Origin of the sequence: Chitinophaga hostae, assembly GCF_018224885.1 — a bacterium.
Classification (GTDB): domain Bacteria; phylum Bacteroidota; class Bacteroidia; order Chitinophagales; family Chitinophagaceae; genus Chitinophaga; species Chitinophaga hostae.
In genome coordinates this window covers 115344-173014 of record NZ_JAGTXB010000009.1, presented here as the reverse complement: position 1 = coordinate 173014, position 57671 = coordinate 115344, and the positions used below count along the sequence as shown (strand labels likewise).

General features: G+C 45.6%; 47 protein-coding genes (2 of these 47 cut by a window edge). 25 read left to right on the top strand and 22 right to left on the bottom strand.

Annotation, left to right across the window (positions count from 1 at the left end):
• From KE626_RS19185 to KE626_RS19170, 4 genes are all read right to left on the bottom strand, one after another.
• Positions 1–1391, bottom strand: partial view of a sensor histidine kinase gene (locus KE626_RS19185; RefSeq protein WP_211974544.1) — the 5' portion only. The gene continues 529 nt to the left of window position 1, outside the view; 1391 of the gene's 1920 nt are visible here — the first part of the coding sequence; it begins with the start codon at positions 1389–1391; the stop codon falls past the left edge of the window.
• Between the two features lie 2 nt (positions 1392–1393).
• The gene (locus KE626_RS35085) at positions 1394–3196 is read right to left on the bottom strand and encodes an ATP-binding protein (RefSeq protein WP_211974543.1); all 1803 of its coding nucleotides are present in this window, start codon (positions 3194–3196) and stop codon (positions 1394–1396) included.
• 202 nt (positions 3197–3398) lie between these two features.
• Positions 3399–4094: an NUDIX hydrolase gene (locus KE626_RS19175; protein WP_211974542.1), complete on the bottom strand. Its 696-nt coding sequence runs from the start codon at positions 4092–4094 to the stop codon at positions 3399–3401.
• A 47-nt stretch (positions 4095–4141) separates the two neighbouring features.
• A complete protein-coding gene (locus tag KE626_RS19170; protein ID WP_211974541.1) occupies positions 4142–4633 on the bottom strand; it encodes a DinB family protein in 492 nt (163 codons plus the stop codon).
• Positions 4634–4974: 341 nt separating this feature from the next.
• Between KE626_RS19170 and KE626_RS19165 the strand changes: the two genes are divergently transcribed.
• Together KE626_RS19165 and KE626_RS19160 are read left to right on the top strand one after the other, a co-directional pair.
• Complete coding sequence (locus KE626_RS19165; RefSeq protein WP_211974540.1) at positions 4975–5442, top strand: GNAT family N-acetyltransferase; 468 nt, start codon at positions 4975–4977, stop codon at positions 5440–5442.
• Positions 5443–5514: 72 nt separating this feature from the next.
• Positions 5515–6381: a GNAT family N-acetyltransferase gene (locus KE626_RS19160; RefSeq protein WP_211974539.1), complete on the top strand. Its 867-nt coding sequence runs from the start codon at positions 5515–5517 to the stop codon at positions 6379–6381.
• A 113-nt stretch (positions 6382–6494) separates the two neighbouring features.
• On the opposite strand, the gene fabD is transcribed toward KE626_RS19160, so the two are convergent.
• The 3 genes from fabD to KE626_RS19145 form a co-directional block, all read right to left on the bottom strand.
• The gene (gene fabD, locus KE626_RS19155) at positions 6495–7385 is read right to left on the bottom strand and encodes an ACP S-malonyltransferase (protein WP_211974538.1); all 891 of its coding nucleotides are present in this window, start codon (positions 7383–7385) and stop codon (positions 6495–6497) included.
• 233 nt (positions 7386–7618) lie between these two features.
• Positions 7619–8206, bottom strand: a complete 588-nt coding sequence (gene folE / locus KE626_RS19150; RefSeq protein ID WP_211974537.1) for a GTP cyclohydrolase I FolE — start codon at positions 8204–8206, stop codon at positions 7619–7621.
• Positions 8207–8260: 54 nt separating this feature from the next.
• The gene (locus tag KE626_RS19145) at positions 8261–8695 is read right to left on the bottom strand and encodes a 6-pyruvoyl trahydropterin synthase family protein (RefSeq protein WP_249207565.1); all 435 of its coding nucleotides are present in this window, start codon (positions 8693–8695) and stop codon (positions 8261–8263) included.
• Positions 8696–8788: 93 nt separating this feature from the next.
• Between KE626_RS19145 and mqnB the strand changes: the two genes are divergently transcribed.
• The 7 genes from mqnB to KE626_RS19110 all read left to right on the top strand — a co-directional run bounded on the left by mqnB (position 8789) and on the right by KE626_RS19110 (position 18219).
• Positions 8789–9457, top strand: coding sequence for a futalosine hydrolase (gene mqnB, locus KE626_RS19140; RefSeq protein ID WP_211974536.1), 669 nt, complete (start codon positions 8789–8791; stop codon positions 9455–9457).
• Positions 9458–9483: 26 nt separating this feature from the next.
• A complete protein-coding gene (locus tag KE626_RS19135) occupies positions 9484–10281 on the top strand; it encodes a 1,4-dihydroxy-6-naphtoate synthase (protein ID WP_211974535.1) in 798 nt (265 codons plus the stop codon).
• A gap of 31 nt (positions 10282–10312) precedes the next feature.
• Entirely contained in the window at positions 10313–10921 is a 609-nt protein-coding gene (locus tag KE626_RS19130; protein WP_211974534.1) for an RNA polymerase sigma factor, read from the top strand.
• A gap of 93 nt (positions 10922–11014) precedes the next feature.
• On the top strand, positions 11015–12046 hold the full coding sequence (locus tag KE626_RS19125; RefSeq protein ID WP_211974533.1) for a FecR family protein: 1032 nt from the start codon (positions 11015–11017) through the stop codon (positions 12044–12046).
• A gap of 100 nt (positions 12047–12146) precedes the next feature.
• Positions 12147–15596, top strand: coding sequence for a SusC/RagA family TonB-linked outer membrane protein (locus tag KE626_RS19120; RefSeq protein ID WP_211974532.1), 3450 nt, complete (start codon positions 12147–12149; stop codon positions 15594–15596).
• Between the two features lie 11 nt (positions 15597–15607).
• Positions 15608–17062, top strand: a complete 1455-nt coding sequence (locus tag KE626_RS19115; protein WP_211974531.1) for a RagB/SusD family nutrient uptake outer membrane protein — start codon at positions 15608–15610, stop codon at positions 17060–17062.
• 5 nt (positions 17063–17067) lie between these two features.
• Entirely contained in the window at positions 17068–18219 is a 1152-nt protein-coding gene (locus tag KE626_RS19110; protein WP_211974530.1) for a TlpA disulfide reductase family protein, read from the top strand.
• A 100-nt stretch (positions 18220–18319) separates the two neighbouring features.
• Here the strand turns inward: KE626_RS19110 and KE626_RS19105 are convergent, their stop codons facing one another.
• The 10 genes from KE626_RS19105 to KE626_RS19060 all read right to left on the bottom strand — a co-directional run bounded on the left by KE626_RS19105 (position 18320) and on the right by KE626_RS19060 (position 27710).
• A complete protein-coding gene (locus tag KE626_RS19105; protein ID WP_211974529.1) occupies positions 18320–19627 on the bottom strand; it encodes a cryptochrome/photolyase family protein in 1308 nt (435 codons plus the stop codon).
• A gap of 154 nt (positions 19628–19781) precedes the next feature.
• Positions 19782–20621: an aminotransferase class IV gene (locus KE626_RS19100; protein ID WP_211974528.1), complete on the bottom strand. Its 840-nt coding sequence runs from the start codon at positions 20619–20621 to the stop codon at positions 19782–19784.
• 143 nt (positions 20622–20764) lie between these two features.
• Positions 20765–22162 carry a DUF5723 family protein gene (locus KE626_RS19095; protein WP_211974527.1) on the bottom strand — a complete coding sequence of 466 codons (1398 nt, stop codon included), beginning with the start codon at positions 22160–22162 and terminating at the stop codon, positions 20765–20767.
• Between the two features lie 168 nt (positions 22163–22330).
• Positions 22331–22987 carry a 3-oxoacid CoA-transferase subunit B gene (locus tag KE626_RS19090; RefSeq protein ID WP_249207564.1) on the bottom strand — a complete coding sequence of 219 codons (657 nt, stop codon included), beginning with the start codon at positions 22985–22987 and terminating at the stop codon, positions 22331–22333.
• 36 nt (positions 22988–23023) lie between these two features.
• A complete protein-coding gene (locus tag KE626_RS19085; protein ID WP_211974526.1) occupies positions 23024–23716 on the bottom strand; it encodes a CoA transferase subunit A in 693 nt (230 codons plus the stop codon).
• Between the two features lie 18 nt (positions 23717–23734).
• Entirely contained in the window at positions 23735–24214 is a 480-nt protein-coding gene (locus tag KE626_RS19080) for a DUF4296 domain-containing protein (protein WP_211974525.1), read from the bottom strand.
• Between the two features lie 110 nt (positions 24215–24324).
• Entirely contained in the window at positions 24325–25254 is a 930-nt protein-coding gene (gene porD, locus KE626_RS19075) for a type IX secretion system protein PorD (protein WP_211974524.1), read from the bottom strand.
• Entirely contained in the window at positions 25247–26467 is a 1221-nt protein-coding gene (gene coaBC / locus KE626_RS19070; RefSeq protein ID WP_249207563.1) for a bifunctional phosphopantothenoylcysteine decarboxylase/phosphopantothenate--cysteine ligase CoaBC, read from the bottom strand. The genes porD and coaBC overlap by 8 nt, the downstream gene beginning before the upstream one ends.
• Positions 26468–26569: 102 nt before the next feature.
• Positions 26570–26911 (bottom strand): DNA-directed RNA polymerase subunit omega, encoded by a 342-nt coding sequence (locus KE626_RS19065; RefSeq protein WP_142683742.1) that lies wholly within the window; start codon positions 26909–26911, stop codon positions 26570–26572.
• Positions 26880–27710, bottom strand: coding sequence for an outer membrane protein assembly factor BamD (locus KE626_RS19060; RefSeq protein ID WP_211974523.1), 831 nt, complete (start codon positions 27708–27710; stop codon positions 26880–26882). The genes KE626_RS19065 and KE626_RS19060 overlap by 32 nt, the downstream gene beginning before the upstream one ends.
• A gap of 498 nt (positions 27711–28208) precedes the next feature.
• Between KE626_RS19060 and mraZ the strand changes: the two genes are divergently transcribed.
• The 13 genes from mraZ (at position 28209) to ftsZ (ending at position 45036) form a co-directional block, all read left to right on the top strand.
• Complete coding sequence (gene mraZ / locus KE626_RS19055) at positions 28209–28676, top strand: division/cell wall cluster transcriptional repressor MraZ (RefSeq protein WP_106527296.1); 468 nt, start codon at positions 28209–28211, stop codon at positions 28674–28676.
• 12 nt (positions 28677–28688) lie between these two features.
• Positions 28689–29600 (top strand): 16S rRNA (cytosine(1402)-N(4))-methyltransferase RsmH, encoded by a 912-nt coding sequence (rsmH, locus tag KE626_RS19050; protein ID WP_211974522.1) that lies wholly within the window; start codon positions 28689–28691, stop codon positions 29598–29600.
• A gap of 97 nt (positions 29601–29697) precedes the next feature.
• Positions 29698–30069: an FtsL-like putative cell division protein gene (locus KE626_RS19045; RefSeq protein ID WP_346344429.1), complete on the top strand. Its 372-nt coding sequence runs from the start codon at positions 29698–29700 to the stop codon at positions 30067–30069.
• Positions 30070–30401: 332 nt separating this feature from the next.
• On the top strand, positions 30402–32507 hold the full coding sequence (locus KE626_RS19040; RefSeq protein ID WP_211974521.1) for a penicillin-binding protein: 2106 nt from the start codon (positions 30402–30404) through the stop codon (positions 32505–32507).
• Positions 32508–33974: a UDP-N-acetylmuramoyl-L-alanyl-D-glutamate--2,6-diaminopimelate ligase gene (locus KE626_RS19035; RefSeq protein WP_211974520.1), complete on the top strand. Its 1467-nt coding sequence runs from the start codon at positions 32508–32510 to the stop codon at positions 33972–33974.
• Positions 33975–34058: 84 nt separating this feature from the next.
• Positions 34059–35318, top strand: coding sequence for a phospho-N-acetylmuramoyl-pentapeptide-transferase (gene mraY / locus KE626_RS19030; protein WP_211974519.1), 1260 nt, complete (start codon positions 34059–34061; stop codon positions 35316–35318).
• Positions 35319–35344: 26 nt separating this feature from the next.
• The gene (gene murD / locus KE626_RS19025) at positions 35345–36685 is read left to right on the top strand and encodes a UDP-N-acetylmuramoyl-L-alanine--D-glutamate ligase (protein ID WP_211974518.1); all 1341 of its coding nucleotides are present in this window, start codon (positions 35345–35347) and stop codon (positions 36683–36685) included.
• 89 nt (positions 36686–36774) lie between these two features.
• Entirely contained in the window at positions 36775–37971 is a 1197-nt protein-coding gene (locus KE626_RS19020; protein WP_211974517.1) for an FtsW/RodA/SpoVE family cell cycle protein, read from the top strand.
• A 42-nt stretch (positions 37972–38013) separates the two neighbouring features.
• On the top strand, positions 38014–39105 hold the full coding sequence (murG, locus tag KE626_RS19015) for an undecaprenyldiphospho-muramoylpentapeptide beta-N-acetylglucosaminyltransferase (RefSeq protein ID WP_211974516.1): 1092 nt from the start codon (positions 38014–38016) through the stop codon (positions 39103–39105).
• An 18-nt stretch (positions 39106–39123) separates the two neighbouring features.
• Positions 39124–40485 carry a UDP-N-acetylmuramate--L-alanine ligase gene (gene murC, locus KE626_RS19010; RefSeq protein WP_211974515.1) on the top strand — a complete coding sequence of 454 codons (1362 nt, stop codon included), beginning with the start codon at positions 39124–39126 and terminating at the stop codon, positions 40483–40485.
• 19 nt (positions 40486–40504) lie between these two features.
• On the top strand, positions 40505–41599 hold the full coding sequence (locus KE626_RS19005; RefSeq protein WP_211974514.1) for a cell division protein FtsQ/DivIB: 1095 nt from the start codon (positions 40505–40507) through the stop codon (positions 41597–41599).
• Positions 41596–42999, top strand: coding sequence for a cell division protein FtsA (ftsA, locus tag KE626_RS19000; RefSeq protein ID WP_211974513.1), 1404 nt, complete (start codon positions 41596–41598; stop codon positions 42997–42999). The genes KE626_RS19005 and ftsA overlap by 4 nt, the downstream gene beginning before the upstream one ends.
• A gap of 177 nt (positions 43000–43176) precedes the next feature.
• Positions 43177–45036 (top strand): cell division protein FtsZ, encoded by a 1860-nt coding sequence (ftsZ, locus tag KE626_RS18995; RefSeq protein ID WP_211974512.1) that lies wholly within the window; start codon positions 43177–43179, stop codon positions 45034–45036.
• 137 nt (positions 45037–45173) lie between these two features.
• Here ftsZ and KE626_RS18990 read toward each other — a convergent pair whose 3' ends face one another.
• From KE626_RS18990 to KE626_RS18980, 3 genes are all read right to left on the bottom strand, one after another.
• Positions 45174–46931: a DUF4091 domain-containing protein gene (locus KE626_RS18990; protein ID WP_211974511.1), complete on the bottom strand. Its 1758-nt coding sequence runs from the start codon at positions 46929–46931 to the stop codon at positions 45174–45176.
• Between the two features lie 213 nt (positions 46932–47144).
• The gene (locus tag KE626_RS18985) at positions 47145–49097 is read right to left on the bottom strand and encodes a KUP/HAK/KT family potassium transporter (RefSeq protein WP_211974510.1); all 1953 of its coding nucleotides are present in this window, start codon (positions 49095–49097) and stop codon (positions 47145–47147) included.
• Between the two features lie 163 nt (positions 49098–49260).
• A complete protein-coding gene (locus KE626_RS18980; RefSeq protein WP_211974509.1) occupies positions 49261–50814 on the bottom strand; it encodes an OmpA family protein in 1554 nt (517 codons plus the stop codon).
• A 314-nt stretch (positions 50815–51128) separates the two neighbouring features.
• Between KE626_RS18980 and KE626_RS18975 the strand changes: the two genes are divergently transcribed.
• On the top strand, positions 51129–52094 hold the full coding sequence (locus KE626_RS18975) for a polyprenyl synthetase family protein (protein WP_211974508.1): 966 nt from the start codon (positions 51129–51131) through the stop codon (positions 52092–52094).
• A 61-nt stretch (positions 52095–52155) separates the two neighbouring features.
• Positions 52156–53865, top strand: a complete 1710-nt coding sequence (gene recJ / locus KE626_RS18970) for a single-stranded-DNA-specific exonuclease RecJ (protein ID WP_211974507.1) — start codon at positions 52156–52158, stop codon at positions 53863–53865.
• Positions 53866–53909: 44 nt separating this feature from the next.
• Here the strand turns inward: recJ and KE626_RS18965 are convergent, their stop codons facing one another.
• Positions 53910–54704: a carboxylesterase family protein gene (locus KE626_RS18965; protein WP_211974506.1), complete on the bottom strand. Its 795-nt coding sequence runs from the start codon at positions 54702–54704 to the stop codon at positions 53910–53912.
• Between the two features lie 156 nt (positions 54705–54860).
• The gene (htpG, locus tag KE626_RS18960) at positions 54861–56690 is read right to left on the bottom strand and encodes a molecular chaperone HtpG (protein ID WP_211974505.1); all 1830 of its coding nucleotides are present in this window, start codon (positions 56688–56690) and stop codon (positions 54861–54863) included.
• A gap of 312 nt (positions 56691–57002) precedes the next feature.
• Between htpG and KE626_RS18955 the strand changes: the two genes are divergently transcribed.
• Positions 57003–57671, top strand: partial view of a T9SS-dependent choice-of-anchor J family protein gene (locus KE626_RS18955; protein WP_211974504.1) — the start only. Its footprint extends 2613 nt past the window's final position; 669 of the gene's 3282 nt are visible here — the first part of the coding sequence; it begins with the start codon at positions 57003–57005; the stop codon falls past the right edge of the window.

Here is a 57671-nt window from a genome sequence, read left to right as displayed (position 1 = left end):
ATCGTTTGCGAATCATTGCCGCTCCCTCTCATTTGCGCGGCTACTTTCGAAATATAATACAGGGGCTCTCTGAAATCATTCGCTATAATAGTGATCAGCTTATTTTTAAATTCATCATTAGCCCGAAGGGCAACGTTCTTAAGTGAAATATCAGCATAGCTGTCGGACAGCAAATGCTCCTGTTGCTGCGATAAACTGTATTGCCGGTAACGGCTAAAGAGCAAAATAAAAAGCAGCATCACTACTACCACCAGGCCTGCTATTACAAACTGGCTGTTCCGTTTACGGGCACCCACCGTTTCGAGTTCCTGCTGCTGCAGGAGATTGCTGCGTGCCAGCCGCTGCAAAGCCTGCTCCTTCAAAAAGTAATCAAGGTAGTTCACCTGGTCCCTCCCCGGTTGATAACGGTACTGGGCGGCCAGCCGCATAATTTCATCGCTGTAATAGTTTACTTTCGGTACATCGTTTTTATGCTCATAATAATCGTACAGCCCCGCTATAACAGATAAATTCAATTCTATACATCCTGCTTTTTTTGCCAGTTCATAAGACAGTTCGCGGTAGTGTGTTGTATCTACGGTATATCCCATTCCGCCATATTCTTCCAGGCGATTGTACATATCCATGGCTACATAAGGCAGGCCCATCTTCAACGCCGTTTCCGCGAGCGTATTCATAAGCAGTTCGGCTTCCTTTCCACGCCCCTGTTTCACCAGCGTATCTGCTCCGTAGGCGGCAATATACAATGGCAGCCTGCTACGGGGGTATTTCCTGCTGATACTCTCCGCAGTGTGTAATGCCCATTGTACGGAATCCTTACGGGTTGTATCCCGGTAAAAACGCATCGCGTAGTTCACCAGCAATATACTATACACAGAATCGGCTGAAGCCGGCAGCCTGCCGGCCATTTTAAAGGCCTCGTAAAAATAGTTATTGGCATCAGCCTGTCTGCCCAGGTTCCTGTAACAGAGATACAGGTTACTCAGGGTTTTGCATATCCTGGCGCTGTCGGATAAGGATTTATGCAGCTGTAAGGCCCTATAGGCGTATATTCCGGCAATATTAAAATCTGTACGCAGTGCAAAACAAAAGCTTAGTACATCATACGCATCAGCCAATCCTTTTTTGTCCTGTAATCTGACGGCTATTTCCTGTTCTTTAATTGCGCAGGCAAAACTGCTGTCCAGGTTAATCATCATGTATAATGCTCCCATCTTGCCCAGTGTGTTCAGATAAGCGCTGCTATCGCGCTGCTGCTTCAGCTCTTCCTGTAGTTCAGGCAGCTGCGGACTTTGCGCGCGGGTGGTTATCACCGCGCATAACAATACTGCCGCTATGCAGATAGCTGCAAATCCATTCCTGTAACATGCATACAAAAAGACGCTTCTCATGGTTATGAATGCCTCCCGATCAATGATTCGGGAAGCCTGTAATAAAAAGTGCTCCCTTCTTCTTCATTATTTATCGCATTAATTTCCCCGTTCATTTTATGGATAAAATCCCGGCAGATGATCAGCGCAAGACCGGCTCCCTTACCAGTGCGCTCTTGTTCATGCGCCTGCCGGCTCCAGGTAAAAAGATGCGGCAGCACAACTGCGTCGATACCTGATCCTTCATCTGTAAACGATACGGTCAGCCACCCATTTTCCCGTATAGCCCTGATCGTTATTACACCATCTGTAGGAGAAAATTTAATGGCATTATGTAAAAAATTCCGGTGTATAAACTGCAGCATTTCGTAATCCGCCCATACGGTAGTACCAGGTGGAATAGCGTTGACCAGTTGTATTTTTTTCCCGGTTGATAAATGCAGGAGGGTTTGCTCTGTAGCGCTGATCATTTCAGCCAGCGAAAAGGATTGAGGGTGATATGTAAATCCTGATAACTGGGTACGGATCCAGCTCAGGATTTCTTCAAACACACCGAGCGTGGTTGTGGCTGTTTGTTCCACTTCCAGGATCATTTCTCCCGCCTCCGTCACTGTTAATGCATGCTGGTCTATAAACCCGGTGATGCTCACGATGTTATGCAGGGGTGTTCTGAAATCATGTGCGATCATGGAGATCAGTTTATTCTTAAAGTCATCATTGTCCTGCAGGGCTTTGTTTCCCTTGCTGATCTCCTCTTGCAAAGCGGCCATGCTGGCCGTATTCCGGCGCGACAACCGGTAGGCCCTGATAAAGTAGGTAAGCAGTATTGCTAATAATATGGCGATAGCTGCAACAATGATCGCCTGCAGATACCAGAAACGATTAGAGGCCTTGTGTTGTTTCAGCTGTTCCTTTTGTGACTGGTGTTGCCATTGCAGGGAGTCCATCAGTTCATCTCCAAAGGTGTAGGCCAGGTAATCTGCTTCCCCTGCCTGCATGTCGTCCTGTTGCTGTTGCATGATCCGCAGGGCCAGGCGGCTGTACGTTGCAGCCTGGTGTTCATCTCCCTGCCGCCGGTGCCAGTTAAACAGCGAGGTAACTACGGGGAGCATTAACCCGATATAACCACCTGCGCTGGCATACCGGACAGATTGCTGCTGGTATAAGAGCGAGTCTGCTTTTTGTTGCCAGATGCGATAGCCGGTGAGTTGAGTGCCGGCATACATCGCAATATAGTTTAACCCGGCGCTGTCTGCTGCTCTTATGACGGCCTTCAGCCTGTTTTCGGCCTCCTTTATGCCACCGGCACGCAATGCTTCATGAGCTGTGAACAGCTGTGTATAAAGCATTCCGAGGCGGTCCTTATAGTGAGTAGTGAGTGTTACTGCCTGTTGCAGGGCTTTTTGCGCATACGAAAGAGCGGCAGTGTCTGCCGCATTCACCAGGTAGTAATTAACCAGCACCCAGGCTCTCAGGGAGTCCAGCCTGGCTGTCCAGGTTACATTCAGGGCTTTGTTTATATAGCGTTGCGCTTCGGCATGTTGTCCCTGATACTGGTAATAGGTGCCGATATTCATCAATGAAATAGCCACTCCCATGGAGTCGCCGGCTGCGCGGCTGGCGGTGAGCGCATTATCATAAAACAGGAAGGAAAGGTAGCGGTGCGGACGCAGGGAGTAGTAACGGCCCATGCCGCGCAAAGCTTCCCGGTGACCTTTATCATAGTGAATCCTGTCGGCCATATCGTTGGCGGTCCTGGCATATAGCCCGCTGCTGTCGAGCTGACAGGGAAGATACAGCGACGCCAGCCTGTTTAAAACATCCACATACGCTGTACTGTCCGTTATATGAGATAACGTATGCTTAATTGCTGCAATATCATTGTACTGGGCGCACAATGTTCTGGACAGAAACAGCAGACAACAAATGCCTGTATGGCGCAAACATGACATAAACGGTGGAAATCAGCGGCCCTAAAATAGTTTTATTTGCCGTGCTGACTGCCATCCATTTTGTTCATTTTACAACCTAGATTTCGAACACCAGTCCTTTGCGTTTGAGTGCTTCATATCTTTCCGGGTCAAAGCGGTAGAGATGTGCACCTTTTTTGGAAGAAGTTTTGTCTTTTTCCTCCAGTTTTTCCATTACATCCAGGGATAATATCTTCTTACGGAAGTTGCGTTTATCCAGTGTTTTCTGGTAAATTTCTTCGTAGAGGCTTCTTAACTGTGAGAGGGTGAATTTCTCCGGCAGCAGTTCAAAACCGATGGGATGGAACTGGGCATTGTTGCGGAGCGCTGCCAGGGCGTCTTCAATCATCTTTCCATGATCAAAGATCAGTTCAGGTATTTCGTGCAGTTCCAGCCAGTGGGCGCCGTGTTCGCGGGCCAGCGGTTTGTCGTGGTTTTTGATACGTATGAGGGCATAATAAGCTACTGATATAACGCGGGCGCCGGTATCGCGGTTCACGTCGCCGTAGCAATGCAGCTGGTTCATATAAATATCATCCAGACCGGTAGTATGCTCCAGTACACGGGCGGCCGCTTCGTTGGTACTTTCATCTTCCTGTACAAACCCTCCTACCAGCGACCATTCCCCGGCCATAGGGGCCACCTTACGTTGCATGATCAGTAACTTCAGCTTGCCTTCGTCAAAACCGAAGATGATACAATCTACTGCCACCAGGTGTTTAGGGGCTTTAGCATAAAAAGAAGCAGCGTTCATAATGGAATTTTAGAGGCGGATTATCCGGTAAAAATACTAAAAACAGCCTATTTTTTTGGCTTAAAGCGACTGTAATCCATTGCCTGGATCTTATTTACACCTAATAGTCCTAATATATATACCAGTTGACCACGGTAAAAGGTACTATTATTACACACCTGGATGATAACATCCTGGACAGGCATTTTGTAATGCTCGCTCTTTTTCAGCGTATAAGCAATGGTATGATTGAGCTTTGCCTGGTTGGCCTGCTGCACCCACTCCTCCAGCAACCGGGATTGTTTCAGCAAAGCATCACAGGCTGCAGGGAACGCATCGCTGAAACCACTGACGGGATCCGTGGTTTTCTCCGTAAGCTGTAATCGCTGATACCATAAACTTTCTGCAGACCATAGCTGGTACAAAGTTTCCCGCAGTGTTAATAAACCGGCGCCCAGCTGCCGGTCCAGCTGTTCTTCCTTTAGTTTCAGCAACCCTTTTACCAACTGCTGGTTAGCCCAGCAGTTGTAGGAAGCATAATGCACGAGCATATTTTTCATGTAAAAAAGAGATTAATGCTATCCCACAGCAAAACATCCTACAAATTACAATATTGTTTTCCATTTTTGCACACGATATTTGCAGTCCCGGACTTGCTGAAAACAACCGCATTATCTGTTGCAGGGTTTCCGCCGGCCATCTGTCCCGCAGATGCTCCGGCAGTAAAAAAGACCACCGGCAGGATCTGCACAATTGATTATTTTACGGCAGGAGGAAAAAGGCAGTTCAGCGACCATTTCCCACGCGGAAAATGGTCATCACCGTATTTTTGAAAATACCGGCGCCGGCGGATAACCGGTCCGGCAACAAATTACCCATTCATCCGATAATATTTACTGATATGGAAGATATAACGTTAAGGGTTGCACGAAAAGAAGATTGTCCCCGTTTGATGGAACTGATCCGTGAGCTGGCCGAATATGAAAAGGCGCCCGAAGAGGTGACCGTAAGCCTGGCTCATTTTGAAGAGGCCGGTTTTGGTCTGCAACCGGTGTGGAAGGCATTTGTGGCCTCCACCCGGGAAAACGGGCAGGAAGTGATACAAGGTTTCGCGCTCTACTATACCCGCTACTCCACCTGGAAAGGTTGCCGTATGTACCTGGAAGATATTATCGTAACAGAAGCATGGCGCGGTAAAGGCATCGGTAATTTGTTGTTCGACCAGCTGATAATAGAAGCCAAAGAAAAGCGCTTCAACGGCATTGTATTCCAGGTACTGGAATGGAATACTCCCGCCATCAATTTCTATAAAAAATACACCAACAAATTTGATCCGGAATGGATTAATGTCAGTATAGAACTGCAATAATTTTTCCGCTCATAAAATTCCGGAATGGTATCTCATCAATGATGATTAATATTGGTGACATACCATTCCACTATGATTTTTATTCAGGATTTCAGCACCCTTCACAACGTATCCACCCAACATCTGTGTGATACTTTCAACGCGGCTTTCAGCGATTATGTAGTGCCGCTGCATCTCACACCGTCTATACTGGAACAAAAAATGCGGGGAGAAAATCTGCAGCGTGATTATTCCATTGGCGCATTTGCAGGTAATGATTTGGGGGGATTTATCCTGCATGCAACAGATGATAAAATACATCCTGCTATCCTGTATAATGGTGGTACCGGCGTAGTTCCTACCTACCGCGGCCAGCACCTGGTTCAAAAAATGTATGACAAGTTTATTCCTGTGTACCGGCAACAGGGTATCCGCAAGATCATACTGGAAGTTATCAGCACCAATTTGCCCGCCATCAAAGCCTATACGAATAGCGGCTTTCATAAAACCCGTATCATACACTCCTTCAAAGGAATGGTGGATATTCGCAAAGCGTCGGCCAACATCTCCATAAAAGAAAATACAGCCCCGGACTGGCCGTTATTATCCACATTCATGGATATGATACCCACCTGGTCGAACACCGTTGGCAGTATCCAGCGGGAAGGCGCTTTTACCGCCACCTGGGAAGCCATGATAGATGGAGAAACTGCCGGCTATATCAGCGTACATAAAGATACCCGCAGGATCAGGAACATCGCGGTAGCCCCGCGCTACCGCCGGCAGGGAATCGGCACGGCTTTATTACAACATGCTGCAGAGGAACTGCAAGGCGGCCCTATGAGCATTATCAATATCGACGAACATTTTCCGGAAATAGGCCAATTCCTGAAAAGCGCAGGAATGGACCATTACCTGTCACAATTCGAGATGGAAAATGATTTAGCTTTTAGCCATTAGCTGTTAGCTGTTAGCAAAATGCAGCGGAGATTAAGTAGACTACTTAATCTCCGCTGCATTTTTATTATCGCTGCATTTTGCTAACAGCTAACAGCTAATGGCTAAAAGCTATTCTACCCTATCCCGTTTACCACTGTTTCTTTGTTGATCTTCTGCACAAGTCCCTGTAATACTTTACCTGGTCCTACTTCGGTAAATTCGTGTCCGCCGTCGGCGATCATTGCCTGAACCGATTGTGTCCATTTTACCGCGCCGGTTAACTGATCAATCAGGTTTTGTTTGATAGTGGCAGGATCTGTTACTGCGGTTGCGGCAACATTCTGATATACCGGGCAGGTTGGTGTATTGAAGGTGGCGGTGTTGATAGCGGCCTGTAATTCTTCTTTAGCCGGAGCCATCAACGGAGAATGGAAAGCACCTCCAACCGGTAATACAAGCGCGCGTTTGGCGCCGGCTGCCTTCATTCTTTCACAGGCAATTTCCACCCCTTTTATGGTGCCGGAAATAACCAGCTGACCAGGACAGTTATAGTTGGCGGGTACTACTATTTCACCGGTTTCCGCAGTTACTGCAGCACAGATCTCCTCTACTTTTGCATCGTCCAGGGCCAATACTGCAGCCATGGTAGAAGGTTGTACTTCACATGCTTTCTGCATGGCATTGGCACGGACAGCCACCAGGCGCAAAGCCGATTCAAACGACAATACACCGTTGGCCACCAATGCGGAAAATTCTCCGAGAGAATGACCCGCCACCATTTCCGGCTGCGAATGTTCACTGCAAAGAAATGCGATCACAGCATGCAGGAATACGGCCGGCTGTGTAACCCTGGTTTGTTTCAGATCCTCCTCTGTACCATTGAACATGATATCAGAAATACGGAATCCTAAGATTTCATTGGCTTGCTCAAAAAGTTCTTTTGCTCTTGCGTTGGTGTCGTACAGGTTTTTGCCCATGCCCGGAAATTGGGAACCTTGTCCGGGAAATACGTAAGCATGCTTCATAACTATGATTAATGTGATTAAAATGGACTATGATTAAACTGATTAAACTGATGATGACTGTGATTAACCTGATTTAAATGATTGACCTGATTTTATTTGTCAATGATCAAAAAGATAAGCGAAGATATATAAATATACAACATATATAATACCTCCCGTAAATCTCATTTAATCATTGACAAATAAAATCAGGTCAATCATTTAAATCAGGTTAATCACAGTCATCACAATCCCTATTTGGAAATCAGTTTCATGAACTCCGCGCGGGTGTCGCCGTGTTCAAACTGTCCGCTGAATGCGGAAGTGGTGGTCAGCGAGTTTTGTTTTTGTACGCCCCGCATCATCATGCAAAGGTGTTGTGCTTCTATCACAACGCCTACGCCCTGCGGCTGAAGCGTTTCCTGGATAGCGTCCAGGATCTGGTGCGTTAAACGTTCCTGTACCTGCAAACGACGGGCGAATACATCCACTACCCTGGCCAGTTTGCTCAGACCGGTGATGTATCCGTTTGGAATATAGGCTACATGCGCCTTTCCGAAGAAGGGCAGCATATGATGCTCACACATTGAATATATTTCTATATCCTTTACTATTACCATTTCACTATAAGCCTCTGTAAATTTTGCGCCCTCCAATATCTTACGTGCATCCTGCTGATACCCCTGGGTGAGGAACTGCATCGCCTTGGCCATCCGCTCGGGCGTTTTCTGTAATCCTTCCCTTTCAGGGTCTTCGCCTAACAGATGCAGGCAGTGTTTATAGTTCTCTACAAGACCGGACGTGATCTTTTCATCGTAACTTTCAATCTTATTATACGCCATTCTTATATGATTTAAGTAATTTCAAAGGCTGACTATATACGTACCTTCTCTCCACTACTTTCCACCGTAATATTCTACGTATATGCGAGGGGTTTCATACAACTTGATACAATGCAACTGAACATCCGCCGGCAAATGTTTAGCCAGCTGGTCCCAGATTGCTATAGACAGATTTTCAGCGGAAGTAAACTTGCCAGCCATGAAATCTACGTCCAGGTTCAGATTCCGGTGATCAATTTTTTCGATGACAGCATCACGGATAATTACGCCTAAAGTCTTGGCATTGAACACAAAACCCGTTTCAGGGTCTGGATTACCTTTTATTGTGACATGCAGTTCATAATTATGCCCATGCCAGTTCTCATTGGCGCATTTGCCAAAAACTTCTTCGTTCTTTTCTTTGCTCCAGCCCGGGTTAGATAACTTATGCGCCGCATTGAAGTTCTCTACTCGCGTTAAATAAATCATTTTTGCAAAAAATTTTTGCAAAAATACCACTATTAAGTGAGTAGAGCCAATTTATCCTAATTCCTGTCAATTGTTTTACACGGGCAACAAGCATTTTTGCCGTATTTTTACGCCATGAAATTACTGGTAACCGCGGCTACCACACTGGAAATACAGCCTTTTTTACAGTTCCTGGACCAACACCGCCCAACCTTATCCGCCGCCAATTGCGACATCGATATCCTTATTGCGGGGATTGGTATGATGCACACCGCCTTCAGTCTTGGCCGCTACCTGGCCGTTCATAAGCCCGACATGGCTATACAAGCCGGTATAGCCGGCGCTTTCGGACATCCCTGGGAACTCGGACAGGTTGTTGTTATCCAACGCGAATATCTCGCCGATCTCGGGGCGGAAGACAATCATCAGTTTAAAGATTTATTTGATATACAGCTCTGGCAACCATCACAGCCACCTTTTACCGGCAACAGCCTGGTAAATACCTTTGCCGGCTTACCCTTTATCCCTGCCCTGCAACGGGCCACCGGGGTGAGTGTAAACCTGGTAAGCGGCAGCGAACCTACCATTCAGCGCCTGGAACAGCAATATGCCCCGGATATTGAAAGCATGGAAGGCGCCGCTTTTCATTATGCCTGCCTGCAGGAACAGGTACCCTTCCTCCAGCTGCGCAGCATTTCCAATTATGTGGAAATAAGAGATAAAAGTAAATGGAAGATCCCCCTGGCAGTAAAAGCATTAAACGATGAACTGGAAAAAACGGTGAAAACCCTGGCCGGTATTTAACAACAGACAATAAAATTTTGAAGCATATGCATTTATCCTTAGGTTTTTCACCTTGCCCGAATGATACATTCATTTTTGATGCAATGGTCAATAACAAAATAGACACAAAAGACTTCTCCTTCGATACCCACCTTGAAGATGTGGAAACGCTCAACAACTGGGCTTTACAGGGTAAACTGGCGGTTACAAAACTAAGCTTTGCCGTGTATCTCAAGGTAAAAGATCAATATGAGCTGCTTAACAGCGGCAGTGCACTCGGACGCGGATGTGGCCCGCTGCTGATTGCTAAAAAGAATATTCCCCTGGAAGACATCAAAAACATGACCATCGCCATTCCCGGAGAAAACACCACCGCTAACCTGCTATTCTCTATCGCGTTCCCGGAAGCAAAAAACAAAAAGGTGATGCTGTTTTCCGAAATAGAAAATGCAGTGCTGAATGGCGATGTAGACGCAGGCGTAATCATTCACGAAAACCGCTTTACCTACCAGCTGAAAGGGCTTGTAAAACTGATGGACATGGGCGAATACTGGGAACAAACCACCGGTAATCCCATCCCGCTCGGCGGCATCTTCATCCGTAAAGATGTACCTGAAGCCACCCGCGCCGAATTAGATACCCTTATCCATCAAAGTCTGCAAAATAGCTACACCACCTATCCCCAGCTCTCTGAATATGTAAAATCACATGCACAGGAGATGGACGAGTCAGTTATGCGTCAGCATATCGACCTGTATGTAAATGATTTCAGCCTGGATCTGGGTGCGGAAGGAAAAGCAGCAGTAACAGCACTCATGGAAGCAGCAGAAAAAATCCGTCGCTAAAACAAGCCTTTTTTCGTTCTTTTGTTACAATATGGTCGAAAACAAGGATACAAACCTGTGGAACAGGTTCCGGCAAGGTGAAGAGCAGGCCTTATATACATTGTATGATCAATATTATCACCTGCTCCTCTTCCTGGGCCTGAAAATATGCGCCAGGAGCGAACCAGTGAAGGATTGTATCCAACAGGTATTTCTTTATTTATGGGAAAAGAAAGAAGGCCTTGGCGATGTAACAAACGTACGGAGCTATATTATCACCTCCTTCAAACGCAAACTCCTGTTGCATTTGCAGCAGGAGAAAAAAGACAATGGTTTATTGTCGTTATGGCTGGAACAGGAACCCGGTAGCGACACGCCCTCTCCCGAACAGCTGCTGCTGCGCCAACAGCTCCATACCGACGCCATCAAACGCATACAGGACGCCATCGCCCGGCTTAGTCCAAGACAAAAAGAACTCATCAACCTGCGCTTCTATGAGGGCAGGAATTACGACGAAATAACCGATATTACAGGACTCACACACCGCTCCGTATATAATCAGCTGTACGAGGCACTCAAATCCCTCAAACAATCATTGGAACAGGATCTGAAATCAGGTAACCTGAATTTGAGAATGCTGTTGTTACTACTTCCCTTATAAATTCCCTTAGATTTTTTTCAAGAAAGAAAGCTTAAAATAGAAAATATCAAAATCTGAATATTTACCGGACAATACCCGGTAAAAAGGAAACGATTGTCGCTCTACTTTAAAAATGGATGGGGAATGCTGCCAATGGACCTGACAGAATTAGATCTGTTACTCGACGATACCTTTCTGCAATATATACGGCGTAACAACGACGGAGCTGTTGCGAAATGGGAAAACTATATCGCCGCGCATCCTGAAATAAAAGACAGGGTGGCCGCTGCAGTAGAATTGTATTACAACATCAACACCGGCGAAGCTCAGCAGGATAAAGCCATACAGTTGAACAGGCTGCAGCAGGCAGTAAAAGCCGGCGCACCGGTAAAACGAATCAGCTGGAAATACTATACCTGGCGTGTAGCCGCGGCCGTTTTATTACTGGGAGGGGCGACCCTGCTCTGGAAAAAAATGCAGCCGGACACTATTCCTGTTACCTTCCAGGAATATTCCAGCGACTGGGGTCAACGTAAAATGCTGACCTTACCGGATGGATCGGCGGTCATCCTTAATGCCAATACCACCGTAAGAATACCTTCTGACTACAGCCATAAACACCGGCAGGTAGAACTCGTAAAAGGCGCCGCCCTGTTCGATGTAACAGGAAATACCGACGATCCTTTCGTGGTAACCAGTAAGCAAATCCAGACGACGGTACTGGGCACCTCTTTCCTGGTAAAAGCATACCCATACGAAACACAGTCAACGGTTTCCTTATTAAGCGGTAAAGTAAAAGTAAGCGAAACAGCCGGCCGTACCAACCCGGTTACACTTACACCGGGAGAACAGGCCAAATGGGATGAAAAGGCCCGGCAACTTACCCGGCACACTTTCGATACTGTTGCCGTACATACCTGGAAAGCAGGGAAGCTTGTTTTCAATAATGCCAGCGCCAGGGAAGTCGTTACACAACTCGAAAACTGGTATGGCATACCATTCGAATTAAAAGGAAATCTGTTAAATGCTAAACGGTTCTCGGGAGCCTTCGACAACGATAAACTTGAAAAAGTACTGAACATTTTTTGTTTCACAGCCGGATGTAGTTTTCAAATACAACCGGATAAAGTAACAATTCAATTTTAATAAAAAGCGTTTCCACCAAAATCGCTGAAATCGGGATCACCAGCAGGCTGCCGGCGCCTGCAGTGACCATATCAACCATTACATTTTAAAAATCAGATGCATGACTTTTAATTATGCGCGCCTCCGTGTGCCTTTAAGCACTGCAATAAAATGGCAGTTCCCAGTTTTGGTGTTGTTAATATCATTACTTGCGAGTACACATTCATACGCTCAACAGAAAAAAGTAATTGTATTGCAGGACGTTTCCATCAGCGAAACTTTTCGTAAAATCGAAGCCACCTACCAGGTAAAATTTTTCTACTCCGCAGGTACTTTACCCGCAAAGCGTATTACCCTTCCTTCCAGGGCAAGAAACATCAGGGAATTGCTGGAAGAACTGCAACTGCCTTCCGGTTTGCTGTTCCGCGTAAGCGGTAATATGATCGGCGTTTCCCCCTCCATTTATTCCACCACCGCAGCTAAACCGGCGCTGATGGTAAAAGGCGTGGTAACAGACCGGAAAAACCAACCGCTGCCCGGTACTACTGTGCGCAATATTATCACCGGCAAAGGCGCTGTTACAGATGCTAACGGCGTATTCATAGTACCGGCAGAAATTGGACAGCCGATACTCATCAGCAGCGTTGGCTACCGCCCCAAAACACAAACGATCTCCGGCAACGACAACCGCATCGCACTGGAAGATGATGCAACCAGTCTTGGCGGCGTAGTAGTAATGGGATATACCAACAAACAAGCGGCAGAACTAACCGGCGCTGTACAACGCGTTTCCGGTGAACAACTGCGCAGTTCCGTATCTTCAGCGAATGTGCTTTCCATGCTGAAGGCCAAAACCACTGGTATGTATATCGTGGAACCCTCAGCCGATGCCGGCGCTAAAGGCCAGGTGTTGCTGCGCGGGGAATCATCACTCCCATCCGGCACGAGCGCTTACTTCGGACCATTGATCGTTATCGATGGCGTTATTTCCAACTCACAAAATCTGCAGGATGTGGTAAGTCCTGCGGATATAGAAAGCATTACCATCCTGAAAGACGCCGCCTCTACAGCGATCTACGGCTCCCGTGCAGCCCAGGGCGTAATTGTAGTCACCACGAAAAAAGCGGCCTATAACAGCGGCGTACACGTAACGCTCGACACCCGGTATGGCGCCATTAAACAAAATCGTGCCATCCGCATGATGAATACTTCGGAAACTATTGCATTGATGGATAAAGTCATGCAACGCAAATGGGAAGAAACGCCCATCTTACAACAACAATTTCCTACCGCAGCGGCATTCATCCAGCAAAGAAGAATTTATAACGATGATGATAAATCAAAAAATTTCGATTGGGAAAAGGCTGTGTTCGATGATGGCAGCTTCTCTGATATAAGCCTGGGGCTTAACAGCGGCAACGACAAAACTACCGTATACGCGGGTGTGGACTGGTATAAGGAAAAAGGAATTAACTATGGCAATACCTTCGACCGCCGCAATCTCCGGTTAAACCTGGTACAGATTCTCTCGAAAAAAGTTTCCGCAGGACTCAATACCAGTGCCATCATTGATAGAACTATCACCCGCAACGGCGTACCGGCGCTCTATTCAACACAACCATTTGTAACGCCTTATAATGCTGATGGTTCCATGGCCGATAGTATCCAGGTAAAACAATCCAGCAATTTCGGTGTGCCTTACAACACCTGGTCACAGAATTTTCTGGCTGAAAAGAAATACGATAATACGGCTGTTACAGACAATCAACATTTCACCGGCACCATCTGGCTCAGCTACCACGTATTGCCCTGGTTAAGCCTTAAAACGGTGAATACCATCGATTATATCAACACACACCGAAACTCTTACCTCGATCCCCGGAGCTTCTCCGGAAAATATGGCGGCTACCCTTATCTTTTTCAACCTGGCGCGGCACTTCCCAATGGTACCCTTACCATTGCAGATACCCGTTTCTTTAATTATACCTCTACCAATACCCTCAGCGCCTCCAAACAGTTCGGCTCCCATAGCCTGAACTTCCTGGCAGGAACGGAATGGGCTAAACGTACCAACGAAGCCAACAGCACAGACATGTACAACCTGCTGCCTGGCGAAAGAAATATGGGCGCCGCTAAAAATTTGGGGGGTGCTATCAACGTAGCTTATAACTTACCATACCGTCCAAGCGGCTCCTTTACAGAAAGAGCCAGTTTCTCCGCCTTCAGCGAACTAAACTATAATTATCTCGCCAAGTATTATGCTGCAGCCTCTCTTCGTACGGACGCGTTTACCAACTTCGGGCGCAATAAACGATATGGTACCTTCTATGCAGTAAGCGCCGGATGGATGATCAACAAAGAAGCTTTTCTGGCAGATGTTAAAGGCATAGATGTGCTGAAGCTCAGAATAGTACACGGTACCTCCGGAAGAGATGTAGGCGACGGTTACCTGAACCAGACACTCTATGCTGCCGCCAGCAACTACACCTATGATAATGTCAACAATATCGGCTCTGCTATTACTCAACTGGAAAACCCTGATATCAGCTGGGAAACCACCGTTAATAATACAGCAGGAATAGACATCAGTTTATGGAAACGCATTGAGCTGTCGGCGGATCTCTATGCCAAACGCAGCAAAAATTTGCTGCAGCAGGTGTTTGTAGGCTCTGCCCAGGGATCCTTCCAGCAATATCAAAACGTGGGAGAAGTGATGAATAAAGGATTAGAACTGATGCTGAACACCCGCAACATAGACACACGGGATTTCAGCTGGACCACCAACCTGAACATCAGCTTCAATAAAAACACCATACAGCAGTTATACGGCGATTCTCTCCTCGACAACTACAACCGTGCTTATTACCGCTATAAAGGAGAAGATCTCAACGTTATAAAAGCCATCCGGTATGTAGGCGTAAATCCGGATAACGGTGCGCCACTCTTCGAAAACTTTGATGCAGCAGGAAAGAAACAAGTGGTAGAAGGTGTCGGCGATTTTGCCAATGTCAGAAATTACCAGGCCGTGGGTTCCGCAACACCGAAATTTTTCGGTGGGTTTACCAATACATTTACCTACAAGCAATTTTCCCTGAGTGCAGAAATGTGGTTCCAGGTAGGTAACTACACCGCTATGAACCTCATCAACAATTTCCAGTCACCCACCGCACCTTTCCTGGGCAGAAATAATGTGAACTGGCAATCGAGTCAGAAGGTATGGCAGCAACCAGGCGATAAAAACGCCAACTACCCGGATGTATACAGCAGCAAAATGGATGCCTGGCGGGCATTTGACAGCCGCTCTTCTCTCATCTTCGGAAATGCGAGTCATATCAGGATGCGTAATATCAGGCTGGGATATGACCTTGCCAAAAGAACGCTGACAAAGATCCATGCACAGCGTGCAGGCGTATTCGTGAGTATGGACAATGTATTCGTGATCAAACACAAAGACTACGTAGGAGCTGACCCCGAAGGTGCATCCATCGGAACCTCTACTGCTTATGGCGGCGTAGGAATAGGAAACGCCAATCCAAGACGTATCACCGCCGGTCTTAATGTTACCTTCTAAACTACTGAAAAATGAAACGCATCATCATCATAGCCGGCCTGATCGCATTAAGCGCCTGCAATAAACAACTGGACGCACTGCGACCGCATAACGTCACCAACGAAGACGCACAGTTCAGTACGCCGGAAGGATTTGGGCAGGCCGCGCTGGGCCTCTATCCCATGATCACCACCGGCGTTGCCATGGAAAACAGCGCTTTCGGTTATGGCGATATTACCATGTTTCTCGCTGAAGCACATGGAAACAACATCCGGTCCAATGATCTCGGGCCTAACCGATACAGCAATGCCTTCGATTACCTGAACGCCCCTGATAAAGATCACAGCTGGACCTATTACCTGTGGAGAGGCAGTTACTTTACCATTCTGCATGCCAACAAATTGCTCGATAATGTCCAGAAAGACGAACAACGTCCCGCGGTATTACAGGCGAAAGCAGAAGCATTGTTTATAAGGGCATTTGTATATTTTAACCTGATCCGTTTTTATGCAAAACCCTACTACCAGGAAGCGGCCAATACACCCGGTGTAATGCTGATCACCACGGCAGCCAACAGCACAGATTATAAACCGGCAAGGGCCACTACCAAAGAGGTATATGCACGGATTGTTGCTGACCTGGAAACGGCGATACCCTTATTCAACCAGGAAAAATCGAATAGCTTCGCCGGGAAACTGAGCGCCGCCGCATTATTGTCGCGCGTGTATCTCTATATGGGTGGCACCTTTCAGCAACCTGACGCAACGGCTAATCAACAGGTAGTAAAATATGCTGACCAGGTGATTAACAGTAATAAATTTGCCCTGCTGAAAGACAATGAATACCGGGCTTATTACAACAGCAGCAATGCTGCCAACAAAGAGGATATTTTTGCGGCCAATATGGACTTCGGCAATGCATCTATCAGTATGCAGTATGCTTTCCCTCCGCAAATCAATTATACGGGCGGTTACTACCGTCCTTCGGCCGATCTCCTTACCCGGATTTCAAAAACGGACCTGCGTACTGCACATTACGTTGCTAACGTAACACCCGGCTATGAAAACGACAGCATCGCTACGGTGAAATATATGTACAAGTATACCGCCATCTACAGCAAATCTCCCTTCCGGTATATCCGGCTGGCAGAGGTATACCTGAACCGGGCGGAAGCCAATGTCAAACTGGGTAAAAATGATGCTGCGCTCGCTGATCTCAACATCATCCGTAACCGGGCAGGTCTTGCTTCCGTAAACCTTTCCGGTCAGGCCCTGTTTGATGAAATAATGCTGCAACGCAGGCTGGAATTATCTTTCGAGGGCCACAACGGGTTCGACTACTTCAGGAATGGACTTCCCATGGTAAGAAACTATACATCCGCCAGCAGCGGTCCTATGACTATCCCTGCCAACAGCCCGAAAATATTGCTGCGTATCCCGCAGGAAGAAATAACACTCAATCCTAATCTTACACAAAACGAACAATAGTTTCTATGAAAAAAATAATCAGCGTACTATCGTTACCGTTAGCCATAGCGCAATTGGCTACCGCACAGCAAAAATTCAGTATATCCGGCACCGTTACCGGCCAGGCTCCGGCCAGGTACTATTTACAGTACAACAACGGTGAAAAATATGTGACAGATAGCGCAGCAGTAATTAATGGCCGGTTCAAATTTGAGGGCACATTGCCACAAACTACGCCCGGCGTATTTTCCGCAGCATTAAGTAAGGGTCTTAGCGGCGACAGAAAAGAACAGGCCTATCTCTTCCTGGAACCCAAGGCCATGACCATCACCGTACAAAACGGCGACCTGAGCACCACCGTTCTGAAAGGTTCTGTGAGCAATGAAGACAATATGCGACTGGAAAAAGAAAAAGAAGCAGCTACCGCGCAATACAAACCTTTGCTGGAAGCATTGCGCAACGAAAAAGACCATGAAAAATCAGCTGCCATCCGCGAGCAACTGGCACCTTATTTCGAAACCAACAGCCGGTTGTCGAGGAAATTTATACGTGAACACCACGACGCGTTTCTCAGCCTTTACCTCATGCGCTTCGAAGTAGGTAGTATGTCGCTGGATTCTGCCAAATACTATTTCAACGGTTTAAATACGGCGTTAAAACAAAGCAAAGACGGACAACAGATTGCCAAAGAAATCAAACAGCTGGAAGACGGCTCACCTGGCAGCACTGCATTTAATTTCAGCAAAAAGGATATCAACGGACAACCACTGGCGCTGGCCGATTTCCGGGGTAAATATGTATTGCTCGATTTCTGGGCCAGCTGGTGCGTTCCCTGCCGCGCAGGTAATCCACACCTGCTGGAACTATACAAACAATATAAAGACAAAGGTTTTGAAATTATCAGCATCTCCGATGACGACCGTAATCATGATGCGTGGAAAAAGGCAGTAGAAAAAGATGGAATAGGTGTATGGAAACATGTACTGCGCGGACTGGATATGGAAAAGCGTATGAAAAACCTGCCTAACCCTGACGATACCAGCGATCATTTTGGCATTCATTCCTTACCCACCCAAATCCTCATTGATCCGAAAGGCATCATCATTGCCCGCTATGGCGGTGGCGGAGAAGAACATGAGGCAATGGATAAAAAACTGAAAGAAGTGTTAGGAAACTAATTCCTGTAAGCATAAGGCATAAAGCCGAAAGCAAAAAGCTATTGAAACAGATGATTAACTTGTTATCCGCTTCATAGCTTTTTGCTTTCGGCTTTATGCCTTATGCTTTCCGCAATGCTTTTCCATATACTTCCAACGCACGTTTGCGCGCTACCTCATGCAGCACTACCGGCTTCACATATTCCACCCCTTCGAATTCCGGCACCCATTTGCGTATGTACTTTAAGTCCTTATCAAATTTCTGCGTTTGCAGCGTAGGATTAAACACGCGGAAATAAGGCGCGGCATCACAACCGGAGCCCGCCGCCCACTGCCAGCCACCATTGTTAGCAGCCAGGTCGTAATCCAGCAGCTTCGCCGCAAAATAAGCTTCTCCCCAACGCCAGTCGATCAGCAAATGTTTGGTCAAAAAACTGGCGGTGATCATACGTACGCGGTTATGCATATAGCCGGTAACATTCAATTCCCGCATGCCTGCATCTACAATAGGGTAGCCTGTTTGGCCCTTACACCAACGCTCAAACTCTTCCTCATTATTGCGCCAGATGATCTTATCATATTCCCGCTTAAAAGCATTTCCTACTACATGCGGAAAGTGCCAGAGAATCATCTGGTAAAATTCCCGCCATATCAGCTCTTTTGCAAACGTGGCATTCAGCTGCATAGCCTGCTGCATCAGCGCCCGGATACTTACAGTGCCAAACCGCAGATGAATCCCCAACCTGGAAGTACCATCCAGTGCAGGAAAATCACGGGTTTCATCATAATGTTTTATCAATGCTGCCTGTAGTGCCTTAGATGGAAAATGTTTTTCGCCGGTAGTAAACCCCATTTCTTTGAGCGATGGAATTTTCACAGGCGGCTGCTGATACAAGTGATCCGTATATTTATTACACGGGTAAGGTTTGAGATGAAAGAAGGTAAGCGTATCATACCAGCGTTTGCTGTACGGTGTAAATATCGTATATGGTTGACCGTTATCTTTCAGCACTTCGTTCTTCTCCAGTATTACCTGGTCTTTATAGGTATGAAAAGATGTGCCTTTAGCTGTCAGCTGCCTTCCTATGGCCTCATCCCGTTGACGGGCATATGGTTCGTAATCGTGATTTGCATATACTGCAGCTACATTGTACTTCGAGGTCCAATGTATAAAAGCCGCTTCCGGTGTGCCATAGTATATATCCAGCGAGCTGCCCTTTTTGATCAGTTGTTGCTGCATTTCTTCCAACACCTCATGAATAAAGGTAACCCGGCGATCCTGTTTATCTTCCAGATCATCCAGTATATGCGTATCAAAAACAAATACCGGCACTACCGGTATTCCTGCACGTAAAGCATAATATAATGCTGCCTGGTCATCCAGCCGCAAATCACGGCGAAGCCAGCAAAAACTTACTTTTTGTTTCATCCCGAAAAAAAATTTCTTACAGCTCCCGACAAAATGCCGTTCTTCGCCGCATCCGATAAACCACTATTCAAAATGCTATTCTTCGCTGCTTTGGCAAAATACTGTTCTTCGCTGCATTTCCCTAAAAGCTAACAGCTAAAAGCTAACAGCTGGTTCACAGCATCCCTTCATGCAGCACTTCGTGTAAAATAGCGGCGGTTGCATTACCGTAGCTGTTGTCGCGGAAAAGACCTACCCAACGGATACCGTATATCGCATTGGTTAAAAATATTTCATCCGCATTTTCGAGGTCGTCAATATCGAGTGGTTTCTCTTGCACTTTAAAAGGCAGTTCCGCGCGCAGCAAATACTTGCGCATCACGCCACATACACCACCTTCCGAGAGTGGTGGCGTATAAAGTATTTTATCACGTACAATAAACAAATTAGCGATGGTACTGTCTGCCACACGGCCATACTGATTCAGCAAAATAGCTTCATTTAACCGGTGCTGTTTAGCGTACATCGCTGCCATCACATAGGGCAAACAGTTATTGGATTTGATGGAAGATAATTTATCACAGCTTTTTTTCACATCCGGAAATATATCCAGTACCAGTCCGTTTTGATTTAGCTCCAGTACCGTTTTACTTAACTCCCAGGATTGAATAATATAATTGGGCAGGTTATTAACAGGGTCATATAAACCACCATCAGAGCGGAATATTGCCAACCGTACCCTCGCCATATGCGATACATTATTTTTACTGCAAAGTTCAGTGATCTGTTTAACAAAAAATGCTTTGGTAAAATAGGTGGGAATGTCAAAATGCAGCAGGTGTAAGCTGGCCAGTAACCGCTCAAAATGCAGGTCTGCCAGTAATACATTTCCCTGGTATACCTTCAGGGTTTCAAAAAATCCATCCCCGTATCTGAAAGAACGATTATCCGCAGTAAATATCGGGTCAGTCGCAGGAATGTATTTACCGTTGTAACAAAGAAATCCAACTTGCACCTCGAACTAATTTAGCAAGTTGAAAGGTACCAATTATTTAGCGATTTCGGAATTCTGGGATTTCCGGATTTTGTGTCAACAATGTATGTATACCGAAACCACATATCTGTTGTAATCACGATCCGGAAATCCCGGTATCCCGGTTATTTATGTTTTTGTAAGCCGCCGAAGCGCACCCCTACAAAGCCATCCAGCTGATGAGATGATCCCAGCAAAGCGGTTAATACGCTGCCTGAACCCAGGAACAGCGGACCTACACGGAAGCTGGCGCCGGCATTTAATTTAGATAATCCATTATAGCTCACAGGCAGGAAAACGCCGAATATTCTGCCATCATAACGGGGCGTAACACTGAAACCGCTGTAATACTGTGCATTATAGGGTTTCTTTTCTCCACCGGCTAACGCTACCTGCACATTCATATTTACATAGAAGGCGTGATGAATGTGATAATCACCATCCACCTGTAAAGTAGTGGGCAAACTCACCGAATAGGAAGCACTGTTGTTATCTGCAGCGGGCTTAAAATACTGCGGATATTTGCCCAGCTCCGTTTTGTAATTGTCCAGCTTTATACCATCCAGGTTCTTAAGTGAAAACTGCTGACCAGCCGGGATACCAATGGTAAATGTACCGCTGCGGGTTACATCCCGCTCATATTTTATCTTACCGATATCCATAAGTGCAACACCCAAACGGAATTTATATTTGTTAAACCCATTACCGGTGAGATTTTCACTTTCCGGGCGGTATTCATATACTGCGCCTAATTCAGCACCTACGCCATGTCCTGAGAATTCGAGCGCATCTGCAGCATCAAAATCGGAGATATTTACACCGGCAAAGTTCATCCCTATTTTCCCGGAAGCATTGGTGAGGTAAGCATCCTGCTGTCCTTTGTCAACATCCATAGTGGCATGGAGCCGGTCGATATTGATAGTGCCGTTTCCTGCACCCGACAGGTATTTCAGGGTAACGCCGGCTTTCAGGTAATGTGGCCCCACTGCCAATACTTCACGGGCTACAGATACACCGTACTCGGCCCAGGCGTTAACAGCTATCCGCATATTTTCGTTGGATGCCATGTTATAAGGCAGGTTAGTGTTAGACGACAGGTCATTGATGATCTTGTCGGTCAGTTTACCGTCCAGGTCTGTAACATTGGCAACTACACGCACCCGGGAGGTAAAGGCAAAAGAAAACTTACGCACATTAAACATGGCAGATGGCAGCATCACGCCTACATTTACCAATGCTTTCGTAAGACCTTTGTTCTGGCCAAACAGCTGGCTCTTGATAGTGTCTTCTCCAAATGCAGTACCCACATCGCCCAGCCTGTACTTTAACTGGTTATTGGAAACGCCCGCATTTACCGCAAACAAATTCACATCCCAGCGATAACGGCTGTCGGCTATATTGGCCGGATTGGCGTGCACGCTGGTTACGCCTGCATAATTACTGGTGCGAAAACCCGGCAATTCCTGCGCCTGCGTATATATGGCGCAGCATGACAACAGCAGGAATGTAGAAATCCTTTTCATAGTGACTATTATAGGTTAGGAATAAACTAACGAGATTAACATTTAAAGCATGCAAAATAAATAAATATTTAAATTATTTATATAGTATAAAAGCGACTACTATAAAAAATGCCCTGTCTTTCCGGTAAGGAAAGCAGGGCACGGGTACGTATATACGTAATTATCCAATCAGATATTCATCTCCGGAATATCACCTTCTATGATTAGTTTACCGGCTGTTTTGGAACGTATTTCCTCCACACTTACACCGGGTGCGCGCTCCAACAGCTTAAAGCCTTCGGGGGTTACATCCAGCACCGCCAGTTCAGTAACAATTTTCTTTACGCAATTCACACCGGTAAGCGGCAGCGTACAAGCAGGCAGCAGTTTGCTTTCTCCCTTGGGATTGGTATGCATCATGGCCACGATAATATTGCGGGCAGAAGCCACCAGGTCCATCGCCCCTCCCATTCCCTTTACCATTTTACCAGGGATTTTCCAGTTGGCAATATCTCCTTTATCAGATACCTCCATAGCACCCAATACAGTAAGATCTACTTTACCGGCGCGGATCATACCGAAGCTTTCGGCAGAATCAAAAAAGCTGCCACCAGGCAGTAATGTAACGGTTTCCTTACCTGCATTGATCAGGTCAGCATCAATATCTTCTGCAGCGGGATAAGGGCCCATGCCCAATATTCCATTTTCAGACTGCATCATAATGGAAACACCGGCGGGAATATAGTTGGCAACCAGGGTAGGGATACCGATACCCAGGTTAACATACATACCATCCTGCAGCTCCTGCGCTATTCTTTTGGCAATGCCATATTTATCGAGCGACATAACATGTAAAATTTGAAGCGTGGAAAATGTAATGAACTAGATCTTTACCGTGCGGCGTTCGATCCGTTTTTCATAATTACTACCCTGGAAAATGCGGTGCACATAAATACCAGGCACATGGATCTGGTCGGGGTCCAGCTCTCCCGGCTGTACCAGGTGCTCTACCTCCGCAATGGTAATATTTCCCGCCCTTGCCATGGAAGTGCTGAAATTCCTGGTGGTTTTACGGAATACAAGATTCCCCAGCGTATCGCCTTTCCAGGCTTTTACAATCGCATAGTCTGCGTGCAGCGCCAGTTCCATCAAATGTGGTTTCCCGTTGAATTCGCGGACTTCTTTTCCTTCAGCGATTTCAGTTCCATAACCGGCGGGCGTAAAAAAAGCAGGAATACCCATCCCTGCCATCTGAATACGCGTGGCCAGTGTTCCCTGTGGAATCAGGTCTACCTCCAGCTCACCGGCCAGTAACTGTCTTTCAAATTCTGCATTCTCCCCCACGTAAGATGACATCATTTTCCGGATCTGCCGTGTTTTTAATAACAGGCCCAGTCCGAAATCGTCTACTCCCGCATTGTTGGAAATACAGGTAAGATCTTTTACGCCTTTCTTTACCAGTGCTGTAATACAATTTTCGGGAATCCCGCACAAACCAAACCCACCCAGCATGAGCACCGATCCATCCCGGATATCCTGCAAGGCTTCGTCGGCATTAACTACTACTTTGTTCATGTTTTGGTGTTTTATAGATTAAGGTTGCCGCTTAACAAAAGGCTTTGTGGTATCGGCCTTTGGCAACAAAAGCACGCTGTCTGCATAAGGAAAAATACTTTTCATGCGAAAACGCAATGGGGCGTTTTCATCTACCGGGTTACCCAGCCGCTGTTTCTTTGCCGCTAAATCGGCCTGCACCAGCTGCAATACTTCTTTCAGTCTGCTGGGATGACTTTCATAATACTTATAGCTCTCCATAAATGCTTTCACACTTACTTTATGCAGGTCCAGTATCTGTTTGTAATAGATCTTCACCTTTTCCTGGCGGATAGAATCAAAATTGGGAGAAAAGGCAACCTGCATCTGTTGCTCGTTACCATAGGCATCAGCAATAGACATATCCTCCAGGATACTGCTCATTGTTTCTTTCGACAGGTACTTTGAGGGTACCTTATCGCCTTCCCCGCAGGCAAATAAAAATAATACTAACAAGGCCAGGGCGAAAGAATTCTTCATCGGTCTAGTCATTATAACTTTTAGCAGTTAGCTTTTAGTTTAAGAGTTATTTTTTGTTGAGAAGCAAACTTCTTACAGGAAGCCATTGCTTTCCGCTTTCAGCTTTCCGCTCACTTCATCTGTTGATACTTCTGCGCATTCGGTACATCCATCTGCGACAATAGTTCTGCAGCGCGGGCTCTTTCCTGCGGCATTGCCTTGGTAAACAATTTCAGGAGTTCCTCTCCCTTGGCGCTGAAAAATGTTTGCATCAGCATGGAGTTGGGAATATCCTGGTGAATGGAATACAGCATATTCAGGCAATTCAGGATAGCGGCGCGGCCTTTGTTCACGTCGTCGTACATCACATCCATCCCTTGCCGGTGATATTGATACATGACGTCGTGGAACTGCAGAAATTTGGCATTCAGGAGGTTGTCCTGCAACCAGTAACGGTTACGGTTACCTTCAAATGCTTTCCAGCCGGAAACATCTTTTCCATCCGGTGCGTTATTAACGATATTCAGTGCTTTCTTAAAATATACATCGCCACCGCGGGGAGAAAAAGAATCGTAATCCAGGCCCAGGATGATATTCACATAGTAGGCAAGAATGGCCGTGAGATTGGATGCCAAAGGATCGTTGCCAACAATGCGGGTATCGCTGTATTCCAGTTGCTGAAACTCCACATAGCGGAACACCACGTTGGGATCCTGTATGTTGAGTAAACTGGTCACATAGCTGCTGTTGTATACCGGTCTGGTAGCCTGGATGGTTAAACTTGCCTTATAGCTGTCCGGCCCGCTGACGCCGGTTACATTCAGTAAAAAGTTGCACTCGATCCGTTCTGCCGGCGTGAAGGCATCGTTGGCCCAGTGACGGTTATTCAGGAATTCCCGGATGGAGTTTTGCAGGGTAGTAAAAATTTTCTTGTCTACACCCTGTACCTGGCCGGCTACTACCGATACATTGGCCCTTATTTCCTGGGCCCGGGCGGGTGGACAGCAAAATAGTACAAGTGCGCCTGCCAGCAGCAGGAGGAACGGGAAACGGTTATGCATGTTGCAATTCGATTATAGCGGAAACAATATCCTGTGCCACGGCCTGTTTTGATTTTAGTGGGAAACTGCGTTCATTCCCGTGTTTATCAAACAGCGTTACCTTGTTGGTATCATAATTAAAACCTGCACCTGCGTCTGCCAGTGAATTCATGACAATCATGTCCAGGTGTTTTTCCCGCAGCTTTTTGAGGGCATATTCCTTTTCATTGTTGGTTTCCAGGGAGAATCCGATCAGCAGTTGCTGTGGTCCTTTGCTGTCGCCCAATGTGCGGAGTATATCAGGTGTTTTTTCGAGATCTATGTGCAGTTGCGCTTCCCCTTTCTTGATTTTTTTATCGGCCACGTTTGCGGGGCGGTAGTCGGCCACTGCGGCGGCGGCAACTACGATACCGGCGTTAGGGTAGCGGGTGGTAACAGCATCAAACATTTCCTGGGCGGTTTGAACCCGGATGGTGGTGATACCGGTATGTGCCGTTTGCTGCGGGGTGGGGCCAAGCACCAGTTGTACATTGGCGCCGGCATCTGCCAGGGCTTCCGCGATGGCAATACCCATTTTCCCACTGGAATGATTACTGATATAACGTACAGGATCAATATGTTCGATGGTGGGGCCCGCGGTAACGATGGCTGTTTTGCCGCTGAGCGGTTTGTTTTGATTTGTTTTCCGGAGATGTTGGGCTAACCACTCCACAATTTGCTCCGGTTCAGCCATGCGGCCTTCTCCAAACAAGCCGCTGGCGAGTTCGCCGGAGGCGACAGGTATTTGCTGGTGACCATACGAGATGAGTTTTTCCACATTGCTGCGGGTGGCCGGGTGATGCCACATATCTTCATCCATGGCGGGAGCAAACATCACGGGGCAGGCAGCTGACAGGTATACTGCCTGCAGCAGGTTATCACAAAGGCCCAGGGCCATTTTGGCGATGGTATTGGCGGAGGCGGGCGCGATGACCATTACATCGGCCCAGCGGCCCAACATCACGTGATTATTCCAGCTGTTATGATCGCTGATGTTTACCGGAACCTCATTTTTGGAAAGGGTGGCCAGGGTAAGGGGGGTAATGAAATCGGCGGCGGCGGGGGTCATGATCACCTTTACTTCCGCGCCTTCCTTTACCAGCAGGCGGATCAGGGTGGCCGCCTTATAGGCAGCAATACTGCCGGAAACACCCAGCAGGATCTTCTTTCCTTGTAGCATTTTGATAGCGTCCATGGACATATATAAAAACAAAAGCGGCAGAAATCATTCTGCCGCCATGAAATTAATATTTTTATTTTTCGCAATCGCGAACCTCACAAAATAATGTGTGGCGGATTAGCTGAACAAATCGTCGTCGTTCTTGCGGAAATAAATTTTGTTATCCAGGAATTCCTGCGTAGCCTGAATAGCCGGATTTGCCAGTCTTTCATAAAAACGGGAAATCTCAATCTGCTCCTTGTTCTCGTGCACTTCTTCGAGGTTGTCAGTATGGCTGGCAAACTCTTCCAGTTTGGAATGGAGCTCCTCTTTCACGGAAATATTGATCTGATTGGCGCGTTTGGCTATCACGGCAATAGACTCATATAAATTACCAGTTCTGTTCTTAATATCGGTAGTATTTTTGGTTTCTACCCAGGGATTAAGGCTACTGGTTAGACTTCGCTTTAATTTGCTCATTATCCAGTGTTTTAATGTTGTTTTGCGCTAAGGTATAAAATTTTTCGGCATCGACCTTCAATTTGCTGTTCGGGTAGTGATCCGCGAAATCCAGGTATTCGTCCAAAACAGTGGCGTAGCGCTCTTTTTGTTTCTCCGGAATACTGTTTTTAGCATAATTATAATAAGATCTGATAGCCATTACTTTGTATCCATCGCCTTTATCGGAGTCGGGGTAGCTGCGCATCAGGTTTTTGAACGCAATACCGGCCGCTTTATAAAAGCCCAGGTTATAATATAATTCGGCGCTGGAGAATTCTTTCTTTTCCAGCTTTCTTCTGCACAACTCTATAACCAGGTTGGCTTCCGATACTTTATCTGCGGTCGGATAGTTATTGATAAAGGTTTGCATCGCTGCAATGGCCTTCATGGTATTGGTTTGATCCAGCGATACTTTAGGCGACTGCTTATAGTAGCAATAAGCCTGCATATAGTCAATTTCCACCGCCCTGGGGCTGTTCGGGAACAGGTCCAGGTAATTCTTAAACTGGAATGCCGCCTGAACGTAGTCCTTTACGTAGTAGGAACAATATGCGAAATTGTAATACATAGGTTCAAACTTCTCAGTACCCTTATACACCTGTACAAGGTCAGTGTAGAGAGTGATCGCCGTATTGTATTTTTTCTTCTGGAACAACTGGTTGGCGTAGTCCAACTTCTTTTCAAAGTTGTTGCTTTTCTCTATTCTCCGTAACTGGTTATTACAGGAGGTAGACACGAGAACCACGAGAACACTGATGTACAATAAAAATTTCCGCATAAAAGAGTGGCAAAATTAAGAATTAAATGTAAATGTAAGGCAGAGAGATTTTGATTGCTGTTAAAATTTTGCAAAAGACGGAATTAAATCGCCGAAACAGCGGTTTTCCACCACCGTTGGGGTCGCTGATATTTTTCCCACCCGGATCCGGAAAATAGACTTTTTGACGCAAAAAATGAATAAAAAAGGTGTCAGATTACAAAAAAAGTATACACATAATTATAAAATCAACCCGTTTTCCCACCAGCGTTCATTTTCAGGAACGGCAGACATAATGGACTGTTCACATGTTATAAACATCATTTAATCTATTATCAACACATTATCCACATGTATATTATAAGAATGCACACAATCAGTGCATAAATGATAGCGGATGGCCTCCCATAGGGGCGCTTCCATCTGTGGAAAAAATTTATAAAGTATTTTTTCGTTAAAAAGTGGGAAAAAGTGTTATTTTGTGTTGAAAATGGATTTTCAAGGACTTTGCCCCATGGTATGACAGGATTTCTCGGTGAATACGAATCGACGCTGGACGCAAAAGGACGCTTTCTTTTACCTGCCGGATTTAAAAAGCAGTTATCAGACGGGGCCGGAGGACAGTTTGTGATTAACCGAGGGTTTGAAAAATGCTTGTCCCTGTATCCCATGAACGAATGGCAGCCCATTTTTGAACGTATCAGCAAGTTGAATGACTTTGACCCAAAAGTAAGGGAATTCAGGCGGTACTTTTTAAACGGAGCCACCATTCTGGAGTTAGACAGCGCAGGAAGACTGCTGGTACCAAAAAACCTGCTTTCCTACGCCAATCTGGAAAAAGATATTGTGCTGGCAGCAGCATCCAATAAAATCGAGATCTGGGATAAAGGTAAATACCAGGAGTTCTTTGAAAATTTCTCACCAGGAGCGTTCAGTGATCTGGCCCAACAGGTAATGGGAGGAGGAGATAACAATATTTCAATTTAAAGAGGGGAGCATATGGGCGAACAACAATATCACTTACCCGTTCTGCTGCAGGAAACGGCAACGCTCTTACAGATTAACCCGGAAGGGATATATGTGGACGCCACGTTTGGAGGCGGAGGACATTCAAGGGCCATACTGGAGCAACTAGGTGAAAAAGGACGATTGATAGTATTTGATCAGGATGAAGATGCTTACCGCAACAGGATCATAGACGAACGAGTAACTTTTGTACAACAAAATTTCCGTCACCTGCAACGCTTTCTGAAATTACATAAAGCAGAACAGGTAGACGGCGTACTGGCAGATCTGGGCGTTTCATCGCACCAGTTTGATACAGCAGAAAGAGGATTCAGTATTCGCTTCGATGGTGATCTGGACATGCGGATGGATACGAGAACCGAATTTACTGCCGCTCAATTGCTGGCTACATGGGGAGAAGCAAGGTTACAACTGATTTTCCAGGAATACGGAGAAGTAACCAACAGCAAAACCCTGGCCCAAACAATTGTAAAGCAGCGCAAAACCCACCCCATGCGCACCATCGCTGAATTCAAATCAGTGATCCAGCCTATCGTAAAAGGCAACCCGCAAAAATACCTGGCACAGGTTTTCCAGGCATTGCGTATAGCCGTTAACGATGAATTGGGCGCTCTGAAAGATTTACTGGAACAAGCTACCAATGTACTAAAACCGGGAGGCAGACTAGCCGTCATTACTTTCCACTCGCTGGAAGACAGGATGGTGAAAAATTTTATGAAGACAGGAAGTTTTGAAGAAGCACCCGAAGATCCGTTTGCAAAAGAAACACCCCCTAAATTGTTCAGATTAATCACAAAAAAACCGGTTACCGCCAGCGATGCAGAATTGAAGCTCAATGGAAGATCCAGAAGTGCAAAACTGCGGGTGGCCGAAAAACAAGCGTGACCCGGCTTTAAACCGATCACCATCCTACCCTATCCTATACACATCTGTTTGATTTACGTTCAGATTTATATTGTCAATTTTTAAAAAGACGTAGAGCGTGTTGCAGGAAGAAGAAACAAACCAGGATACTCCGGCGGAAGAAAATACAGCCCTCCCGGAACAACGAAAAGAATGGCGTTTGCGCATCAATTACAGAGCGTTGGTGCAAAACATGCCCTTTATCGGCTTCCTGGCATTCCTCGCCCTCATCTATATCGCAAACAGCCACCTCGCTGAAAAAAAAATCCGACGTATAAATAAACTTGGCAAAGAAATAAAAGAGCTGAAGTGGGAGTACATCAATGTGAAAAGTGAGCTCATGTTTCGAAGCAAAATGAGTGAAGTCAGCAAATCTGTAGAGCCGCTGGGACTTAAACAACTCAGCTCCCCTCCACAAAAGATTGTGCTGAAAAAGGAACCGGAAAAATGAATTTAACATTGATGCCTGACGCTGCCCGCCTGACCCATCACTCAGGTCGGGGATGCTGGTAAATCAAGTCAATGGCAAGCATCTCAAATACAAATGCAGCCAGTGTCAGGTATCACTTTTTAGCTGTTAGCTATTAGCTGTTAGCTATTAGCTTTTAGCCCTTAGCCATCCATGGTTGAGGGCATTGATGTAAAAACTAATGACTAAAAGCAATATAAATAAAAAGCTACTGGTTGAACGCTAAAACTAAAAATACGAAAAGCCAAACGCTGATAGCTGACCCGCTTTAATCTAAAAGCTAACTGCTAAAAGCTAAAAGCTGATAACAACGTATGGATGTAAAGAAGGATATATTGTGGAGAGTGTATCTGTGCCTGATCGGCATGGCACTGTTTGGCGTCGCCATCCTGGTGAAAGTATTCTATATCCAGAATGTTCAGGGAAACTACTGGCGCAGCATGGCCGATAGTCTCCATACCGGATACGTTGCACTGGATGCAGAAAGAGGCACCATCTACTCAGAAGAAGGCAGAATGCTGTCCACCTCCATCCCTTATTTCGACATACGGATAGATTTTGCCGCCGATGGTATCCGCGACAAAGGCGGAAAAGTGTTCAAGGAAAACCTGGACTCCCTGTCCTACAGATTGTCAGAAGTTTTCGGCGACCGCAGCAAAATTGCCTATAAACAACTGCTGCAGGAAGGATACAAATCAAAGGACCGCTACTTTTTACTAAAAAGAGATGTGCCCTTTAATCAATACCAGGAACTACGCGGCTTCCCGATGTTTCGCCTCGGCAAAAACAAAGGCGGCATGATCGCTGAATCTAAAAGTAAGCGCATCAACCCCTTTAAACTGCTCGCCAACAGAACCATCGGACTGGCTCGCGAAAACTCCCAGAGCGTAGGCATCGAAAGAACCTACAATGATTACCTGAAAGGCGTAACCGGTAAAAGACTGATGCGCCGCATTGCAGGCGGTACCTATGTACCCGTGGACGGTTATGATATTGAACCCGAAAACGGACGCGATGTGGTTACCACTATCGATGTAAACATGCAGGATATCGTGGAAACGGCCCTCTGGAACATGATGACAGGTAATGAAGCCGAACACGGCACCTGTATCCTCATGGAAGTAAAAACGGGAAAAATAAAAGCAATCGCCAATCTCGGCCGACAACCGGATGGCAGTTACTGGGAAGATATGAACTACGCACTGCAGGTAGCAGAACCAGGATCCACTTTTAAACTGGCCACTGTTATCGCTGTGCTGGAAGATAAATTCGCCACCATGAATACCATGGTAAACATGGATGGAGGCCACTGGCAGGTAGGACGCAGAACGGTATTCGACTCCGAACCGCATCCCGGCCCGCAGAATGTAACCATCAAACACGCATTCGAACTCAGTTCCAATGTGGGAATGGCAAAACTGGCCTACCAATTCTATAACCGGCAACCGAATAACTTTGTCGCCCATCTCAAAAGATTAAGGCTCGATCAAAGTACCGGTATAGATCTCATAGGCGAAGGAAGACCAGTAATTAAAACCACTGCTTCCAAAACATGGAGCAACACATCCCTGCCATGGATGGCATTCGGATATGAAGTGCTTATCAGCCCGTTGCAAACCTGCATGCTGTACAATGCAGTGGCCAACAACGGCAAAATGATGAAACCCTACCTCGTCAATTCCATACAGGAATATGGCCAGGTAGCTAAACAGTTTGAACCCACCGTACTGTTAGACAGCATCTGCTCACAAGGCACGCTGAAACAGGTACAGGCCATGCTCGAAGGTGTACCCATAGATGGTACCGCAAAAAAATTGCGTACCCCCTACTACAACTTCGCAGGTAAAACAGGCACCGCACTGGTGGCAAATGGGAACCGGGGATACGCAGACAAAATCTACCAATCCTCCTTCGCCGGATATTTCCCGGCAAAGGACCCGCAGTACACCTGCGTGGTAGTGATAAAAAATAAACCGCATGCTTTGCGCTTTTATGGTGCAAACGTTGCGGGTCCCGTGTTTAGGGAAGTGGCAGATAAACTGTACGCCATCGCTGTAGAAAGACAAAAGCCCATGCAGGCAACCATGCAACTGGATACCCTGCTGGCATTGAAAAATGGCAGAGGCAGCGAATGGAAAAAAATCCTGGGTACCCTGCAGCTGCCTACCAGCAGCACACCCGCCAATAACAGCTGGGTGAGCGCAAAGGTAACAGACCGGAAAATTACTTTCCAGCCTGTTGCACAAGCCAAAGGGGCAGTACCGGATGTAACCGGGATGGGACTGAAAGACGCGCTGTACCTGCTCGAAAATGCAGGACTCCGTGTAGTGGTAAAAGGCGCCGGTAAAGTGAAAACACAATCACTCCCCGGCGGAACTAAAATAGGAAACGAACAAACAATCGTAATAGAACTGAGCTAGATGAAGACGCTGCGCGACATATTGTATAATGTAAGCATCCAGGCGGTGCACGGTAATACAGATATTACCATCAACGCCCTGGCTATCGACTCCAGGTCCATCGGACCCGGAGATGCTTTCATTGCGGTGAAAGGAGTACATGTGGATGGACACGGATACATTGAAAAAGCCATCGGACAGGGAGCCGTTGCCGTGATCTGTGAAACATTACCGGAACAGCAGTCCGAACACGTAACCTATGTACAGGTAAGTAACAGCACCAACAGCAGCGGTATCATGGCAGGGAACTTCTATGATAACCCCTCTCATAAAATACAACTGGTAGGTGTTACCGGTACCAACGGAAAAACCACGATCGCTACCCTGTTGTTCCGGTTGTTTACCAAACTGGGATATCACTGCGGACTGCTGTCTACCGTACAAAATCAGATAGGCGATACCGTTATACCAGCCACACATACTACACCGGATCCCATCAACCTTAATGCGTTACTCGCAAAAATGGTGGACGACGGCTGTTTGTACGTGTTTATGGAAGTAAGCTCCCACGCCATCCACCAGCAACGTATTGCCGGGTTAAAATTCGCGGGAGGCATCTTCAGTAATATTACCCACGACCACCTGGACTATCACAAAACATTTGATGAATACATCCGGGTGAAAAAATCGTTCTTTGATAACCTGCCGGCAAACGCTTTTGCCATCACCAATCTCGATGATAAAAGAGGAACAGTGATGTTGCAAAATACCAAGGCAAAAAAGGCTACCTACAGCCTGCGTACCCTGGCCGATTTCAAAGGAAAAATCCTGGAGAACAACCTCACAGGCCTGGTGATGATGGTAGGCGATACAGAAGTGCATTTCCGTTTGATCGGCGAATTCAACGCCTATAACCTGCTGGCCGTTTATGGCGCAGCGGTATTGCTGGGTATCGATAAAGCGAAAGTATTGCAGGCCCTCAGCGACATACAGGGCGCTGAAGGCAGGTTTGACTATATCGTATCGGAAAAGGAACAGATCATTGCCATCGTAGATTATGCACATACGCCCGATGCATTAAAAAATGTACTGGCCACCATCAAAAATCTGCGTAAAGGCAACGAACACGTGATTACCGTAGTAGGCTGCGGCGGTGACAGGGATACCACCAAACGCCCTGTTATGGGAGATGTAGCTGTTGAAAACAGTGATCGCGTGATCCTTACCTCTGATAACCCCCGCTCGGAAGACCCGGCGGAAATTATCCGTGAAATGGAGGCAGGCATCCCCGTGCACCTGAAAAAGAAAGTCATTTCCATCACCGACAGGAAAGAGGCCATCAAAACGGCGCTCTCCCTGGCAAACCGCGAAGATATCATCCTCGTAGCCGGCAAAGGACATGAAAAATACCAGGAGATCAAAGGAGTGAAACATCACTTCGATGATAAAGAAGTGCTGCAGGAACTGATGAAGATGATGGAAAAATAAAATTAAAACTGAACAGAAATACTTAATAATCCAATGACTTAAAAGCCTGTCTCCGACAACGGAGGCCGGTTACGACTAAAACATATGTTATATTATTTTTTAAATTACCTGAAAACAGAATTTAAGATCAGCGTCATCGGCGGTGGTATGTTTCAATATATCACTTTCCGTGTAACGATGGCTTTATTGCTATCGCTGGTTATTTCATTGCTGTTCGGTAAGAGGATTATCAGGTTTCTGCAACGTAAACAAATCGGTGAAACGATCCGTGAATTGGGACTTTCCGGAGAAAATACCAAAAAAGGAACCCCTACAATGGGCGGACTGATCATTCTATCGGCCATCGTTATCCCTACTTTACTTTTTGCACAGGTAGCCAATGTATATATCTGGCTGATATTATTATCTACTGTATGGTTAGGACTGATCGGCTTCCTCGATGATTACATCAAAGTATTTAAAAAGAATAAAGAAGGATTGGCAGGGAAATTCAAGATCATGGGACAGGTTGGTCTGGGCCTGATTGTTGGCTGCACACTCTACTTCAATACCGATGTAGTAGTATCCCGGGAAGTAATGGGGGCAAAAAAACTAGCACCATATGAAAGGCAGATCACCAATCATCCTGAGCGCGTAACCCGCGATGGTCACCGGTTTGTGGATGTTAAAACACCGATCACCACCATTCCTTTTGTAAAGAATCATGAGTTCAATTATTCAAAACTGATCTCCTGGATTCCGGGTGCAGAAAAATATACGTTCGTTCTTTATATCCTGATTGTCATCTTCATTATTACTGCCGTGTCTAATGGCGCGAACCTGACAGATGGACTGGATGGTCTGGCAACAGGGGTTTCGGGGATCATAGGTGTTGGTCTGGGGATCTTTGCCTATGTATCCGGCAATATCCAGTTTGCGGAGTACCTGAACATCATGTACATCCCCAACCTCGGTGAGCTGTCCATATTTATTGCTGCCTTCGTGGGCGCCTGTATCGGCTTCCTCTGGTACAATGCCTATCCTGCACAGGTATTTATGGGCGACACCGGAAGCCTGGCGCTGGGCGGCATCATCGCCTCCCTGGCAATTATAGTACGTAAAGAATTACTGATACCCATTTTCTGTGGCGTATTCCTGGTAGAATTGCTGTCCGTTATGTTACAGGTATCCTACTTCAAATACACCAAGAAAAAATATGGCGAAGGCAGACGCATTCTGAAAATGTCGCCCCTGCATCACCACTACCAGAAAATAGGTTATCACGAAAGTAAAATATCAGTACGCTTCTGGATCATTACCATCATGTGTGTGGTAGTAGCTATTGCAACACTGAAAATGAGATAATATTCAACTAACAAAGAAGATACAGAATGGAACATAAACTCATCATATTAGGAGCCGGTGAAAGCGGAATAGGTGCAGCCTTGCTGGGAAAACAGCAGGGGTATGATGTATTTGTATCCGACGGAGGAACCATAAAGGATAATTATAAACAGGAACTGGCGGTAAACCAGATCTCTTTTGAAGAAGGTCATCATTCCTGGGATATCATACTGGAAGCTAACGAAATCGTTAAAAGCCCCGGTATCCCCGAAAAATCGGAACTGATGAAAAAGGTACGCGAAAAAGGCATACCCGTGATTTCGGAAATAGAGCTGGCCTACCGTTTCTCGACAGGTAAAAAGATCATTGCCATCACCGGCAGCAACGGCAAAAGCACCACTACTGCTCTCACCTACCACATCTTCAAAAACGCAGGACTGAATGTGGCCATGGTAGGAAATATTGGTATCAGCTATGCCAGGCAGGTGGCAACCGCACCGGCGGAGTATTATGTGATTGAAATCAGCAGCTTCCAGCTGGATGACATTAAGGACTTCAAACCCAATGTGGCCATCCTGTTGAACATTACGCCTGATCACCTGGACCGCTACGACTATAAAATGGAAAACTATGTAGCATCCAAATTTAGAATTGCCATGAATCAAACAGCTGAAGATTTCTTCATCTACTGCATGGACGATCCTGAGATCATGCGACACTTAGCGCAGCAACCCATTTATTCAGCATCAATACCTTTTACCATCATGAAACCACTGAAAGAAGGCGGCTTTATTGCCAACGACCAGTTGCACATCGATGTCAACGGAGAACCGGTTATCATGTCTATGTATGACCTGTCACTAAAGGGAAAACATAATCTTTATAATTCGATGGCAGCAGCAATTGCAGGCAGAACCATGGATATCAGGAATGAGAAAATCCGGGAAAGCCTTACGTCATTTGAAAGTCTCGAACACCGCATGGAATACGTGACAAGCGTAAGAGGCGTGGATTTTATCAACGATAGCAAAGCTACCAACGTCAATTCCGTTTGGTTTGCATTGGAAAGCTTTGACAAACCCATCGTACTCATCATGGGTGGCGTGGATAAAGGTAACGACTATGATGCCATCCGCGACCTGGTGAAAGAGAAGGTGAAAGCAATTATTTGTCTGGGTGTGGACAACACGCCCATCTTTGCCGCGTTATCAAAAGATACGCCGGTAATGATCAACACCACCAGCATGCACGAAGCCGTACAGGAAGCCTTTAAACAGGCTGCTAAAGGAGATATTGTTTTACTATCTCCTGCCTGCGCCAGCTTCGATCTGTTTAAGAATTACGAAGACAGAGGCAGAAAATTCAAAGACGAAGTAAAAGCCCTGTAAAAGGTGGCAACATAAATGGGTTCAAAAAGTTAACAGCAATAACAACAAAAGCAGGAAAGCTAAAAGCCAACTGCTAAAAGCTAAAACAAATGATCGGATTGCTCTATAGAACAAAAGGCGATAAGGTTATCTGGACGATAGTATTCTTTCTATCGCTGGTAAGCCTGCTCGCTGTATATAGCGCTACCGGCTCACTCGCCTACCGCGAAAGGGGCGGCCATACGGAGTATTATCTCCTGAAGCAGCTCACGGTACTGGTAATGGGGCTGGTGATCATCTACTTTGCACACCGGGTGAACTATACGATCTACTCCCGCGTGGCACAGATAGGGTTTCTCGTATCCATACCATTGCTGGTATATACACTGGCTTTTGGTAGAAATCTGAATGATGCCAGCAGGTGGATCAGCTTACCGATCATCAACCTCACCTTCCAAACATCGGACGTAGCCAAGCTGGCTATTTTCATGTATGTAAGCAGGCAGCTATCAAGGCGTCAGAACCTGATCAACGATTTTAAAAAAGGGTTTCTGCCCATTATCATACCGGTAGGCATTATCTGCGCACTGATTATGCCGGCCAATATGAGTACAGCCCTTTTACTGGGCGCCAGCTGCATGTTGCTTTGCTTCATAGGCAGGGTACCATTGCGATTTCTTGCTTCTATGGTGGCAGCAGGAGCAGTGCTGGTCATGTTACTTTTCGCAATTGCGAAATTAAGCGGCATGGAAATGCGAACAAAAACCTGGGAGAAACGTATCGATAACTTCGTTCATGGCGATCATACCGATATGCCCTACCAGGTACAACAGGCCAATATCGCCATTGCAGGTGGCGGCATTTTGGGTAAAGGTCCCGGCAACAGTACACAGCGTAACTTTTTGCCACACGCCTATTCCGATTATATCTATGCCACCATTATCGAAGAATATGGCATGTTTGGCGCATTTCTGATACTTGCTGCCTATATGATTTTGTTATTGAGAAGTATCAGGATTTATAAAAGATGTCCGTATGCTTTTGGAGCATTCCTGGCGGTAGGACTTAGTGTTACACTGGTCATCCAGGCATTGACCAATATGGCCGTAAATGTGCACCTGTTCCCGGTTACAGGGGTAACATTGCCACTGGTAAGTATGGGAGGATCGTCGGTGTTGTTTACCAGTATGGCCATCGGAATTATCCTGAGCGTATCAAGAAATGTGGAAGAAATGGAAGGTAAACAGGCAGAAAAAGAGCGTTTGGAAAGAGTAATGGCAAATGCAGAAAACGCTGCAGTCGCTTAATACGTATTTATTTAGTATTCAATCGTAATCAGTATAAAAAATATGCAACGCAAAGTGATCATAGCAGGCGGCGGTACCGGGGGACATATCTTCCCGGCGATAGCGATCGCGAATGCGTTGAAAAAACTAACGCCCAACATCGACATTCTTTTTGTTGGCGCTACAGGAAAAATGGAAATGGAGAAGGTACCGCAAGCCGGATACCCTATCGAAGGGCTTGAAATCGCAGGTTTCAATCGCAGTAATATCTTCAAAAATATACTGCTGCCATTTAAAATATGGAAAAGTCTGCGTCGTGCAAAAGCCATCCTGCAAAGCTTTCAGCCGGATGCCGTAGTTGGTGTGGGCGGATATGCCAGCTTTCCGATGCTGAACAGCGCACAGAAAAATGGTATTCCTACCCTGATACAGGAACAGAATTCCTTTGCAGGTAAAACGAATAAAATATTAGGGAAGAAAGCGAAAAAGATATGTGTGGCATACGATGGTATGGATAAATTCTTCCCGGCAGACAAACTGGTTTTTACAGGTAATCCGGTAAGAAGTAACATTTCCCAGTCGGCCGTAACAAAAGAAGATGCCTTACAGCATTTTGGGCTACGCACCGACAGGCAAACGATCTTCGCGGTAGGCGGCAGTTTAGGTGCTAAATCCATTAACGAAGGATTACAGCCACTGCTTAAAACGATAGCGGATAAAAACATACAGCTGATCTGGCAAACAGGTAAGCTGTATTATGAAACAGCTAAAGCAGCGGCAGCGCCTTACGAATCGCATATAAAAGTGTACGACTTCATCAACGTGATGGATTTTGCCTATAAAGCGGCGGATGTAGTGTTGTCAAGAGCGGGTGCCTTAGCCATTGCTGAATTATGCGTGGTAAAAAAACCCGTGGTATTTGTGCCTTATCCTTTTGCTGCAGAAGATCACCAGACTTCCAATGCAATGAACCTGGTAAATAAACATGCCGGTTTGATCATTAAGGATGATGAAGTAAAAGCGCAACTGGGTAATGTGTTACTCAGTCTCCTGCAAAACAGGGCACTGATGGAACAACTGGAAAGCAATATCGGCAAACTGGGTAACCCCAATGCAGATATGGTGATCGCCAACCAGGTATTGGAAATTATTTAGAGATTTTTAGAAGGATATATGGATTTGAATAACATACAAAGGGTTTATTTCATCGGTATCGGTGGTATTGGGATGAGCGCTATAGCACGCTTTTTCAACGAAAAAGGCGTGCAGGTAAGTGGCTATGACCGTACCTCCACCCCGCTCACAAAGCAGCTGGAAGCCGAAGGTATGCAGATCCATTATACAGACGATATTAACGCAGCAGACAAAACAGCTAACCTTGTCGTATACACGCCGGCAATACCGGCTGCTCATACAGAGTTACAGTGGTATCGCAACAATGGATATGAAGTGGTAAAACGCAGCGATGTGCTGCAGGAAATTACACGTTCCCTGTTCGCCATCACCGTTGCAGGAACACATGGTAAAACCACCGTTTCTACCATGATCGCGCACCTGCTGACCGATAGTGGCTATGGTTGTAATGCTTTCCTTGGAGGCATCAGCGTAAACTATAATAAAAATTTCTGGAGCAGCGATAAACAGGTAGCGGTTATTGAGGCAGACGAATATGATCGCTCCTTCCTGAAATTAAGTCCGGATATCGCCGTATTGACTGCCATGGATGCAGATCACCTGGACATCTACGGTACACCGGAAGCAATGGAAGACGCTTTTATCCAGTACACACACAATATTAAACCCAATGGCACACTGATTGCTAGGTTCGGCCTGCATCGGAACAACGAGCTCAATGCAACAAACAAGTTGTTGTACAGTTTACAAAACGATGTAGCCAACGCTTACGCTGCCAATATCCGTATGATCAACGGTGGATACGAGTTTGATGTAATGCAGCAGGACTGGATGATCGATAATGTTTCAATGCATATTGGCGGAATGCACAATGTGGAAAACGCAGTAGCAGCTATCACAGTAGCACACCTGCTGGGAATAGACGCAGCGAAGATCAGAGCCGCCATCGCTAATTTCAAAGGCATCAAACGCAGGTTTGAATATGTGGTAAAGAATGATCATCAGGTATATATCGATGATTATGCGCACCATCCGGAAGAATTGCGCGCTTTGATCAGCAGTGCGAAAGCATTGTTCCCCGGGAAAAAATGCACGGTTATTTTTCAACCGCATTTGTTTACCCGTACCCGTGATCTGGCAGATGGTTTTGCGGAAAGCCTGTCCCTGGCAGACGATGTAATACTCCTTCCTATCTACCCGGCGCGTGAGCTGCCTATAGCAGGAGTAAGCAGTGAAATGATTGCGGGTAAAATAACAGTACCCGTAAAAATATTACCGAAGGAAGCAGTAATGGAATATCTGGAGAAAACAGACCATCCTTTACTGATTACTGCGGGAGCAGGTGATATCGATCAGTTAAAAGACCCGGTAGGACAACTGCTGAAACAAAAAACAAACTAACACTTTAACCTTAACGTACTTGTCTAAAACTACCACCATATTAAAACGACTGGGCATCGCACTCCTCTGGGTGATGGCGCTGACAGGCTTTGTAGTACTGCTGGTAGCTGCTATACAGGACAAAGATGCAGGTAAGTGCCGTGGTATACAGGTGAAATTTGAAGGGAAAGACGATAATTTTTTTATTGAATCCAAGGATATAAAATCCCTGATCACAAAGGATAAAAGTCTGAACCCGGTAGGCAAACGGATCGGAGATATCAACATATCGCAACTGGAAGCAGTGGTAGACCAGGATCCATGGGTAAAAAACGCAGAAATTTATTTTGATAACGGCCAGCAGCTGAATATCAAAATAACACAACGCGAGCCGGTAGCCAGGGTGTTTACCTTTTCCGGCAACAGTTTTTATCTCGACGGAGCAGGAGAACATATTCCGGTATCCAGTCGCTATGCTGCCAGAGTACCGGTTTTTACCGGCTTTCCAACGGATGCAGACAAGCTGCAGAAAGCCGACAGCCTGCTAACAGCGCAAATCGTAGATATGGGCACCTACATTGGGAATGATCCTTTCTGGATGGCACAGGTAGAACAGCTGATGATTACCGGGGATCGCAGGTTTGAGTTTATACCTAAACTGGGAGACCAGGTAATTGCTTTCGGAGAAGGTATTGATATAGAAAAAAAATTTACCAAACTGTTGGCTTTCTACAGAGAGGGATTAAATAAAGTAGGCTGGAATAATTACACGCGTATCAACGTCGCCTTTGAAAACGAAGTGGTATGCACCCGTAAAGATGGTGTAGTACCCCTGCAACCGGTGATCCAAACAGATAGTTTGAAACTGCCGGCAGCAGACGAGCCACCCATATCGGAAAGTGGAGATTCAGCTGTAAGTGCACCGGTAGCAGTATCGTCCGCACCTGCAGCCACTGCCAAACCGGTAGAAAAACCGGCGCACGCAGTAAAAGCAAAAGAAAAGGCCAAAGCGCAGCAGGTAAAAAAAGTAGTGAAGAAAGAAAAAGCTGCTGCTGCGCCAGCCAGGCAACCTAAAGCAGTGTATAAGCCAGGGAATAAATCTGTTAACACATCAAAAAAACAAAAAACGCCATGAATCAGGAAGCTCCCATCATTGTAGGACTCGACATAGGTACTACGAAGATTGCTGCCATTGCAGGACGGAAGAATGAATACGGGAAACTGGAAATCCTGGGATTCGGTAAAGCTACATCGTTTGGTGTGCAGCACGGTATGGTGCTGAACATTGACCAAACTATCAAAGCTATCAGGCAAGCACTCGAGAATTGTTATGCATCCAACCCCAACCTGGAGATTAACGAAGTATATGTCGGCATAGCCGGTCATCATATAAAAAGTTTGCAAACCCGCGGCGATATTGTCCGCAATGATACCGATGCGGAAATATCCCAGAAAGATATTGACCAGCTGATCAACGATCAGTACAAAACTGTTATTCCCGCGAGTGATCAGATCATTGATGTGATCCCGCAGCAATATATCGTGGATAGTTTGCAGAATATCACCTACCCTATTGGTATGTCGGGGGTAAAAGTGGGTGCAAACTTCCATATCATTACCGGCGACAAAAACGCCATCCGCAATATTAACCGCAGCGTGGAAAAATCAGGTCTCAAGATCCGTGACCTGGTATTGCAACCACTGGCTTCCGCTGCTGCTGTCATGTGCGACATGGACTTTGAGGCAGGTGTAGCCATTGTAGATATTGGTGGTGGTACCACCGATCTGGCAGTGTTTTACGAAGGTATTCTCAAACATACTGCCGTAATTCCCTATGGCGGTGAAAACATTACCAACGACATCAAAAACGGGCTGGGTGTATTAAAAACACAGGCAGAACAGATGAAAGTGCAATTCGGTTACGCACTGGCAGATGAAGCTAAAAGCAATGCCTATATTACTATCCCCGGATTAAGAGGTCAGAGTCCTAAAGAAATTTCAGTGAAGAACCTGGCCCATATCATCCAGGCGCGTATGAGTGAGATACTCGATTTCGTAGTATATCACCTCAAACAGATCGGTATGGATAATAAAATGCTGAATGGCGGTATTATCCTCACCGGTGGCGGATCCCAGCTGAAACACCTCATACAGTTAACAGAGTACACTACCGGCGCCAGCGCCCGCATAGGTTTCCCCAATGAGCACCTCGCCAGCGGACACATAGATGAGTTAACCAAACCTATGTATGCGACCTGCGTGGGCTTGATCCTGAAAGGATACAACGATTTTGAGAACGACCGGAAAGCACTGGAAGAAAATTACGTAAAAATTAATACCAGCTATCTTGCCAAAGAACAGGCTGCTCAGTCAGTAATACCCCAGGACGACTGGATAGAAGAAGCTGCCCCAAGCAGTCAGGAAATACAGGACAGGAAAGCAAAAGAGCGGAATGCATCTTTAAAGAACTTCTTAGACAAGATGAAAACAAAGATCATCGACATGTTTACCGAAGAAGAAGATGCAAAACTTTAAAGGTAAATGGCGCAATTGTTGCAAAAACCAAACGTTTAATAAATAAGAATTAAGAAACGATAATTAATAATGACAGGACAAATGAACCATAGTAACAGTAACAGTAAAGCATACACGCACTTAATTCTTAATAGTTCATTATTAATTAATCGTACTAACCCATAAAAGTATAGAGTCATGATACATTTTGATCTTCCTAAGGAAAAATCTTCTATCATCAAAGTCATCGGCATCGGTGGTGGAGGAAGTAATGCGGTGAATCATATGTATAGCCAGCGCATTGACGGGGTAAATTTCATTATTTGCAATACCGATGCTCAAGCTATTGCCAATAGCCCTGTTCCCAATAAGATTCAGTTGGGACCTCACCTTACCCAGGGGCTGGGAGCCGGTGCTAATCCTGAAATAGGGAAACAGGCAACAGAAGAATCCTTTGAAGAAATCAAAAAAATACTGGAGGTAAATACCAAAATGGCCTTCATTACTGCCGGTATGGGCGGTGGTACCGGTACCGGTGGCGCCCCTATTATCGCCAAAATATGTAAGGAACTGGGTATTTTGACGGTGGGTATTGTTACCACCCCGTTTTCCTATGAAGGTAAAAAAAGGATGCTGCAAGCAGATGAAGGCGTTTCCCGCCTGAAAGAGTATGTAGATACCCTGCTGATCATCTCCAACGATAAATTACGCCAGAAATTCGGTGACCTGAAATTCAAGGCGGCTTTCGAAAAGGCTGATAACGTACTGGCTACCGCCGCTAAGTGTATCACTGATGTGATCAATTCTACCGGTCAGATCAACGTGGATTTCGCCGACGTTTGCACCGTTATGCGTAACGGTGGCGTGGCTATTCTCGGTGCTGCACTGGCTGAAGGCGAAAACCGCGCACAAAGAGCCATCGAAGACGCACTGACCTCTCCGTTGCTGAACGATAACGATATACGCGGTGCCAAATGGATTCTTATCAATATCTCTTCTTCCGAAGGCGAATTTGAACATACACTGGATGAAATGGATATCATTCAGGCCTATGTACAAAGCCAGGCAGGAGAAGATTGCGATGTGATCCTCGGTGTTGGCTATGATCAGACACTGGACAGACAACTGGGCGTTACCATCATTGCTACCGGTTTTGAACAAAAACCCATCACACAACAAAAACTCACACCCTCCAACCCGGAGCGCGTAGAACCTAAAATTGTGATGCAGTTAGGCAGAGATGGAGATGAAAAAAAAATGAGCGTACAACAGGCACAGGGACTCCTTTTCCAGGAACCACAGGACCTGATGGCACCACGCCTCATGGAACCAGTGATCACACACCCTGAGCCGGTAATGGCATATACACCGCCACAACCGCAACCACAGGCGCCTATCGCTCCTGCAAGGCAAAACTATGTGCTGAATATACAACAGGTACCTCCGGCACAACCGCAACAGCCCGACCAGCAGCAGATACAGCAACAGCTTCAACAAGCGCAACAGGCACAGCAACAACAAATGCAGCAAATGCAACAGCAAATGCAGCCACCTGTTCAGCAACAACCTGTTCAACAGCCTGTACAGCAAATACCCCCTGCGCATACCCAACAGCCGAATGTAAACATCATTCAGCCGCAAACCGGTAATGCCTCAGGCGGATACCTGAACAGACCATCACATATCTACGTGGAACCAGGTAATCCTGCTCCCGAAATGAAAATGGTATATAAAGAAGATGAAGCTCCCATAAATGTACCACCAGCTCCACCGGAAGTGCCTATGCAACAGGCATACGAAGACCTGGAGGAACAAAAACGCAAACAGGCAGAAAGGGTAGCCAAATTACGCAGCATTAGCTTCAATGTGAAAAACATGGACAATAACGCGGAATTGGAAAATGTACCCGCTTACCTGCGCCGAAACGTAAACCTGGATAATGGTGCCGGCTCCGCCGAACACTTCTATTCCAATTACACGGTGAGCGATCCGGGACAAAATAATCATACAGAAATCAATACGATCAATACCTTTTTAGATGGGAAAAAGCCCGATTGATGAACACATTTGATTGTTTTTTAGTTGTGTTAAAAAAAAGTCCTCCGGTTCCCCGGAGGACTTTTTTTGTAAAAAACGCGGTTATCGTAAGAGAATTATAAATTACGTATATGCTTTACTGTAGTTTCAGCAGTTGACTAAAATTCGTTCAAAGCTTGTTTCGCAGGTTGCAGTACAGCCGCTGCCGGGGTAGTTTTCAGCGTAGCTTCTTCGAAAGGTACCAACAAACTGTTTAACTTATTCAAAGCAGTAGTATTGTTTGCTTTAGTAAATTCTGCTTTGAGTATTCTTATCTTTTCATAATCCTGGATCCCTTCTACCAATCTTTCAAAACGAATAGAGGATCTCGGTCCCGGATATACGAAATAAGTGTCTCCTGCAGACCAGCTACGGAAACGGGAATCCTGCAATGGTGTTGCCACCCAGCAGTTAAATGCCCAGCGTAAATAGCCGTTATATCCTTTCAGCGCTGCATGCCAGCCCATAAAGGCAGATTCTGCAGGTGGCGAAAAAGTGAAAGTATTAGGAAATCCTTCTGTACAGCAGGTATAAAAAGTAGTTGGTAATCCTTTCTCTAAGCGGGCTTTCATCACATCCGCCGGAAATGCTTCTCTCAGCGCAATACAGTAGTCGTGGATTTCATTGGCCAATGGCGCATGATAAGAACCGGCCAGCGACAGTTTGAAGTCTTTATCCGCCTTACGGATAACAGCCATCGCCTGTAACATATCTTCCATAGGTCTTTCATCCATCGCAATAGCAGTGATATTAAACCAGCCTTTTACTTTCAGGTGTTTCACAAAATCATTGAGCATGGGCTGCCAATGTGCGCTGTACTCCGGTGAACCCGGTTTGGCAACGATAAAGGTGTCTTTTCCTGCAGCTTCATCATAATAATAAAACTTCAGGTTCCACGGAATCATGCTGTAGCAGTTAATTTCCTTACGGATTCCCTGGTCCATCATAAACTGCACCCATTTATCAAAAATGGAGTAATCATATACCCAGCTGCCATTTTTCTTTTTGGTCCATTTTACCATGGTACCATATATATCTTCCGTCTGGCTATTCCAGGGGTCATAAATGATAGTGCTGGTAATAACTTTCTGCCCCGCATCGGCCAGCATTTTTATGTATGGCTTCATGGCCTTGAAATGCGCCTCACTCCATGATTTCACACCATATACGCGGGCTATGGCATATGGACTTTGCCACAGATCCAGGTGAAACTGCCAATCTTTCGGCGCTGGTAACGCACGATCAGATACCGTCACTTCATAAGGCATATTCACTGTAGCAGCAGCACTTTTTACGCTCAAATTACCTTTGTATGTACCAGCCGGTGTATTTGCCGGCACTTGCACGCTCAGCCAAACCGGCTGCGTATTATTGGCAGGGATATCTTTTTTATTTAAGATATCGATGCCATCCGCCACCAGGGAAGAATCAAACTCACCCGGCTTGCGGTATCCGCAACCGCCGCCATCTTTATTTAAACCATCAGTCATCACATACCGCACAAAACCTGTGGTAACTGCCTCAGCGCCTATTTTATGACCTTTGGCATCTTCTAATGCGAAAGCCTGAATGCTTACCGCCGGTTGCGCTGTAGTTGTCCAGAGTACCAATTGCGTATGCACCCGCTCACCTTTCCAGGCCTTTGCATTCCAGGTGGGAGTAAGGCCATTGTTATCAGGCGCATTTCTTTTTTCATAACGGGTATCTGCAGTACCAAATGCTACATGAAGCCGGGCATCGTTAACAGCGTCCCAGGAGGCTTTATTTACGGGTTTGGGATCGGGCAGTTCCCTGTAGTCGTTGGCAGGAGCCATTTGCGCCCATACGTTTTGTTGCAGCGCCAGCAATACCAGCGCGCCAAAAAATTTGTTCACCATACTAAAATTTAGCGTTTTTGAGAAGCAGAATACCGGTGTTCTTTGCTTGAATCCGTATCCCGGAAACCTCAATATCTATAAAAAAAATGGGATTATAGTTATTAATAGGACAAATGGAAAGGCAGAAAATGACAGTAACGAAGTTAGGGCATAAAAAATGGGATTTCCAACCTTTCATGACGTTGAAAATCCCATCTTCAAAAAATTATAATATTAATGTACAATTCGCTTGAGCTGAAGATTGGTAACAGGCGCCACTACCAGTGGGTACTTCTCAATTGTTACATAACTGGAGTCCAATCCGAAGCCCCTTTCTTCCGATAGACTGATCTTCTTCAGGAAGAAATACATTTTCATCACCATTCGTTCGTACAACGGCAGATCATTATCATGTGAAAGGAATTTCTCCATTACAATGAACTGGAAATCGCCTACTACATTATTCTTACTTAATGACTCATAACGGCTGGTAATATTTACCTCCTTGTTACGTACCATATCTTCTACTACCATCCTGAACATGAGGTTAATACGTTGCTCCACTTTAAAACCGAGGCGGAACTCCACGCGTATCACTTCATTGGGGATAATGGTTTGTACAGAATATTCACTTAAATAAGGCTCATCTACCACATCCACGTGCACAAACCAATAAATATCTGCCCGCTTGGGCTTCTTATTCAAAATAGAATAGATGATCTTATGTTCAATCTCCTTTGGATTATCAGCACTACTCATATATACCAGGTGGGTGGCATATTTCGGAATAGAGGTATCATTGCTCAGTTCCTGGATGATTGGCAGATAATCTTCGAGTCTTACAAACTCCACGTAGCGGTTCTTGATCTTCCTTGACTTGAACCATACAATCATTACCAGGAAAAGTGCACCTGCAACAATAACGGTTACATAACCACCATGCATAAACTTAATTACATTGGCAAACAGGAAGGAGAATTCTATGGTGAAATAAACCACCAGGTACAGGAGTATCCACCCCACCCATACCCGTTTGGTATAGAGATAGAAGGCAAACAGGCAGGAGGTCATGAGCATACAGATGGTAATAGATAATCCGTATGCAGCCTCCATATTGGAGGACTCCTGGAAGATCAGGACAATGGCAGCACATCCTACAAACAACATGGTATTAATACCGGGAATGTAGAGTTGTCCTCTCATTTCAGTGGGATAGTTCACCCTCATTTTAGGCCACAGGTTCAGTCTCATAGCTTCGGCGATCAGGGTAAACGAGCCTGATATCAAAGCCTGGCTGGCAATTACGGAAGCAAGTGTGGCGATAAGTACACCGAAAATGATGAACCATTCCGGCATGATGGTAAAAAAGGGGTTCTGGTCTTTGGGAATAATCTGCCCTTTTTGTGTCAGTAACCAGGCGCCCTGACCCAGGTAATTCAAAATAAGGCAGGATTTAACAAAGATCCAGGATATCCGGATATTTCCCCTCCCACAGTGTCCCAGGTCGGAATACAGCGCTTCTGCCCCTGTAGTACAGAGGAATACCGCGCCTAGTATCAAAAATCCTTTTGGATAGGTCGTTAACAGTTCAATGGCATAGTGGGGACTGAAAGCTTTAAAAATGCTGAGGTCGTCCGCAATATGCGAGATACCAAGGATACCCAGCATGGAAAACCAGAGCACCATAATGGGCCCAAACATACGGCCAATGGAAACAGTACCAAATTGTTGCATCACGAAGAGACCGGTAATAATTGTCAGTACAATTTTTACGATCGTGAACTGTCCAAGATCTTTAAAAACTTCCAGGGTTCTAAGCCCTTCAATAGCGGAGGTAACGGTAATGGGCGGGGTAATGATACCATCTGCGAGCAGGGCAGCGCCACCGATCATACCAAATATCACTGTCCACCTGGCATGCCTTCTTACCAGGGCATATAATGAAAAGATCCCCCCTTCCCCCTTATTGTCGGCCCTAAGGGTCAGAATCACATATTTAACGGTGGTTTGCAGGGTGAGTGTCCATATAATACAGGAGATACCTCCTACCACCAGCAGGTCGCTGATGGGGTTTCCTCCTACGATGGCCTTGAAAACATAAAGTGGAGATGTTCCGATATCGCCGTAGATAATACCGAGTGCTACTACCAGACCTGCCAGGGAGACCCTGTTAATGTTTATTCCCACGTAATAAAAAGTTGGTTAAAAAAGCCTTCAAAATTAGGGGTAAATATTGATACTCCAACAATAAATCATAGCGGAGTGATGGGGAGAGGCAAAAAAAGAGTCCTCTCCCGAATGAACGGAAGAGGACTCTTTTTTAAGTTATCATCTTAATGAGTGATACTGATTAGTTAGCAGGAGCTAAATCAACAGTGCCAGACTCACCAGGAGTGTTTTGTTTGATGAAACGACCACGGTCGATTCCTTGTTTGTCAGCCAGGTAGTCGATAACTGCATCAACACGACGGCTGCTCAGGTCAACACCACCTTTTTTACCTTTTGCACCTGCGTGACCGGTAACCAGTACGTTGCAGGAAGGATTAGATTTCAGGCTTGCTGCTACAGAAGACAGGATAGCTGCCTGATCAGTACCAACTTTGGTAGAGCTTCCTTTGAAGGAAACGCTTGGCAGAACCAGGCTAGCGCAAGGAGCTGCTTGCGGAGTCTTGCAGCATTCTGGATCCGGGCATTTACCAACACCATCAGCATCAACTGGCTGGCAGTAAGTAGGAGTGATCAGTTGTTTGTCTTTGTAGTCAGGAACGCCATCACCATCAGTATCTTTAGCTACACCATGAACATCTACTGGAGCACCAGCTGGAGTATTAGGTTCGCGATCGAACTGATCAGTTACGCCATCGCCATCAGCATCAGGCAGAACTGGAGGTGGGATCTTCATGTGACGTGGGTTGCTCAGCTCGCTGTAAGCATATTCCAGTGGGTTGATCCACCATAATGGCTGTACACGTTTAGCTGGGTTACCCAGGTTGAAGTTCAGACGTACGCTGGTGTAAGAGTAGAAATCTTTAGATGAACCACCGGAACCTGGAACTGCATAACCATCGAGGTAAGCGTCAAACGGCATGGTGATTTTTTCTTCAATACCAATGTTGAAACGTTTAGAAACTTTGAATGCAACACCAGTACCTAAGTCCAGTGCATGACGCAGCAATTGGTTGTCGTCTTTACGGCCAATTGATACGCGGTTACCCTGTGAAGGAGCATTCTGTTCGTACTTTTTGTCCTGAACACCTTTGATGTAATCTTTAATATCAGAACGTTTGCCAGTCAATTTGCTCTTGTCATAAACATAACCGTTACCGCTTGCATCCAATGCATCAACGTCAACGTCAGCCATTACAATAGAGTAACCAGCCAGTAAATACCAGTTAACTTTAGGTTCTGCTCTGTAGAACAGGATGTTGCTCAGGGAAGCAATCACATCCAAAGACAGCTGGTGGTTCTGAGATTTGTAGTTAGGAATGATCATGCCACCATTTCTAGCTGCTGTAGCGGCCCATGGGTTACCATTTGCTGCTATAGTAGGACGGAGTTTGTAATCCTGACCTTTATCGATAGATCCGATGTACTCAGCTCTCAGGGAGAAAGTGTGACCCAGTGCTTTTCTCAGGGAGATACCGCCACCGAATCCTGGTTGAGCAGGAACAGTTCCGTCCAGAAGGTGTAAACCACCGCTAAAACCCAGTTCCCACATATCTCTCGGTTTCGCCGGGAAATTCGATTGGTGGTTCGTGAAGTTATTTTGTTGTACCATACGCTTGCTAGACACTTTGGTGCTATCCAGAGCATCGTAGCCGGTTGGTTGAACCTGTGCAAAACTAGAAGATGCTGATAGTAAACCCACAGCGCCTGCCAGTAATAAGTACTTTTTGCTTGCCATAATTGTTTTTTTTATTAAAAACTGTTAAAAATTTACTAATAACCCGTTTTTTACCTAGCAAAGGTAAATATCATAAATGAATATACAAATTTTTCTTGCAATATTATTTTCATTGATAAGTCCTTCAAAATTAAAGCTTAACTGAAAGTATTCATATACCTTAAATTCAGTTAAGTTAAAGATATGTATACCCCGTGTTAAAGGAATCTTTATCTCTTGTTAAAGGAATGTTACACACCAACTACAAATTAAAGGCCAAAATGTTAAAATGTGATTTATAAAACCTAGCTTAGCAATCCTTTTTTATTTAATACATGGACGATATTAAACACCTGATAGGTAAAGAATTACAGGATTTTGAAAGTAAGTTCGCAGATTCGGTAAAAAGTCATGTGCCACTGCTGGACAGGATCATGCATTATATTGTGAAGCGGAAAGGGAAGCAGATCAGGCCCATGTTTGTTTTATTATCCGCGAAACTTTTCAGCGAGCATATACAGGAAAGTACCTATCGCGCAGCGGCGCTGGTAGAATTGCTGCATACTGCTACCCTGGTGCACGACGACGTGGTGGATGACGCCAATGAACGCCGCGGACTTTTCTCTATTAACGCCCTGTGGAAAAATAAAATAGCGGTACTGGTGGGCGACTACCTGTTGTCCAAAGGTTTGCTGCTGTCTCTTAACAATAACGACTTCCGGACTTTACAGATTTTGTCGGAAGCGGTAAAGGAAATGAGTGAAGGCGAACTGTTGCAGATCGAAAAAACCCGTAAACTGAATATTAAGGAAGATATCTATTTCGAGATCATCCGCCGCAAAACAGCCTCATTGCTGGCATCCGCCTGCGCTGCAGGTGCATGGAGCAGCAGCAACGACGAACATACTACAGAACAAATGCGCCTGTTTGGCGAAAAAGTAGGCGTTGCTTTTCAAATAAAAGATGACCTGTTCGATTATGGCTCAGCCAAAATCGGGAAACCCACCGGCATTGATATCCGTGAGAAAAAAATGACGCTCCCGCTTATTTATACACTGGAACATTCCAACACTGAAACCAGGAGAAAAATTATTAACATAGTAAAAAATCACAATACCGATAAGGACCGGGTAGAAGAAGTGATCCGCCTGGTAAAAGCATCCGGGGGTATCGACTATACCCGGCAAAAAATGTTTGAATACCGCGACGAAGCCCTTACCATCCTGAATAAGTTTCCTGAAAATGCTGTCAGAAACGGGTTAGAATCTCTTGTGCGATTTACTACTGACAGAACATTTTAGAAAGAATAAAAAATAATGTAATATGCGGAAGGAGCGGATAGCTTAAGCCTAAAATATAATAATGCAAAAACGCTGGACAGTAAAGGCATATCAACCAAATCAGGAACAGTTACTACAGTCATCATTACGCATACATCCCTTGCTATGCAGGTTACTGGTACAACGCAGCGTCACCAACTTTGAGGCTGCCCGCCAATTTTTTCGACCAACACTGGAAGATCTCCACGATCCCTGGAAGATGAAAGACATGGATAAAGCCATTTCCCGTATTGAACTGGCCTTTTTCCAACACGAAAAAATACTGGTTTACGGCGATTATGATGTAGATGGTACTACCGCCGTTGCTACTGTGTACGCTTTTCTACGAAAACTCTACAGTAACATCGAATTTTACATACCGCACCGCTACCGCGAAGGATATGGTATTTCCATGCAGGGTATTGAGTATGCCAGGGACAACGACTTTAGTCTTGTTATTGCCCTCGACTGCGGTATCAAATCCATAGAATATATTACGGCGGCAAAGGAATGGGGAATTGACTTCATTATCTGCGACCACCACCTACCCGATGCAATATTACCTCCGGCAGTGGCGATCCTGAATCCCAAGCAGGCCGACTGCCCCTACCCTTATAAAGAACTTAGCGGCTGCGGTATCGGCTACAAGCTGATTTCTGCCTTCGCTCAGAAAAGGGGACTTCCCGCTTCAGAAGCCAATAAATTCCTCGACCTGGTAGCCACCAGTATTGCTGCCGACATTGTTCCGATGACCGGTGAAAACAGGATACTGGCCTTTCATGGTCTCATAAAAGTAAATGAAGATCCCCTGCCGGGTATCAAAGCGCTGATTACGCTCAGCGCCCTGAAAGAAAAACTGACCATTTCCAATCTTGTTTTTGTAATTGCCCCCCGTGTAAACGCAGCTGGCAGAATGGACGATGCGAGAAAGGCGGTAAATCTTTTTATTGAAAACGATGTGGAAAAGGCTGCAGCCATTGCTGCGGTACTGCATGCTGATAATTTCGACAGGAAAGAAATTGACAGCACCATCACCCAGGAAGCCATTGTGCTCCTCCAAAATGATGCAGACATCGCCAAAAGAAAATCCACAGTCCTCTACCAGGCCCACTGGCATAAAGGAGTAGTAGGTATCGTAGCATCCCGCCTGATTGATAAATACTACTACCGTCCCACTATTATCCTGACCCAGTCAAATGATAAGGTAGCCGGATCGGCCCGGTCGGTAATGGGCTTTAATGTATATGAAGCCATTCATCAGTGTAAAGATCTCCTCGAAAACTATGGCGGCCACTTTTATGCGGCCGGAATGACACTGAAAACGGAAAATGTGAAGGCATTCCAGGAACGTTTCGAGGAAGTAGTGGCCAAAACAATACATCCTGATCAGCTGGTGCCCGAAATTGTGATCGATTCAGAAATTCACTTCTCTGATATCACACCTGCCTTCTTTAATATACTCAAACAATTTGAACCACTCGGACCGGAAAATCTCCGACCCGTATTTCTTGCCAGGAATCTTGTAGACAACGGTTATTCAAAGATTGTAAAAGAGGAACATATCAAATTTTCCGTAAAACAAGGAAGATACGGGCCAACAATGTCTGGCATCGGCTTTTATATGGCAGAAAAATTCCCGGTCATCGCCAGTAAGAAACCATTCGATATGGTGTTTTCCCTCGATGAAAATGAATGGAATGGTCAAACTTCCCTCCAGCTAAAAGTAATAGATATCAGAACGGGTGGTAATTAATTTTAGTGGGTACCGCTCTTAGCGCAATAACCCACAAAAATCAGCTACTTATGCTGTTTTAATAACCAGGTATATACGTCAGCATTGGCATAGGTACGGGTCCATGCATCATGTCCGCCTGTAGGATATTCCGTATACAGCACCGGGCTGCCAAGGGCTTTCAGCGCCTTTACCAATACCCGGGAGTTTTCCACATTTACGATAGGGTCATCTGCTGAATGAAAAACCCATGCAGGCATATTTTTTAACGCCGGCATACGATTAACATCTCCGCCGCCACAAATAGGAATAATAGCGGCAAATTGCTCCGGATGCGCTGAGCTCCAATCCCAGGTACCAAATCCTCCCATACTCAGGCCGGTCAGATAAACCCTGCTGGGATCCACATGGTAACTGGCCAATACCTCTTTGTATACCATATCGAGGTATTGCGGATTCCACCAACCACTCAGGCATTGCGGCGCAATCATCACAAAAGGTTTCCCGTTCACCACTTCTGCAAGACCGGAATTTCTCAGCATATTGATATCACTACCCATCTCTCCCAGCCCATGCAGAAAAATGACAACCGGCCATTTATAAGTTTTTTCGCTGTTATAGGTATCCGGGATATATAACAGGTAGTTACTGATGTTTCCCCCTTTTGTATCTATTTTCCTTACTGTGATCCCGGGTGTTTGTTCCGGGAAGGTATCGCCCGGCGGAGGTGTAACCGGTTTAGTACTACCTGGCTGACCTGATTCAACAGGTTTGGCTGTTTCTGTTTTGGAACAGGAAAAAAGTGCGAGCGCGCTCAACACAATGACATGGCTTAAAATCTTAATTGCTCTTTTTTTCATATAACTACTATAAACTAAAAATCCCCCGGTAATATACCGGGGGATAGGTTTTTCCAATATTTTTCTCTTGCTTTTTTTATTGGCAGTTTCGGGGGTTGCTGCAAATAAAAACTAAAATAAACAGGAAACGAAATATTTTTTTATTGCGTTGTTATACTATTTTTTTTCGCCCATTAATTCCACGCTTCTGTTTACAAATGCTGTAAGATCAGCTCCTGTTAACAGGTTCTGCGATAATAGTGCCAGATCTGCCAGATTTTTCACCTGCTTCTGCTGCAAAGTATTATCGCTTTCTTTCAGAATATGGGTATATACCGGGTGATTGGCATTCACTGTCATACTGATTTCATCAGGCATGTTGGCGTACCAGCTCATTCCGCCACCACCCATGGCAGCCATATCTTTCATGCGGCGCATCAGCTCGGGGCGGGTAACAATTACCGGCTGGGCATCTGCACTCAGGCCTTTCATTTCCACTTTGATATTTGGCTGGGTTACCTGTGTGCCAAACAGTTCCTTCAATGTACCTTCCTGCTCCTGCGATAATACAGTAGTGGTGTTCTCTTCTTTATCAATCAGGTTATCAGCAATATCCGCATCTACACGGGTGAAAGAAACGTTATCCCATTTCATTTCCATGTTATTAATGAAAGCCGCATCCACCATGGTTTCCATCTTCACCACTTTGAAGCCTTTATTTTTGGCAGCCTGCACATAACTGTCCTGCTGCACCGGATTAGTGGCATACAGTACCACGAGCTTCCCTTCCTTATTGGTTTGCAGGGCGGTTGTTTCAGTGCGGTATTCATCCTGTGTATAAAATTTACCGCCTTCCACATCTTCCATTATCAGGAACTTATTGGCTTTCTCCAGGAACTTGTCATCGGTCATCATGCCATATTTCACGAAGAGACCAATAGAATCCCATTTTTCTTCAAAAGAGGCACGGTCATTACGGAATATTTCATCCAGTTTGTCGGCCACTTTTTTAGTGATATGCGCATTAATTTTCTTCACATTGGGATCGCCCTGCAGATAGCTGCGGCTCACGTTCAACGGGATATCCGGGCTGTCGATCACACCATGCAGCAGCATCAGGAATTCCGGAACAATGTCTTTTACTTCATCCGTTACGTATACCTGGTTGGAGTACAGATTGATCTTATCTTTCTGCATCTCATAACTCTTATTAATTTTCGGGAAATACAGGATACCGGTGAGATTAAAAGGATAATCCACATTCAGATGAATCCAGAATAACGGAGCTTCTGCGTAAGGATATAACTCTTTATAAAAATTCTGATAATCTTCCGTAGTCAGTTCACTTGGCTTCTTGGTCCATGCGGGATTGGTATTGTTGATCTGTGTTCCTTCGAAGGTAACCGGAACAGGCAGGAACTTACAGAATTTTTCCAGGATAGAACGGATGCGGCCATCTTCCAGGAATTCTTCGCTTTCCTCGTTAATATACATTACGATTTCAGTTCCCCGATCGGCTTTGGTGGTTTCTTCCAATTCGTATTCAGGACTGCCGTCACACTCCCAACGAACAGCGGCAGCATCGTCTTTCCAGGATTTGGAAAAGATTTCCACTTTGCTGCTGACCATAAAAGAAGAATAAAAACCCAGACCAAAATGTCCGATGATATTAGTGCCATTCTCCTGTCCCTTGTATTTTTTCAGGAATTCCTCTGCTCCTGAAAATGCTACCTGGTTAATATATTTATCAACTTCCTCTGCAGTCATACCAATACCGTGGTCTGCAATGGTGATCGTTTTCTTTTCCTTATCCACGCTAACATTAATCGCAATGTCGCCCAGATCCCCCTTAAATTCGCCCACACTGGCCAATGTCTTTAATTTCTGGGTAGCATCCACGGCATTGCTGACCAGTTCGCGGATAAAAATTTCATGATCTGAATACAGGAACTTTTTGATAATTGGAAATATGTTCTCTGTCTGAACACGTATTGCACCTTTTTGCATCGGCTATATGATTTTTTTTGTGAACTTTTTCAAAGTGTGTGCCAGCAGGGTTATACTGACAAGATGACAAGAAACATATTGTAAAAATAATAACTATCATCAGCTACTGTGAATATACAGCACCTATGCAAACCGGCACAAGTTTTAAATAAAAAAGATCAGGGGAAGATTTTGTGCTGCAGTAAACCTCCTATGGAAACAGGAGACCACCACCGGAAGTAGTTATTAACAAAAAAATCATACCGGCGATTGTAGGTAATTGCGTAGATTTATTACACCGAAATCTGATTACCCCGTTTCTAAAAACTTTCTATGGAAAAACCTTTACGCTCCTTATTATTTCTTTGTTTTTTTATGGCTGAAAGCGCGGTTGGTCAAACCAATCCCGGTGCGCAATCATTGCCTTATCAGCAGAATTTTGATGCGTTGCCCGCATCTGCGACCCTTTACCCTGCGGGATGGCAGGGGTGGTTGCTAAGCGGTGCGCCGTCCGGCAGCTTCAATACGGCAACCCCGGCGGGCGATAAACCATTGATTGCCAGCGGCAGTGCTTCTTCCACAGCAAATGGCGTATATAACTATGCCGGCAAACTTGGGTTTCTGAATAGCGGAAGTGCGGATAACGCATTGGTACTTTCCATCAATACCGGCGGGCAACAAAATGTACAGCTGAGTTACGATGTAATGACCATCAGGAATCCTTACGACGGTAATTCAAATTCCAGGATCAATGAAGTAGTGGTACAATATCGTATAGGCGACACCGGTAGTTTTACCAGTATTGGCGAAACAGCCTATCAGAATGACACTATTACGCAAACAGGATCCGGTATCACCCAGCCTCAGCACCTGGTCAGCGAATCTGTAATGCTCCCCCCGGCCTGCAACAACCAGGCACTGGTGCAGTTACGCTGGGTAAACAGGCAAATCAGCGGCGCAGGATCCAGGCCCGGGTTTGCGATTGATAATATACAGGCCGCC

Excerpts from the sequence above, each read along its gene's own strand:
- KE626_RS19175 (WP_211974542.1), bottom strand. The coding sequence starts at position 4,094 with ATGAACGCTGCTTCTTTTTATGCTAAAGCCCCTAAACACCTGGTGGCA.
- KE626_RS19170 (WP_211974541.1), bottom strand. The coding sequence starts at position 4,633 with ATGAAAAATATGCTCGTGCATTATGCTTCCTACAACTGCTGGGCTAAC.
- KE626_RS19165 (WP_211974540.1), top strand. The coding sequence starts at position 4,975 with ATGGAAGATATAACGTTAAGGGTTGCACGAAAAGAAGATTGTCCCCGT.
- KE626_RS19160 (WP_211974539.1), top strand. The coding sequence starts at position 5,515 with ATGATTTTTATTCAGGATTTCAGCACCCTTCACAACGTATCCACCCAA.
- fabD (WP_211974538.1), bottom strand. The coding sequence starts at position 7,385 with ATGAAGCATGCTTACGTATTTCCCGGACAAGGTTCCCAATTTCCGGGC.
- folE (WP_211974537.1), bottom strand. The coding sequence starts at position 8,206 with ATGGCGTATAATAAGATTGAAAGTTACGATGAAAAGATCACGTCCGGT.
- mqnB (WP_211974536.1), top strand. The coding sequence starts at position 8,789 with ATGAAATTACTGGTAACCGCGGCTACCACACTGGAAATACAGCCTTTT.
- KE626_RS19135 (WP_211974535.1), top strand. The coding sequence starts at position 9,484 with ATGCATTTATCCTTAGGTTTTTCACCTTGCCCGAATGATACATTCATT.
- KE626_RS19130 (WP_211974534.1), top strand. The coding sequence starts at position 10,313 with ATGGTCGAAAACAAGGATACAAACCTGTGGAACAGGTTCCGGCAAGGT.
- KE626_RS19120 (WP_211974532.1), top strand. The coding sequence starts at position 12,147 with ATGACTTTTAATTATGCGCGCCTCCGTGTGCCTTTAAGCACTGCAATA.
- KE626_RS19115 (WP_211974531.1), top strand. The coding sequence starts at position 15,608 with ATGAAACGCATCATCATCATAGCCGGCCTGATCGCATTAAGCGCCTGC.
- KE626_RS19110 (WP_211974530.1), top strand. The coding sequence starts at position 17,068 with ATGAAAAAAATAATCAGCGTACTATCGTTACCGTTAGCCATAGCGCAA.
- KE626_RS19105 (WP_211974529.1), bottom strand. The coding sequence starts at position 19,627 with ATGAAACAAAAAGTAAGTTTTTGCTGGCTTCGCCGTGATTTGCGGCTG.
- KE626_RS19095 (WP_211974527.1), bottom strand. The coding sequence starts at position 22,162 with ATGAAAAGGATTTCTACATTCCTGCTGTTGTCATGCTGCGCCATATAT.
- KE626_RS19090 (WP_249207564.1), bottom strand. The coding sequence starts at position 22,987 with ATGTCGCTCGATAAATATGGCATTGCCAAAAGAATAGCGCAGGAGCTG.
- KE626_RS19085 (WP_211974526.1), bottom strand. The coding sequence starts at position 23,716 with ATGAACAAAGTAGTAGTTAATGCCGACGAAGCCTTGCAGGATATCCGG.
- KE626_RS19080 (WP_211974525.1), bottom strand. The coding sequence starts at position 24,214 with ATGAAGAATTCTTTCGCCCTGGCCTTGTTAGTATTATTTTTATTTGCC.
- porD (WP_211974524.1), bottom strand. The coding sequence starts at position 25,254 with ATGCATAACCGTTTCCCGTTCCTCCTGCTGCTGGCAGGCGCACTTGTA.
- coaBC (WP_249207563.1), bottom strand. The coding sequence starts at position 26,467 with ATGGACGCTATCAAAATGCTACAAGGAAAGAAGATCCTGCTGGGTGTT.
- KE626_RS19065 (WP_142683742.1), bottom strand. The coding sequence starts at position 26,911 with ATGAGCAAATTAAAGCGAAGTCTAACCAGTAGCCTTAATCCCTGGGTA.
- KE626_RS19060 (WP_211974523.1), bottom strand. The coding sequence starts at position 27,710 with ATGCGGAAATTTTTATTGTACATCAGTGTTCTCGTGGTTCTCGTGTCT.
- mraZ (WP_106527296.1), top strand. The coding sequence starts at position 28,209 with ATGACAGGATTTCTCGGTGAATACGAATCGACGCTGGACGCAAAAGGA.
- rsmH (WP_211974522.1), top strand. The coding sequence starts at position 28,689 with ATGGGCGAACAACAATATCACTTACCCGTTCTGCTGCAGGAAACGGCA.
- KE626_RS19040 (WP_211974521.1), top strand. The coding sequence starts at position 30,402 with ATGGATGTAAAGAAGGATATATTGTGGAGAGTGTATCTGTGCCTGATC.
- KE626_RS19035 (WP_211974520.1), top strand. The coding sequence starts at position 32,508 with ATGAAGACGCTGCGCGACATATTGTATAATGTAAGCATCCAGGCGGTG.
- mraY (WP_211974519.1), top strand. The coding sequence starts at position 34,059 with ATGTTATATTATTTTTTAAATTACCTGAAAACAGAATTTAAGATCAGC.
- murD (WP_211974518.1), top strand. The coding sequence starts at position 35,345 with ATGGAACATAAACTCATCATATTAGGAGCCGGTGAAAGCGGAATAGGT.
- KE626_RS19020 (WP_211974517.1), top strand. The coding sequence starts at position 36,775 with ATGATCGGATTGCTCTATAGAACAAAAGGCGATAAGGTTATCTGGACG.
- murG (WP_211974516.1), top strand. The coding sequence starts at position 38,014 with ATGCAACGCAAAGTGATCATAGCAGGCGGCGGTACCGGGGGACATATC.
- murC (WP_211974515.1), top strand. The coding sequence starts at position 39,124 with ATGGATTTGAATAACATACAAAGGGTTTATTTCATCGGTATCGGTGGT.
- ftsA (WP_211974513.1), top strand. The coding sequence starts at position 41,596 with ATGAATCAGGAAGCTCCCATCATTGTAGGACTCGACATAGGTACTACG.
- ftsZ (WP_211974512.1), top strand. The coding sequence starts at position 43,177 with ATGATACATTTTGATCTTCCTAAGGAAAAATCTTCTATCATCAAAGTC.
- KE626_RS18990 (WP_211974511.1), bottom strand. The coding sequence starts at position 46,931 with ATGGTGAACAAATTTTTTGGCGCGCTGGTATTGCTGGCGCTGCAACAA.
- KE626_RS18980 (WP_211974509.1), bottom strand. The coding sequence starts at position 50,814 with ATGGCAAGCAAAAAGTACTTATTACTGGCAGGCGCTGTGGGTTTACTA.
- KE626_RS18975 (WP_211974508.1), top strand. The coding sequence starts at position 51,129 with ATGGACGATATTAAACACCTGATAGGTAAAGAATTACAGGATTTTGAA.
- recJ (WP_211974507.1), top strand. The coding sequence starts at position 52,156 with ATGCAAAAACGCTGGACAGTAAAGGCATATCAACCAAATCAGGAACAG.
- KE626_RS18965 (WP_211974506.1), bottom strand. The coding sequence starts at position 54,704 with ATGAAAAAAAGAGCAATTAAGATTTTAAGCCATGTCATTGTGTTGAGC.
- htpG (WP_211974505.1), bottom strand. The coding sequence starts at position 56,690 with ATGCAAAAAGGTGCAATACGTGTTCAGACAGAGAACATATTTCCAATT.